The following is a 57,671-nucleotide window of genomic DNA, read 5'->3' as shown; positions in this document are numbered from 1 at the left end:
GCAGTGGGCTTTTGAAATTGCTTATTTTACCCAGCATATAGGGACTGATATCAGGAATCTCGGAGATTTTCTGAACGCCATGGATTATGTTGAGTCGCGCCTCCTGGCATCAGAGATGAAACAGAGAGCAGAATATGAAAAAACCATCCAGCCTGACTTCAGGACTTCGGACGGCCTTATAAAAGCCCGAAAGCTATTCAACAGTTTTCTGGATGAGTGCGTTAATTTTGCCGAGCTTTTGAAAATCACAACAATACAGGAAGAAACCGGGTGTGAAGAAATCCTGGATAAGCCCGAACAAATCAGGAACTCAATCGACAGGCTGAACCTGCTTAAAGAAATGCTGACCGATGAACTTGGTTTTCACGGCTGGTACTACTAAACAGGTTGTGGGGCTATTGAACAGGCCGTATAAGCACGTTTTTATATTCCTATCTGTAAGTGCTGCCTGTAAATTTCTAAGCATTATTTTAATCTGCAACCGCTGCCTTTAACCGTAATCATTTCCTGCAACCTTCATTTCCTGAAAATGACTGGCACTGGCTCAGGGGCTGTTCCGGACAATAGAAAGCTTTATCAGTAAGTATCTCATTAGAGGGGTAGCAAAGGGTTATATACAGGAAAAGGGGTTACAGGGTAACTATCAAGTTAAAGGTTATTTAATCTAAATTATCTAATCTAATAATTCAGTCTGCCTGTATCACAGGGAAGAACTCAAAAAAGCGTCCGGAACTTATCCAAGAAAATCGAATTTTTGCTGTATAAGTTTTATGTAAATCGGTTGTGAATTTCCCTGGTCCTTAGGCACCTTCTCGCATTCCCGGGGATATTAACCATTTATACGGCGTGTTTACCTGTTTTTAGCTGGTATCATGTACCGGTTTGATAAGTGGCCTCTTCCGCAAGGATACTGCCGGGTATGCGGCAGCGTATATGAGCAGCAGGTCTGCAAGTTGCAGGATCTGGTAAAAAATAATAGTCAATGTTAGAGTGAGTACATGGAAAAATTAGCAAAATTTAAGGCATTGGGGCTTTCAGACAGTACGTTAAAAGCCCTCAAAAAGAAAGGGTTTGAAGAACCAACCCCAATTCAGGAAAAGGTCATCCCGCTTTTTTTGAAAGGAGATTGTGATATTATAGGGCAGGCTCAGACAGGAACCGGAAAAACCACGGCTTTCGGAGCACCCATTATAGAAAAAATTCCTGAGAAATCAGGAAAGGTGCAGGCAATAGTCCTGACTCCAACTCGAGAACTGGCAATCCAGGTCTCAGAAGAACTCAACTCCCTGAAAGGGGACAAGAAGCTGCATATCGTCCCGATTTACGGTGGACAATCCATGACCCAGCAACTCAGGATGCTGAAAAGCGGAATTGACATCGTTGTGGGAACCCCTGGAAGAATCATCGATCATCTTGAACGGAAGAGCTTGAATCTGGAGCACATTGCATATTTCGTGCTGGACGAGGCCGATGAAATGCTCAATATGGGCTTTATTGATGAAATTAAGGAAATCTTAAAGGCAACAGGACCTGAAAAACGAATGCTTTTCTTTTCAGCTACAATGCCAAAGCCGATCCTTGGCATCGTCAAAAAATACATGCGGGACTATGAGCATGTTGCCATTGAGAAAGAAGAACTTGTCGCAGACCTGACCGAGCAGATCTACTTCGAAGTCCAGGAGAACGACAAATTCGAAGCCCTGTGCAGGATTATCGATATTGAAGATGAATTCTACGGGCTTGTGTTCTGCAGAACAAAAACCGATACTGCCCAGCTCGCCCAGAAACTTGGGGACAGGGGATACGCAGCCGATGCCCTGCACGGCGACCTTTCCCAGAATGAGAGGGAAAAGATCCTGAACAAGTTCAGGAAGCAGAAGATCAGCATCCTCGCGGCGACTGACGTCGCAGCAAGAGGTATCGATATCATGGACCTGACCCATGTTATCAACTATACTCTTCCCCAGGACCCTGAGTCTTATGTACACAGGATCGGAAGGACAGGAAGAGCAGGAAAGCAGGGAACTGCTATCACCTTTGTCACATCCAGCGAATACAGGCGGCTCACTTACATAAAAAAGACTTCAAATTCAGAAATGAAGAAAGGAAAACTGCCTGAGATTAAAGATGTGATTAAAGCCAAAAGGACAAGAGTAAAAGCCGAACTTGATTCTACCATAAAAATGGAAGAATACGGCGACTGCCTTGAGATGAGCGAAAAGCTACTCGATGAATACCCTGCAGAAAAAATCCTGGCTGCACTTCTGAAGTACGCTTTCAAAGAACAGTTCGACGAAAGCATGTACGCAGAGATTTCCGGCAGCTCCTATGTCGATAGAAAAGGCAAAACCAGGCTATTCATTGCTATGGGAAAAGTCGACGGCATGACCCCTGACAAGCTGTGCGAGTTCATTCAGGAAGAGACAGGAGACAACGAACTGAAAATAAGGGACGCAGAAATTTTCCCTCACTTTTCCTTCGTAAGTGTACCCTTTGCCCAGGCTGAAGCCTTACTTGAGATCTTCAAAAACAAACAGAGAGGAAGAAAACCCTTTGTTGAACTTGCCCAGAAATCGAAAGGAAGAAGTTCAAAGGGTGCTGGTGAATCTCGCGGTGGCACTCGTAGCGACTCTCCTCGCAACGGCTCTCGCAGTGATTCTCGCAGCGGCTCTCGCAGCACGAGCAGCACCGGTTATACGAGAAACACGAAAAGTACGAAAAGAAAAGAATCTTCGTACTAATTCCATTTATTTATTCAGGCTTCCTGGGCTGTAAAGTTTCAGGAAATCCGACAAATTCCGGGAGTAATTATATTATCCGGACTCTTATTTTTTTTAGACTAGTTTTTAAAATCCTAAGATCTATAAATCTTTGGTTTGACAGTTTCTTTACCTGCATACGAGTAAGTGTAAAACATAAATCCGCACAAAAAGTAAACCGAATTATTTAATGCAGTAAAACCCAGCCTGCATATAAGAGTACCAGAATAACTCCACGGTTTTGAATCCTGTCTCTCTTAAGAGTTTCAGATGCTCTTCGACAGTTATGGGGAAATACTCAGTATCAAAACGCTTCAGATGCTCTTCTATCTCTTCATCAGTCCTGCCATGGACTTGCTGGAAATTGCTCCAGTACCGTTTTCCTATAATTATTCCCTCTTCGGTTAATGGCCTGATATTTTCGAAGGTAATGTAAACGCCACCTTCCTTTAGAAGATTATAGCACACACCAGTGGCTTTAGCCCTGCCTTCGCGTGTAAGGTAGTGATGGCACTGTATGGCAGTGATTACGTCCGGTTGTTCTTCCAGTTCCTGAGAGAATTCCTGGGTAGCCGACGCTTTCAGGAACTCCAGCCTGTCGGCAGGGCAGGCTGAAAGTTTTTTTCTTGCCTGGTTCAGCATGCTTTCCGAAGGATCAAGCAAAAGGAATTTTGTTGCGGGAAATTCTTTAATTGCCTTATTGACCAGAGAACCGGTTCCGCATCCGGTATCCAGCCATATTCTCGGGCTGGATGGCAGGGATTTGACGAAATTGATAGTTTCCCCATGAAAGCAGGAGTAATAAGGGAGAACGCCGGAGATCCGGGCGTCAAAATCCTCAGGGAGATGAGGAGTAGCATCAGGGACAGGCTTTGCAGGAGTCATAACAGCAGGGTCCTTTTAAACTGATTCTAATTGAAAATTATTTCTTCTTTAGAAATGGAGGTAATTAATGTTTTCCTTAACAGTACACCAATTTTTTGTCCAGGTCTCAATTAAAGCCTCAAAGAGCCATAGACCTTAATAAGAGAAATTTAAAGTGCCTTCTGACATTTATAGTAGAGTTCCCTCCTTATACCTTTAAATGAAGTTATCAATTTCAGCCGTTTCAAATCATCTTGAAATAACCATTTATATTTAATAATCCCAAATATTACTGCCTTAGTATTACCTTATCAACATTTCTTTATCCTGAAGTCTGTATTCTCATTTAGTTATTTGGAAGAGAAATTACAATCTATCAAAAGGTATTTTCATAAAAAGAAAAAAGGAGTTATTTTGTCATGCATTATAGCCTTGGGATTGATGCTGGAGGCACTTATACCGATGCAGTGCTTATAAGCGACTCGGACGGAGAGATTATAGACTCGAATAAAGCGCTTACAACTTATCCCGATCCGCTCGCAGGCATTAAAAACGTAATTGATGGCCTCAATCCCGAATATCTCAAAAACGTAAAGCTGGTTTCGGTTTCAACGACCCTTTCCACAAATACCATTCTTGAAGGTACAGGTTTTCCTGTAGCCCTGATCCTTATAGGAGACCATCCGCTTGAAAAGGAGCTGCCGGCCGAACACGTACTTTTTGCTGCCGGCGGGCATAACCACAATGGAGAAGAGGTTACTGCCCTTGATCTTGAGGCTGTTGAGAAATTTGCCCTGCGGGTCAAGGACAGGGTTTCAGCTTTTGCCATATCTTCTTACTTCAGCACAAGGAATCCTGAGCACGAAATAAAAGCCAGGGACCTGGTTCTTGAGCGCACTGGACTGCCTGCGGTTTGCGGGCATGAGCTTTCCCAGGAACTGGGAGCTTACGAAAGGGCGGTAACAGCTTTTCTCAATGCGCAGCTCATTCCTATAACAAGGCAGTTCGTGCAGTCCATTATTTCTGATATCATGAAGCGCGGGATTAATGCACGGCTTCTTATGCTCAAATGCGACGGCTCGGTATTGGGGATAAAAGATGCCCTGAAAAAACCCATCGAAACGATCTTTTCAGGCCCGGCAGCAAGTCTTGTAGGGGCTTCTTACCTTTCAGGGCTTAAGACCTGTGCGGTTGTGGACGTAGGCGGCACGAGCACGGATATCTCCTCAATCTGTATGGGTGTGCCTGACCTGAGCGACGAAGGAGCCGTTGTAGGAGGCTGGAAAACCCGCGTCCGGGCTATCCGAATGGAAACGACGGCTACAGGTGGAGACAGCCATATCTGGACTGTTAACAGGGAGCTTTTCCTCGGGCCCAGGCGAGTCATGCCGCTGGCAGTAGCTGCGGTAAAATATTCGCTTTTTCTGAATAATCTCAAAAGAACGCCCGTGCCTGCCAGAGAGGATCTCGATGAGAATATCCAGCCCACAAAGTTTTTTGTAAGATCCGGCTACAAGGCAGGAGAATTGAGCAGGGCTGAAACCGAAGTACTGGAAGTTATCGGGGAAGAGCCGGTTTCAGTGCCCGAAATCAAAGCCCTGATCCGAAAAGACCTTCACCCCCACACACTCGATTCCCTTATCAGGAAACGCCTTGTACAGGCAATCGGTTTCACTCCTACTGATGCTCTGCATGTGCTGGGAGAATACACAGCCTGGAACGAGGAGGCTTCCCGGGTAGGCGCAGAAAGGCTTGCAAGGCTCATGCGTATGGCCCCAGGAGAGTTTTGCACTGCCGTAAAAAAACGGGTTGCCAGGAACATGGCACTCCATCTACTCTCGTATATTCTGGCAGGCGTTCCGTATTCATCCATTGCAAAAATCCTGGACGGAAACTATCCTGCCAGATTCAAACTGGATGTTCCGGTTGTGCTGCTCGGAGGGCCTGTACGGGCGTACAGGAAAGAACTGGAAGAACTCATTGATGCCGAAATTCTGGTGCCTGAACACGCCGAGGTAGGCAATGCTGTCGGGGCCCTTGTAGGAAAAGGCATTAAAAGAGTTGAAATTCTGATACGGCCAACAAGCCTGATGTCCCCGGACAAGGATTTCATTGTCTTTGCCCCGGGCAGCAGGCTGAAGTTTGATACATATTCGGAAGCTCTTGAAACCGCAACCGAACTTGGTAAAAAGCTTGTTATGGATTATATGAGAGATTGCGGCCTCAGTGGAAACCAGGTTGAGATTTCAGTTGAGAAAAAAACGATCTCGCCTGACGGCTGGAATCATCCGCCTATGGAGACAAATCTGCTGATAATGGGAGTAGGGATGCGCGGACTACAATTTAAAGAGTAAAATGGAAGAGAGGTAAAGGGGAGAAAGCGAAGGGGAATAAGAAAAAGAGAAAAAATAAGGAAAAAGGGGAAAGACATGAAAATCCTGCTGATTGCCGACATCCATGCAAACTCCGAAGCCCTTGAGACTGTTCTGGAAATCCCTCATGATAGGGCCATCTGTCTCGGAGATATTGTTGACTATGGGCCTGACCCGGACAAATGTATCGACCTCCTGCGCATGAAAGGAATTTCTGTAATAAGGGGAAACCACGATAATGCAGTTGCTTTCAGGGTAGATTGCCAGTGTGGGTACAAATACAAGCACCTCTCGGTTGCAACCAGAGAATACACCTGGGAAACCCTTGACAGGTCAAGAATGGGATACCTTCAGAATCTGCCCCTCCTGATCCGGGAGGAAATCGACGGAAAAAGGCTCTACCTGACCCATGCAAGCCCCCGTTCCATGTTCGAATACATAAAACCCGAAACCCCTGACGAAGAAATCCGGGAAATGGTAAATGGGGCAACGGAACCTGTGGAAGCAGAATTTCTTGCAGTCGGGCACTCTCATATCCCTATGAACAGGAAGCTCGGAGACCTGACAATAATAAATCCGGGCTCTGTGGGCCAACCGAGAGACGGGGATATCCGGGCAAGCTGTGCTGTTTTTGATACCGAAAGCGGGAAAGTAGAGCACCTGCGCCTCGATTACGATATCGATTCGGTCTGCGCAAAAATCAAAGAAAGAATGCCCCATGCCGATGAACTTATAGCTATTCTCAGGCGGGGATACTGATATCAAAAGCGAGGCAATAAAGTAGTGCTGACAGGCTGAATTCAGGAGTCCTTTATAACTCTGATAATTTTTTCTATGTACTCGGGTTTGAGATCCGAAGGCTTTGTTTTCTCGATCCCGAGTTCTGTAACCATCAGATATACGTCGGCTTTCAGCCCGGCTTCATCGAGCTTTTTTGTGGCACAGCGGTCCGTGCATCCGTCCAGGGCAAGAATTTTAAAGCCGTCTGACAGTGCGTCCTCAACCGCATCAACCCCTTTATGAGCAGCTGCAGCCCTGTACAGGTCAGGCCTCCGGAAAGCAAGAGCCGACGCTGCCTGCATCGTAAGTTTTCCTGTATTGGAAAGGCCAGAACAGGCAAAAATAAGGGTATTTTTTCTTTTTCCGGAGATTTTTTCCGTTTCATCCGGCTTGCCAGGTAGAGAGTCTGTAGGTTCCGTTCCTGCTGGTTTCATGGCTGTTACAACCTTAATGAGAGATACATTCTTGATAAAAAGTACAAACCTTAGTGAAAGATACAAACCTTAGTAATAGATACGACCTTTAATGAAAAGTTGTTTCAAAAAAGGTTGAAATGGAAACTGCGCGAGAACTAATATAATTTCCGGTATTATCGCCAGCTAACCAGGCTCGGTTTTCCGCCTCGAAAAAGCCGAAAAGCCGAAAAAGTCGAAAAATGCCAAAAAAGCTAAAAAAGCTAAAAAATAAGAGGGGAGTAAAATCAATCCAGTTCAAGCTGAGTTATCTCAACGTTGAGATTTGCAATCTCAAGAACGGCAACAGTTGATTTTCCGGAAAGCACGCCCGAGGATTCCCCTGGATTTATCACAGTGACCCCCTCAATGATTTTGACATCCGGATCATGAGTATGGCCCCGGACTATCACGTCGAATTCCCCTGATTTGGCAAGCGCTTTGACCAGGGCTTCGTTTGTCCCGTGCAGAAGGGCGATATGCAGCCCGTCAATCGTCAGGTCTCCAAAGTCCCCGCAGGAAACAGCTCCGATTTCTTCAAGTCGCTTTGTAAGTGTTAATTTGTCCCCGTCATTGTTTCCGAATACAAAGTAGAGTTTTGGCTTCAGTTCCTTAAAGGCTCTTGCAGTAAAAGGAGAGATAATATCTCCTGCGTGAAGCACGGCTTTTACTCCTCTTTCATTAAAAAATTCCACAGCTTTCCGGAGAGCATTCATGTTATCATGTGAATCTGAAATAATTCCAATCAAGTTATCCCACCTCTTAGATTAGATTTCCCTATTTAATATATAGTGGGATTTACTAAAAAGAATTTGCTAAGCAGATTCTTTAGAGCCTTTTCCGGAAATTAAAATTTTACAGGCAGGATTTTAAAGTCGGGTTTTGGAGCCGAATTTCAGACTTAAACCTTAAACCGGAGCTGCTTTTCCATTGTTGCACCGGGAGTAAATCTGGGACAGCACGAAGCCAGAGGCTCAGCCTTGAAACTCCGCCACGGAAACAGCTACTTTTAAATACGAGTTACTGGTATTATTGGAATAATCCCTGAAGAATACCCGGAGAATCCTGACGGAATAAATTAGGGAAATCCTGAAAAATAGATTCAGAGAAATTCCTTATTGGATTTAAATAATAAATTGAATTCTCTGTTGAATTTAAATAATAAGTGTAGTTTCCTGTTGAATATAAATAACCAGTGTCGTTTCCTGTTGAATTTAAATAATCGGTTTAACTTGAATTAAAATATTAAATTTAATTTGAATTAAAATAGTAAGTTTAGTAGTGAGTTAAAATGAAAGCTATAACCCTTCTGAGCAGCGGGCTTGATTCAATTGCTGCGCTCGCAATCGCAGCGGAAGACCTTGATATTGAGATGGCCATTACCTTTGATTACAGGCAGAGGGCCAGAGAGAGGGAAATTGAGTACTCACGAAAGGTATGCGAATATTTCGGAATTGAGCACAGGGTTATAAAACTGGACTGGCTTTCGGAAATAACATCTACCTCCCTTGTTAACAGGGATATTGAAGTCCCATCCATGTCATTCGAGGATATTGACGAAGCAGCGCCTGCAGAAATTACAGAAGCTTCAGCAAAGGCGGTCTGGGTTCCTAACAGAAACGGGGTAATGCTCAATATCGCAGGAAGCTTTGCTGAAAGCAGAGAATGTGATTACCTGGTTGTGGGCTTTAACGGAGAAGAGGCCGGGACCTTCCCTGACAATTCCCTTGCCTACGTGCAGGCAATGGACAGGGCTTTTTTCTATTCTACCCGGAACGGAGTAAAAATACTGGCTCCTTTAATTGAGCTTGGGAAATCCGAAATCGTAAGAAAAGCTCTCGAAGCAAAAGCTCCTCTTGAGTACAGCTGGAGCTGCTACCACGGAGGAGAAATACCCTGCGGAAAGTGCGAAAGCTGCGTGCGCAGAGCACGTGCTTTTAAAAATGCAGATGTAAAAGACCCTCTTCTGGAAAGGCTTGGGATCTGAGCTGAAAGAACCTGGTCGGATACCGATAACGTGTATTAGGAAAGAATTTCAGAAAGATTTGCAGAAAATTTACAACGAAACTTATAGAGAGAATTCCATGAAATGCATCGTTTTACCTGAGAAATTTGATTATGACGGGAGCCAGATTTCCTCTCTCTGGGCCTACAACAATTTTGGAGTTCAGGAAGACTCGGTTGTAGTTTTTAGAGGGGCATGCGACGTAAAAATCGAGCACATGATCGACCTCGAAGACCGACGAGCAAACGAATCAATCTGGTCCGAAGATATGGTAAATTTCATTATCGAACATTTTGATTCTACGGACCTTAAACTTATCTATACCCGGCAGCGTCTTTTTACAGCCATTGTAAGAGAATACCTTGCAGATATCGGGGTCCAGACAACGCGGGAAGGAGATGACCTTTTCCTTAAAGGAAAAAAACTGACAGTCTCGATTGCCAGCACCTCTGCAGTTTCCCAGAAGATCCATTTTGGCATTAATGTTTCTCATGATGTATACGGAAATCTGGAAGAAGCCGGAATAGGAGAGGGCAAACAGGTTGCAAGTTTCATGCAGGCAATAGGAGATGCCTATATCCGCGAGTTTGAAGATATAGAAAAGGACCTGAGAAAGTCCAGGCCCCTGGGAGTTGTATAATGTCAGCTTCGGGTTTTATGTCTGCTCCTATAAGGGAGGTTTTCTGTTCTGTGCAGGGAGAGGGTCCGTATGTTGGAACAAGGCAGGCTTTTGTCCGCTTTTCTGGCTGCAACCTCAATTGCAATTATTGTGATACGGACTTTGCAAACCCTGGAACCTGTGATTATGAGCAGGTGGAAGGGAGCGGCAGCTTTGAGAAAATCAAAAATCCTGTGAGTATCGACCGGCTGGAAGCTATACTGCAGCCTTTCAAAAAGCTCCATTCAGTCTCCCTGACCGGGGGAGAACCTCTCCTGTACGCGGATTTTATAGAAAGGCTGAATGTTGCCTCGCCGCTTTACCTTGAATCCAATATGACCCTGCCTGAACAGGCCAGAAAGCTGATTGAAAAGGTTACTTATGTGTCAGGAGATTTCAAACTTCCCGAATCGCTTTGGGGTATCGGGCCTGAAGCCAGGGAAGCACACATGGAAAACACAATAGAATGTTTCAGGCTTCTGAGAAAAAGCCATTCAAGGGATTGCTTTTGCAAGATTGTGGTAGACAGGAATACGGAATTAGAAACCGTAAATCCGGCCGTAGAGGCCATAGCTCCTTACGTATCCTGTGTAATTCTCCAGCCTGAAACCCCGATTGGCCGTGACCCGATGAGTTCGGGATTTATACAGGCATCCGTGCAGAACATTATGGAGCTGCAGAAGAGCCTGCTTGAAATCATAGACACACGAATTATCCCCCAGACCCACAGGATGTGGGGGTGCTTATAATCGGAATTAAGGAGAATAAAAAGAGCATTAAAGTGAGAAAGATATTCTTGAAAGGAATGCTCAATTGAAACGGGGTGTATGACTAAATGGCAAAAATGAGATTGGGAGTTATTGATTATATCGACAGTGCCCACTACCTTCCAGGGCACGGAAAATGCGGAAGAGTACACGGCCATACATATAAAATCGAGGTCGTAATAGAAGGAGAAGTCAGGGAAAGTGGGATGGTTATTGATTTCTACGACCTGAAGAAAGGAGTCAAGGAAATCCTGGTAGAGTACGACCATATGCTGTTAAACGAAATCCTTGAATTCCCCAGTTCCGAATACCTGTGCCAGCATATCCACTCCCGCCTTCTGGAGAAGTTCGGCTTCCCTCTCAGGGTCAGAATCTGGGAAGGGGAAGGAAAATGGTGCGAAATGGACAATTTCTCAGAATAAGCAGATCTGATAGCGTGTATTCTGATAACTTTATACTGGCAACATTCATAATTACTCCCAGCTTACCCCAAAGATTTGTTGGGAGATAACTTCATAGAGATGCAATAAATTCACGACGATGTAAAAATTCACTGAAGACCTCTAATACTATACGAGGTTTATATAATTAGAGTGATTTTAATAAATAGTAATATAAAATCGAGACCTGGCAGGGACTCCGGAGAAGTACCTCGAAATTCTCCGGAATTCCAGAGAAATTCCACAATGTATATCAAGGGGCGCATCATAGGGTGAATTAGACATCCTGAAACTGCCCTGTACTGAGATTCTGCTGTACTTTAAAACTCCGAACGGAGGAGAACACATTTGCCAGAAGAGAACAATCTTATAAGTGACATAGACAGCCCTAAATTTGGAGAGGAGCTCCTGAGAAAGATTGCCGAACATCCCTGCTATGACAGGAAAGCCCAGCATAAGTACGGGAGAATTCACCTGGCTGTGGCTCCGTCATGCAATATCCAGTGTAACTTCTGCGTTCGGGAATTTGATTGTGTAAATGAGAGCCGCCCAGGGGTTACGAGTAAGGTTCTTACTCCGCAGGAAGCCCTTGAAAAGACAAAGCAGGTCCTGGCAGAGTACCCTTTCATCAAGGTTGTCGGGATCGCAGGCCCTGGAGATCCCCTGGCTAACAAAGAGACCTTTGAAACCTTTGAACTGATAAAAAAAGAGTTTCCTGAACTCACACTCTGTATGAGTACAAACGGACTCCTGCTCCCCGAAAAGCTGGAAGATATCCTGCGCGTGGGAGTTTCCACATTAACGGTGACGATAAACGCAATCGATCCCGAGATCCAGGCAAAAATCGTGGATCATATAATGTATCATGGAAAGATTTACAGGGGAGTCGAAGCCGCAGAAATCCAGATAAAGAACCAGCTTGAAGGCGTCAGAGCGGCTGTCGAGGCAGGAGTGGTTATCAAGGTCAACACTGTGCTTGTCCCGGGCGTTAATGACAAACACGTAGTTGAGATTGCCAGAAAACTCAACGAACTCGGTGTCTACATAATGAATATCATGCCCCTTATCAACCAGGGAGCCTTTGCAAATATTGAGCCGCCCACCGCAGAAGAGCGAAAAGCTGTCCAGCAGGCGTGCGAACCTTACGTTCTGCAAATGCGCCACTGCAGGCAGTGCAGAGCTGATGCTTACGGACTTCTTGCTCAGGATATGTCACAGATGAGTGAAGAACGCAGAAAGCTCATAAAAATCCAGACAAAAGAGGATATCGAAAAAGTAGGAGAAATCCTTAAGGAAGACGGGAAAGAAGAAGCTTGAAAAGAGAAAGTATTAAGATAGAATTTTCTCCAGTAGCTAAGGATATCTAGCCAGTAGCTATAAGAATATCTCGCCGGTAATGTCTGTAATTTTTAGCTATGGAATTGAAAAAAGCTTCTAAATCCGAATTCCGGATCAGAAACCTGAAAGGCGGAGTACTCTTACTCCACTTCTCAGATCTATTTTAAAAACGTACTTAAAATTGTATTTAAAAGCGTTACTCGATTGTGATTGCGCTGTTAGGGCAGGCATCTTCGCAGGCACCGCAGTCAAGGCATTCACTTTCATCTACAACTGCAATATCATCGTCACTTAGAGAAATTGCAGCTGCTGGGCATTCGTCTACGCAGCTTCCACAGCCTGTGCAGGAATCGGCATTAATTTTTGCTACCATGTTTTTCATTCCTTATTTAGCAGTAAGAGATTTTTATATATTTGAAAAGATATTAGGTTGCCTTAATAGAATAGAAGAACTTAATAAAAACCTGTCGCTTCTTTTCAGAGAAAGAAAGAAAAAAAGAGATAAAGGATAAACTGAATAGGTACTCACCAAAATATCTCAGGATATCTTCAACAAGGGAAGTTTCGTAACTTGTCGTTAATTAATAGATATCTTACTAAGAATGTTATCTAATTACTGATGTACTCGTATTTGTGCTACTGATGTACTCATACCTGTACTATTTAATTACTCGTACCTGTCTGCTAATACTCGTACTTGTATTACTAATGTATTCGCGTTGTATTACTGACTACTCGTATTTGTATTACTATGTACTCGTATCAATTAAAAACAAAAGGAAGCCTGACATTGAACCTGGAAGAGCTCGCAGAAAGGATAAAAACCTTCGAAGGGGTTACCCGAAAAAAACAGATTGAGGACATTGTTTCAATTTTCGAAACCGTCCGCCCGGAGTATAAGAACGCAATCGTTGATTTTGGAGACGATGCGGCAGTTATCGATATAGGAGGAGACGATGTTATCCTCTTTGCAGCAGATGGGATCTGGGGAAGGCTGCTGGATGCCAGCCCCTGGTGGGCAGGCTATGGAGCTGTAGTCGTTAATGTGAACGATATCGCAGCAATGGGCGGAAAGCCCCTTGCTATGGTAGATATAGCTTCTTCAAACTCCGAAACGGCTTGCAGGGAACTTATGGAAGGCCTGGCTGAAGGGGTCAGGAAATTCGGCGTTCCGGTTGTAGGCGGGCACGTCCATCCTGATACGGAGTACAATTCCATTTCAGTTGCCATTATCGGGATAGTTAAAAGAGATTGCGTGATCCGAAGCGACACCGCCCGGCCCGGAGACCTGGTTATTGCAGCTTACGACATGGATGGGAAGATAGGGCCGAATTCCCCTTACAGCTGGGACACGACATCTTTTAAAGCCCCGGCCACAATCAGGGAAACCTACCTAGTAACCCAGGAAATCGCAAAGCGGAAACTTGCCACTGCAGGCAAAGACATAAGCAATCCAGGGCTTATAGGCACACTTGGAATGCTCTGTGAAACAAGCAAAGTTGGTGCAGCCGTGGACCTTGAGAAAGTTCCGAAACCCGAGAACGTGGATTTTGAACAGTGGCTGAAAGTGCACCCGGGGACAGGCTACGTGTTTACTGCAGACGCGGAAAAGGCTGAAGAATGCAGAAAAGTCTTTGAAAAGGCAGGGCTTACAGCCGCCATTATCGGGGAAATCGAAGCCGGCTCGAAACTCGATATGTTTAATAAAACAGGTAGAGTAACGGCATTTGATTTTTCAAGGGAAAGCATTACAGGCATCGGTTCCGAGTAATCGGGATCCACCTGGCATGTCTTTATCTTTTTAACATTTATGTCTTTTACACTTTTCTAAAAAAAGATTAGTATTTACTGCTGTTTTTCAAATTTTATATTCCTCAGTCCATTGGCCCGAAGAAGTGTTACAGGACTGAAGAAATTCAGCAGGATTTTCTGAAAAATTTAACAGGTTTGAGGAAATTTAACAGGATTACTGGCTTTCAATCCAGGCCTTCATTTCGTCATAGAGGAATTTTTCAGCAGCCTGAACCTTCTCCAGAGGGCCGCGCAGAACAAGGAGCTCCCTTTCTTCACTGTTTGCTACGCCAACAAACATTTTCCTTGTCAGAGGTTCGAGCCCGAACTCTTCAACAATATCGTAAATAATAGATACAACCGTGCCTGGAGGGATTATAAGGTCGTAAAGTTGTTCATTTTCCAGATCGCTGCATTCTTCCGTTTTTTCTTTTTCAAGCTCCTTTGAAGCAACTAATTCTTCCAGATTCAGTTTTTTATGCATCCTGAGGTCACCTTCTTATTCTTTTTACTCATAATTTCTATCAATTTAGATCAGCTTCTATCAAAAAGAAGCAGATTCAGTCAAGCGGACAGGCATTTTGTTTGCTTATTGTTAAAGCAATCGATAAGACAAATCGAGTTAAATGTTCAGAGATTAAGGCATGTAATCAGTCTCTTTTTTGTATCAACTTATGATAGGCATAATCATATTTATGATTGATTCTCGCGAGCATTATCTACTATAGACAGAATATTTAATTTGCAAAGTATAACGCCAAATTTATAAAATTGCAACATAAAAATCGGAACTAAATTACGATATAATATACAACCGGAACAGACTATTGAAAGAAGACCAGAAGCAAAACTCAGATAAAACAAGGATAAACACCGGTAAAAATAAAAATAAAAAAATAAAAGTAATGAAGAAAAAGCTGCAGATAAAATACGGATAAACTTCAAATGAGTTATAGATAAACTAATACGAAGTACTGATAGAATATAGAATAAAAAGGGACTTCCCTAAAGTGAAAGCAAGAAAATCCGTGTTAAGAACTCGTTTGAAAATATAACTCAGATTAAATTAATGGCCAATGTTAAATATGAGCAGAACTGAATAATTAGAGGTGTACTCTGGAAAGTGGTATCTTTTCTTCTACTTATTTATCTAGTATGATATGCTGGAATATAACAAAATATGCTGGAATGTAAGAAAAGGTACTACGTGTGAGTTAATGTAAGGGAATGTGAGGGAATGTGAGGGAATGTGAGGGAAAGGGTTCTAAGCAAACCGATTCTAAGCAAACTTTATCTGAGATGAAAATCTCTTATAAGAGGATAGCAATGCAACAGTACAAATTAAAACGCGGTTTTAAGCCTGATATTGACAGGATTTACTCGGTAATGGAGGAGTGTTTTCCCGGGGAAATCTCCAGAAACGGAGGAGTCCTTGAGACTTCCTATGGAGCTTTGTCAAAGATAAAAGTCTGGATCGAGAATAAAATGCTCTCTGTGGACACGGTTTCCGACAAAGCCGTAACCGATGACAAAATAGTCATGCAGACCAATAGGGCCTTCCGGGATTTTCTGAACAAAGCTACCGGATATACGGCAAAAGAGCGCATAAAAAACGCCAAGAAAGAAGTCGGAGAGGAGTAAAACTCCTGACGGCTCAATTCTGTTTTGAAACTCGAAATTCCTGCTACCTGGCAACCCCTACCTGGAGGTATCTTTTTGAACACGGATTTTCTGGAAAAACTGAAGAGCTTTGAGATTCCCACCTGCCTGCGGGTCTGCTGCGGGACCGACGGTTCTGTTACCTTCCTGCTGGAGATAATGACCAGACAGCCGGTAAGCGTGATAACCGAGTCCCAGTACACGGTTAAAGCCGACAAAGCAATAGCTGCCCTTCTGGGCGTGGAAGAAGGCAGTGAGATAAACGACCGGGTAGTCCAGCTCTCCGCAGACGGCACAACGTTTGTCCATGCAAGATCCCTCTCCCCCCTCGAACGCATGCCTGATACCATGCGGGAACAACTCATGCGGGCGGACATCCCGATTGGCCGAATCCTGCGCAGCCATAACCTTGAAACCAGGCGCGACATGGGCGAACTCGAAATCCTTGAAGGGGAACCCACCTTTGACGGCATACCTGTTCTTTCCCGCTCCTACAAGATAGTCCACAACAACCACGTCCTCATGTGGATCAACGAGCGCTTCCCGATCGATAAACGCTGGAATTTATAAAGGAAATACAAAGTAAAACCAAACCCGGCAATAAAATTGAAATATTCAGGCTTTTTTCGAAGCCAGTTTTCTAATTTATTTTAATTATATCCACAAATTTTCCAGCAGTCACAGGGGATTTCTCTCCTGTCCCTGTGGTCAGTCGAAAGCTTTATATCTCTGCTGTGATATTTTGGAGATGCTCTTAGAGCAGCAGTGCCTTGGTGGCTTAGGGGTATAGCGCGTCCTTGGTAAGGACGAGGTCGCGGGTTCAAATCCCGCCCGAGGCTTTTTTTATTTTTTTGATTTTCTTTGTTCTTTTTGTTTCTATTATTCTATTATTATACTCAGGTTCAAAGCCTACTTTTAGAAACTCTGAGGAATAGAATCTGGTTTTTTACAGAAATGGCTTCAAGTTTTTATGGAAATCATTATCTGTATGCCATTTTTGTGACGGCGCAGGTAAGTATGCCGTATATAGGAAATTGAGGTCAGGTGAGTCGAGCAATAAAACAAAGTCAGTGACCAGAAGTTATTAGCAAAAATATACGAAAATAGCTTCCAAATTACAGTAAATTCGCAACACTTCTCCATTCAATCCACCGAGACAACAAGAAAACGATATCATTCATTCTCATCCGGCTCTAAATGTGTGATTGCAAAAGTGCATTCTGCCTAGCTTTTTTAATTGTTGTAGTTAAAAAACTAAATAGAGTGCATTCGTGACAGTAAACGCTAGCAGAAATTACTTGATCGATATCGAATCTGCATGAATCTGCCGTAATAGACAGATCTAGACAGATCTGTTCATTAAATGTAAGAAAAAAACATGAGAGATAGTATAAAAATTAAAAGAAATTCGTTTTGAGAATTACGTTGTAAATTATACGGAACTCTTAGGCCGCTATTGACAGCCACCAGTTCAAGACAAAACGGGTACAAAGGATTTGTCCGTTCAATCTCGAAAAGGTGGCTATTACGATTGTCTATCCAATCTGCTCAGAACCAGCTATAATCATTGAAGATTACTTTGAATTTCTGGGACAGAATGATTGCAAAATTCGCGATATACATTGCATTTCCCTCCACTCTTTAGTGTACTTTTATGCTTTTTTGAATCTCGTTGCACAGTCACCGGCTCAAGACAAAGTTAATTCGCGGGATTTGTCCATATTATCTCGAAAAGGTGGCTATATGACAAGCTTCCAATCTGCTCAATACCAGTCATTGAAGATTACTTTGAATTTCTGGCAAAGAATAATTGCAAAATTCTCGATATACATCAATTTCCCCCCTGTCATTAATTTATTTTCTATTTTATTCGGATACTTCTTGAATAGTCACCGGCTCAAGACAAAATGAATTCACGGGATTTGTCCATACTATCTCGAAAGGCGGCTATTATGACTACTTTTCCAGGCTCTGTTATTATTTAATACTCCTAGCAATTCTCCAAAATATATTGGGATTCTATCCTGATTTTAAGATTGACATGTCTAAATTTTAACTGCTAGTGAGTGTATACAAATATGGCTTTAATTTACATCCTACCTTTGGCAGATAATTTGTTAGTTTCCTGACAACTTACTGATTGTTTTTTGTCTATTTACCTATGATAGGATACTTAATTATATGTAAATAATGATATAAAATTTCTAAAGAAAATGTACTTAGAATCTGTACTCAGAACCTGCACTCACGGTTACATTTAACCTGTATCAGCTGCAGGCGGCACAACGGTGTGGGACTCAAAATTGATGGCTTTTTTGAAACTCTGCTTCAAAATTTCTTATATTCAAAGAATCTGCATATGTCCCAGGTCTGGATTCATAAATGAGAACACGTGGGATTGTATGTACTGGACGTGATTTTCATTTTAAGATACTTGAACTTCTGCTGCATCAATAGCGTTTACAGTTATCGTTTTTTCTCTTGAATAAAACAGTTTAAGATTTGATTCAAAACTAAGTTGAAGAAACTAGAAGGTGTTCTTGAAACGAATTTCTGAAGAGTTGCGAAGTGCGGCACCTGGTCAAGGCCAGGTTCCTTTTTTATTCACTTATAGGATCAACTGCTCAATAATTTAATAGTAACCTGTTTCAGTATGTTCCTGAGCAAAACAAGAAGGAAATATTGGTGCTGAGTATAATCTCGTTTTGAAATTAAGTGCTCCCATGTTTTTTGGCAGAAAGCCGAAGGAGCACTTAACTTAAAACCTCTTTTATAAAACTCTATAATTTAGAATTCCTATAAAGCCGAAAAAATCAGCTCTGATTTCTATATAAGTTCTGTTTTCTATTTATTGTCCATTTATATTTATTTTCTATTTATATTTATTTTCTATTTATATACTACTTTCTTGGGCAGATGGCCCTTATTTTTGCCCAGGGATCAAAAAAATTACGGGCAAAGCAGGGAACAAAGTTTAGAGACAGGGCTATCCATTTAGTCTCTTTCTTCTTCCTCTTCAGGATTCATGAACTCGTCGAAACATGTGAGACAGATACATTTATCGTCAGGGGATACTTCTTTAAAGTCCACCTTGAGACCACCGGGTTTTATGGTTCCCAGCCTCAATACATAGAAATGTTCACCGAATTCGACTGGCTGCCCGCATCTCGAACATAAGAAGGGGGGATTCTCAACCGATTCAGTCGCACACTCAATACATATCAAATCGGACTTATCCCCGTGAACGTCCTTGAATTTAATTGGTTTCATATCCTGGCTGGTATCCACGACCAGCACATCTTCCAGCAGTTCCCGACCACAGATATTGCAAAATTCCTTCATTTTATTGCCTCCCTTCATTATGTCGCCTCTATTTTCCAGAGGATTTCCCACAAAATTCTGTACTGAGCCTGCAAGAGGTTTTCATGTTGATTTTAATATACCCGTTTTTCAGTCAACTTTATTCCTCTTTTCGGCCTGTATTGTACTTATATCAAAAGAGATATTTAAAAATGTTATTATTTAAAAGTATTGTCACCTGATTCGATGTCTTCCATACCGAGTTTTCCTTATTACTCTACAGAAAATTTACAGGGGACTTTTTGAGGAAGATTTGAACATTGAAGATCCCTGATGCATTAAATATACCAGGTACTATATAAATAAAAGAAGACGCTAAACACTAAATTTCTGTGGTTTTGATAGCAAAACTACTTCCTGGTAGCTCAGGTGCATAACGCGTCTCTGGTAAGGACGAGGTTGCAGGTTCGAATCCCGCCCGAGACTTAAATTTTTGTTTCAGGTATCCTGTTTCATTTAAAGAGGTGATAAAGTAGCTGTGAGCAGGTATGATTTTAGTTTTCAAAAAAGATTGGAATCTTAAGCGCGGCCGCAATTTTTATGTGAAAAAAGAGAAAAGTTTGATATACCAGATTATGACATTTTGATTTTATATTCATTAGTGCCCTAAAAGTTTAAAGAAACTAAAGTTTATTTCCGTTCTATCCTGGATATAACGAAATTCAGTCTTTAATCCGGTGGTATTCCATTGTCTTTGAGATCGCAGGTGATATCACTGTTTACCGGCGTAGCTGTCAGAGATGAGGTATCTGTGCCAGGTACATCCTGCTCCTTGACGCCAGTATCTTCAGCACTTACTGCCGGAACTGTCACTGCTAATATGAGCAAGACTGCCAGAAGTATACACACTATCTTTTTGATTTTACTAGATTTCTGTTCTTCCATATAGTAACTCCCTAGTGTTGTTTATTTTAGTACTAATTTTTGAATGATAATAAGATATCCAGAATCTTAATATTCCTTTCTATGTAGAACTGTAAGAATATTGTAAAAAATAACAGTCAATGATACTACAAGACAATCAAACACCCTAACTTAAAAATAAAAAAGAATTTGTACTCAATGACACAACAGAAGTAAAAAAAGCCTGTGAATAAATAGATGATTTTTATCCGATCTCGGTTTCTAGATTAAGAATCTATCTGGTTTATTTTGTATTCATTTCTTCCGATGCCATAACGGAAGGTCCTGTACACTTCTGACAGGACAATCCAAATTCGCCTATATTTTTCAGATTTTATAATGATAGCTTTATTTATAATTAAAAATCATTATATATCTGGTGATCTGGCTTGTGTCAATCCAAAGTCTATGTAGCAGCAGATCTTTATCTCGGATACACCGGCATAATCAGGCGCAACAACCGCCCGTTTATGGATGTAGAAGAAATGAATAAGGCGTTGCTTAAGAACTGGAACGATACGGTTTGTTTTAATGATATCGTTTATTTCCTGGGCGACATTTCCTATGGGAAAAGCGCAGAAGATATGGATTACTGGTTAAAGCGTCTGTCAGGAAATATCGTATTTATTAAGGGAGACCAGGATCTCTCTGAAAATATAGAATTCCTGCTGGATTATGTCACTGTAGATATCGGCAATAAACACTTCTGTCTAGTATACAACCCGACAGATGCACCGGAAGATTTCGATGGCTGGATAATTCACGCACATAGTTACAGCCATGATTTTGAAAAGCAACCCTTTGTAGATTGCGAAAGGAAAACGATAAATATCTCGCTGGAGGCTACAGACTATCGCCCCATAGAGTTTGCTGAGATCGAAGGAATCGTTTCCTGGGCTGATTCAATCTATTCAGAGCCGGATTACCTGGCGACCTATGAAGTCCCTGCGATTATGCAGAATTAAACAACCAGGTCTAACAACCATGTTTAAGAGGATTCCCGGAGCTGTGAGAGCACCTGCGATAGGAATCCATTGCCTATTTCTTCTTTTAATTGTTATTCTGGTGATTCAGCTAAGGCTCGTGAGAAAAACTGCAGGACATACTCAGGCTGTCTCGCAACCTAAAGGAATAACGTCAAATTGACTGTTATCTGCTGTTCTATATCCAATTCGTTATGTTTCTGCACGTTTGGAATCGGAATCTGGAGAAAACTTTGCTATTTTTGGAAGGAATAAAGAGCTTAAAGAGCCAATTCTGGACTTTATTATAATTCATACGGACAGATGCATACATATGTATTTTAGCAACTGGGCAAATCTCCTGTAGGTTGGGCAAATGTCCTGTAAATTGTATTCCGGTATGGTCACTCCGGTATGGTTGTTCCAATATGTTATGCGTTTGAAGAAGCATAATTAGCACATAATTACTCTGAAATAAGATATGGAGCAGAAAACATGATAGAACTGAGAGGAAAGATAGAATTGAGAGGAAATCCTGTAAAGTAAGAGGAACAGAAAATGACCGATTATAAACGCACGATTTTAATTTATTATCACGACGATAATGACGGATGCTGTGCAGCCGCTGTAGCCGGGAATTACTATGACCGGAATGAGTTTGCCATAAAGTTTGTTTCTATAAATTACGGCAAAGAGTCATGGAATGAGGAAGAAATAGAGGCAGCCGAAAAAGTATGGCTTCTTGATTTTACAAGCGATAAAATGGATGAATTCGTAAAGGCTTGCGGGCCTAAACTGATATGGATAGATCATCATAAGACCGCTATGGAGAAGTTTCCGGAAATATGGAATTCAGGCAGTATTCCGGGAATCCGGTCCATTGAAAAGGCAGCCTGTGTGCTTACATGGGAGTGGACACACCCTGAATATATCTCACCTCCTCCGGCTGTCGCCTATATTGGTGACAAAGACATGTGGAGGTTTGAATACGTTGAGACCAGGGCTTTCAGTGCAGGCTTCAGTCTGATGGTGAAAACCCCTGATGATCCCGTATGGGAAGTGCTTCTCGGTTCGGAGTATGAGGACACTGTGAATAAAATGATAGCCATCGGTGAATTACTCCTGGAAGCTCAAGGTTACAAAATTCAGAAAGCCTTCGACCGTGGGGTGGATTTCATTTTTCATAACTTGAAGGCCAGGCTTGTAAATACTACCGGGAACATCTCCGATCTTGGGGAATTCATCTATAAGAAGCCTGAATATGATATTGCGGTCATGTGGCAGGCTGTAGAGGATATGGTAGTATTCAGCCTGAGGTCGGATTCAGGGAACCCGGATTCACCCGATTGTGCCGAAATTGCCCAGCAATATGGCGGCGGAGGGCACAAAAATGCTGCCGGATTCCAGAGAAAGAATATGGATTTCCCACGCCTGCTTTTCACATGAAATCAGGCCTTATGGCTCAGGGGCATAGCGTATCCCTGTTAGAGCTTTGTCGCGGGGCCGTCAGGCAAAAGCAACGCCAGGTGCACCTGAAGATCTCGCACGAAGCTTTCTGTCTTTTTCAATTTCTCTTTTTAGAAACGATTATAGAAAATTTACTGTATATGCAGATTCACTGTATATAATAGATTAGTAGAGTAAAAAAGAGAAGTGAATGAAAAGATCAAAGCAGAAAATTACTACATTTTTAATGTTTTCCGGTAATGCCGAAGAAGCAATGAATTTTTATATTTCTTTATTTGACCAGTCAGAATGAAACCAGTTTATATCCTCTGGTCACTATCGGGCCTGAGGGCAAGATTACTGACGTAAATGGCGCTACGGAACTGGTTACCGGATATTCCAGAGATGAATGAAGCATTTCGGGAAAGCCAGAACCGGGTTATTTCCATGGCTATTATCCATGAGGAACTTTACAAAGGAGATAAGATCGATACCCTGGACTTTGGAGATTACCTCCGGAATTGACTGCAGACCTTTTCCGCTCATACAGGCTGGGAAATGAGGAGATCAGCCTGAAACTTGAACTTGAAAAAGTATATCTGGGCATGGATACCGCAATCCCTCTTGGAATTATTGTAAACGAACTGGTTTCAAATGCCCTGAAGCATACTTTTCCTGCAGGAACCAGAGGAGAAATCGGCATAGTTCTCAGCCGAGCCGAAGCTTATAAAATAAGGCAGCCTGAAAATTCATGGACAGAACGAAACTGCCCGGATGGCGGAGACTTGCAGTTTTCACTGGTTGTAGAGGATAACGGAAAAGGTTTTCCCGCAGAACATGATCTCAAAAGTCCGGATTCTCTGGGACTCGAACTTGTAAATATTCTCGTGGAACAGATCGAGGGTTGTATTGAGCTTGAAAAGGATGGCAAAACGAGATTTGTGATATGGCTTAGCAAGAGAGAATGAAAAGGCAATGGACGAGATTTCACTGCCTGCTTATTCTCTAACCGGATTTTATTGTCGGATTAGCTGTTTATTCCTAAATACCTGTTTATTCATTTCATTGACTGTTTATCTTTTCTGGTTTCAATGAGAAGTAGTTAATACCAGCAGGTTTTAGAACTGGATCTCAAAATTGGATTTTCCTGTTTTTTCGGCACTCTAAAGAGGAATTTACCAGGTATTGTTCAGTTATAGGTACTCACAGGGTAATCTTTATTTCTGAGAGTCTATTCAATTTGATTTAGTTTATACTATGAAGGTCTACAAAAGATTGGAAAGCACTACCAGAGAAAATAAAGGAGTGTAATAAATAAAAGGATAATAAAAATTTTAAAGTATTGGAAGTTATCTAATAACAAAGTTTTAAGAGTTAGAGAAGTTAAAAAATACGGAAGAGCTGAAATTGTGAAGAAGAGCAGAACTATAAGAATTGAGATTATAAAGAAAAGTTGAAATTATGAAGAAGAACTGAAATTAGAAAAAACCGAAATTATGAGAAAAAGCTGAAATTATGAAAAATAACTGAGATTACGAAAAAAACATGAATTATAAAATTATATAAATAGAATAATAAGAAACCGGGCGTAAAAAGAAATAAAATTGAGGAGAGTTAAAGCTACTGCTTCAGGCTCTCAGGCTGTAACATCCTTTCTAAGGATGTAAGCAACCATCTCAGGGTTAAGTTTGCTTTCCCTTGAGACCTTTTCCTCAATCGCTTCAGTGGATTTACCTTCAGTTTTGAGTTCTTTTATTTCCTCAATAATTGACGAGGGAATGCGGTAGTACTCATTTATATCCTTCCTGTGGCCCCAGACATCGCCTTCGATGAGCTGGATACGCTGCATTTCAAGGAACATTTCTATGGATTTGGAAACTGTACGCCGGTAAGATTTCGGAAGCTGTATGACCTCAATCTTCGGACAGTTCTCAACCAGCGAAAAAATATCCTTGTTTGAAGGCCTGAAGGCCAGATGCACAATCCTCTCATTTGGATTCAGTGTAAAGATTTCGTCTCTTGAACTCACAACCCTTATTTTCAAAGTGTATCCTCCAGATCTATTGATTTTTTTCACTTGATAGTAAAAAATTCTTCATTAAATATTTTTCTATAATTACCGGATTCATTTAAAAAGAATTTTTATTTACACCTTTTTAGTTATTTTTACAAAATGCCCATCTAAATAATAAAAATCAGTATGTATAACAGTGTTTTTAGCAAAACTTAAAGAAATATTTGGGACATTTTGCAGGATACATACAGAACAAAATCAACAGAAAATCAGATTTTTGTTGGAGATATTCTCTTTTGCCTCGGGTCAGGGCAGATTTAATATATTTATTATGTATGCCGAAATCTCTATAAACCCGGGTTCTCCCGAAAAAATTGCACAACTTTTATAAAATGTCATGTTCAATATACTTCAGATATCACTTTGAAGAGGCTCATGCATGGAAGATCCTGTTATCTCAAAAATAAAAAGTCAATTTGATAAAAAAGGAAATCCGGCAAAGATTCCGCTGATGAGCGGGAAACATTTTTTTGAAGCTCGATCCGAAACGGATGGAGTCTACGTTGACAACCTGAAAAACCAGCCATTTCTCCCCTGGGAGATTTTTTCCGAAGCCGTTAACTGTATAAGGGAAAACGGCGGGAAGGCAAAGAAAGGAAACGCAACAAATTCGAGATTTGGTGACCCTAACCTTGGCCCGGATACCCTGGAGGGCCATATTGCCAGCAAAATTTACGGCTGCAGGATAGGCGATACCGTTTTTAAGAGAGTAACCCCGGTAGCTTCCATCCTTGCCTGGGCCGGAATCTGTGAAAACACACGAGGACAGATAAGTTTTATCTCCGACGAAAAGGAATTACAGGCTTTTCAAAGTGAAAATGAAATTTCTCCGGCCTTTAGTGAGGAAGAGAACGGAGAAGGTTCAGGGATAAATTCCCTTTATTTCCAGCCGGACAGCAAGCAGTCTGAATTGAAAAACCTGGAAGCAGGGCTTGAAGAAAAAACCCAGAAGATAAATGAACTTCACGAACAACTTACAGACAAAGAAGAAGAGTTAGACAGGCTAAAAAAAGAGCTTGAAGAGCGTGAAAAGCTTTTCCGTGAAAAAGATTCGGAACTGCAGTCCCTTCAGGAAAAATTCATGGATAAGAGTGGAGAAGCCGTAAATCTTGAGTCCAGGCTCATAGAAAAAGAAGAAAAGATCGACGGCCTTACTGAAGAACTCAGGGAAAGAGCAGAAAGACTAAGCACCCTTGGTGAGAAACTTTCAGCGACAGAAAGAGAAATAGAAAAACTTACGGAAAGCATCTTTATAAAAGATAAAGATCTCAAGACCCTGGCTGGAGAGGTTATTGCAAAGGCCGGGGAGATGAGGAAAATTGAAGAGAAGCTTGCCGGGAAAGAAAGAAAAATAAACACCATGGAAGCAATGCTTGCCACGGCTGAAGAGAAAGTAAAAAAGCTTGAGAAGCAGCTTTCAGCCTGTGAAGGAGAAGAAAAACTGGCAATCCAGCTTAGAGAAAAGGAAGAGTTTATAAAGCAATTAAAAGGGACCCTTGCAAGTAAAGAAGAAGCGTTTTCGAAGGTTAGCGAGGAAAACCGAAAATATCGAATGCAGCAAAAACTCGCATCTGAAGGGTTAAAACAGATAGAAGAACAGAAAGCCTCACGAAAATGGTGGAAACGCCTGTAAGCCGCCGGAAGTAGAGCAAGAATTCCTCTATTTAAACTTTGTTCATTCGTGGCCGCTCCGGACCTGCTGCCAGGAACGAGCTGTGGAGCAAGTGAAGAATCATGTCAGGACTAATTTTCCTTATATTTGTTATCTCCCCGATAATTTCTTCCTCGGTTCTTCCCTGAACTTTCAATTCTTTTATTTTTTCAAGCACGTAAGCGGGTATTACAAAATAATTATTAAGATCATGCCAGTGCCCGCTGACATCCCCCTTTACCAGATGAATACCTGAAGAAGAAAGGTACATCTTGATAAATTTGGAGAGTCCTTCATAGGAAGATGCGGGAAGCTGAAGTAATTCTATCCCGGGACATGTCTTGACCAGACTAAAAAGATCCCGGTCCGAAGGTCTAAAAGCAAGGTGTACAGCCTTCTCCTCTGCTTCCAGGCCGGAAATCTCGTCCCTGTTTGTTACGACTCTGATGCGTACACTACCTAGCCCCATTTATGCTCCCTCTCCTATCTAAGCATGGATCATTTATTTAATTTTGTATTTCAGTCTTTCTGATCAAATTTCAGTACAATGATAATATTGAGGCTCAAAGCCTGGTAAAAAACGAAAAAGTAGGAACAGTAATGCGTATAGAGTTCCAGATATGAGCCCCTCGGGGCAAATATAAACTTTCTTACGCAGAAATCGCAGGCCAGCCAATCGGGAAGCCATTCAGAATTATTTCTCGGGCTTTATGCCCAGCCCTGCCGCAAGAGCCTGCCCGAAGGAAATACATCCGTCTCCACAGGGAATCTGGCGATGGGCCAGGAATTCAAAACCTGCTTCCGTAACAGTTCCTGCAATGCACGAAGTAATGTGATCATTATAGGCAACCCCTCCACTAAGGCCTATCTTTTCAAGTCCCAGTTTTGCGGCAAGAGACGCGGCAAGTTCCGAAATTCCCCTGGCAAGGCTTTCCTCAACCGCAAAAGCAAGATCAGAAGAGGAATACTTTCCGGAAAGTTCATATACCCCCAGAAGAAGCTCGGTAGTGTCAAGCACAGGAATTCCTGAGTCCCTGTCTCTCTTAATGACCACAGGAAGATCGACAACATGGGTACTTTTCCTTGCGGCAGATTCGAGTTTCATTGCCGGTTCCCCTTCATAGGTTCTTATTCCGCAGATACCAAGCATTGCGGCAGCTGCATCAAGTACTCTGCCTGTACTGCTGCTTCGGACAACGTTTACCCCGGTTTCGAGCTGCTTCATCACAGTTGAAAATTCCATCGTTCCCTGCGGGAAGATAAGAGGAAGTTTTTCCAGTTCTGCTCTCCCGAGCCTCTCGAAAAGGATGCCCAGAACCATCCTCGAAGGTATCCTCGATGCAAGATCTCCCCCTGGCATTGGTTGAGGAAGTAAATGCCCAATGCGCTCGTGTCCGAAGTAAGAAGATTCAAAGAGTTCCCCTCCCCAGACTGTGCCGTCACTGCCGTATCCGACACCGTCAAGGGCGATTCCCAGAATTCGGGAATCCATGGGCAGGGAGTTGTCAGCCATAAGTGCCAGCATGTGGGCGTGATGATGCTGAACCTGAAGCGTATTCTCCCCTCCCATCTTTAGAGCAAAATGGGTTGTGTTAAACGCAGGATGAAGGTCGCAGCCCCAGTAAAGGGGTTCGATTCCGGTAAGCCGGATAAGGTGCCTGACAACCTCGGAATGGTACCTGAAGGTTTCTACATGATTTGTATTGCCGATATACTGAGAGATATAGGCTAGTTTTCCTTTTGCTACAGTAACCGTGGAATTCATCTCAGCCCCTACCCCTATAGAAGCCTGGACTTCGAAAGGTAGCTCTACAGGTTCAGGCACAAAGCCCCGGGAACGCCGGATAAAGGCCGCCCGTCCATTCACAATCCTGATAACCGTATCATCGTTTCGGTTTGCAATAACCCGGTTGTGCAGCAGGTAAAAATCGGCAATTCCTTCAAGTTTTTCAAGCGCCTCTTTGTTTTCTACAACCATAGGCCTTCCCGGGAGGTTGGCCGAGGTCATAATGTATACAGCGTCAGGTACGTGGTCAAAAAGCAGATTCTGTGTGCCTGTATAAGGAAGCATGACCCCTATATTGTGCAGTCCAGGGGAGACCGATTCTGCCAGATTGAATTCCTTTGCTCTGGGAAGCACGGTAATGGGGCGGCGATGGGATGTCAGATATTCCCTGCCTGGGCCCTCAAGCTCTGCAAAGGCCTCCACAACCCCGGCATTTTTTGCCATAACTGCAAAAGGTTGTCCCGGACGCCTTAACCGCCTTCTGAGCTCCATTACGGGTTTCTCATTTCGAGCATTACAGGCAATATGGAAGCCTCCAAACCCCTTAATAGCTAGAATTGAGCCCTGCTGAAGGAGGTTAGAGGCATGTGCAATTGCTTCATAGCCTTTTACCAATACATTTCCTTCAGGGTCCAAAAGCCAGAGCTCTGGCCCGCACTTTGGGCAACAAACAGGCTGCGCATGATACCTTCGGTTAAGAGGGTCAGTATACTCTTTGTCACACTCCGGGCAAAGAGGAAAGTCTGCCATAGTCGTATTTTCCCGGTCATAGGGAAGGTTCCGGACTGTCGTATATCGAGGTCCGCAGTTTGTGCAGACTGTAAAAGGATAATGGTAATACCTGGAAGCAGGATTAAAAATCTCTGACCTGCACTGTTCGCAAATAGCCGTATCAGGAGGAATTATGGAATTTTCAAAAACTCCGGATTCGCTGGGCACGATAACAAATTTAGAATACCCGGAGAAAGGGACATTTTTTGTTTTGATTTCCGTAACTTTAGCGAGAGGAGGCTTTTTTTCAGGAAGTTCTTTAAGAAAATTATCAAGGCTTTCCCGATTCCCCTCTATAAGGATTTCCACATAGTTTCCCAGATTTTTCACGTATCCGAAAAGCCCATTGGCTTTTGCGAGCTGGTATATAAAAGGGCGAAAACCTACACCCTGCACAGTACCGGTAATATGGAGAAGCCTTGCTTCGTTTTGCATATAAAATAAAGATTGCTGTTCGTCGTTAAAATAGCTTTCTAAGTAGTTAAAAGTATTCAACAATATTAATAGATTAAAATGAGCATAAAAATTACACACTTAAACTGATATAATTTCAAATAAAATCAGAAATCTGTGACAGGATTCAGGATAAGGATCATCCTGAGGTTCAGGTCACATAAAGTCTGGATAAATTGTTTTTATAATTATCATGAACCCCATGATCATCATTAAAAGGGAAATCTTCCAGGCCACCTGTAACAGGCGGGCCTGGTTTTTGGGTTCAGCTAATTTAAATACTGCTCTTTCAACCAGATTCGGTCTATCGTCACACGCTGCCATTTCAAATCAAGCTTGATTTTTCATTCTCTCCTTGACTCTCTTCAGCCGGGAAGTACCTTCCCTTTCCATCTCCTCAAGGGTAAAACGAATGTACTTCATGGTTGCAATGAGCTCGGGAATAACTTTGAATTCGAGAGCGTTCACACGCCTCTTGGTCTTCTCGATTTCATTAAGAAGCCTTTTCATTGTTGTTTCAAGCTCAGCGGCGGTTATGATCTTTTCTACCAGATCTTCATAGGCATCTGCAGACTCATCAATATATGAGTTTGTCCCGATAATACCGTAACCCCTGTCTATTAGAGGTTTGCGGACGCCTGTAGAACTGATTTTTGGCACCACAACACCCATGATATTATGCCCTGAAAGCTGGATTTCAGGAGATTCCTTTGCTGTAAAAGCGGTTGACTTGACCGCAACCATTCCGTTTACAGCAGAGGCGAGATTGATTTTTCCTGTAGCGTTTACATATGCAGCATCCAGCTCGGTCCTGACGTTCCTTGCCTCGTTAAGGATCTTAAAGAACTCAAGAATAAGACCATCTCTCTTCATCTTAAGGAGCTTGTGCCCGCTTTCAGAGAGCTTGACTTTTTTCTTGAGTTCGATCAGCTCCGACCGAGTTGGTTTTACGTCTTGAGCCATGACAATCACTGACCCTTTCTGTGTGCAGGGTGGTATTTCTGGATGTACTTGTTGTCAATCCTACCCAGCTGGTTTTCAGGCAGATGCGCAAGAATACCCCATCCGATATCCAGAGTATCCGCAATTGTCCTGTTCTCGTTTCTGCCCTGTGTAACGAACTTCTGTTCGAAGAGGTCAGCAAACTCAAGGAACTTGACGTCTCTGTCAGACAGAGCTTCTTTACCGACGATAGCCACGAGACCTCTCAGGTCACGCCCTTCTGCATAACCTGCATACATCTGGTCAGAAACTGCCTTGTGGTCTTCCCTGGTCTTGCCTGCTCCGATACCGGAGTTCATCAGCCTTGACAGGGACGGCAATACATTGATTGGCGGGTAGATACCTTTCCTGTGCAATTCTCTTGAAACCACAATCTGTCCTTCGGTAATATATCCGGACAGGTCAGGAATCGGGTGTGTAATATCGTCACCAGGCATAGAAAGAATCGGAATCTGGGTAACTGACCCCTTTGCGCCCTTTACAATACCTGCGCGCTCGTAGAGAGTTGCAAGGTCAGTGTACATGTAACCCGGATACCCACGACGGCCAGGAATTTCGTTACGGGCGGCACCCATCTGACGGAGAGCTTCTGCATAGTTGGTAATGTCAGTCAGAATGACAAGTACGTGCATGCCGTGTTCGTATGCCAGATATTCAGCTGCGGTCAGCGCCATACGCGGAGTGACGATACGTTCTACAGCAGGGTCATCTGCAAGGTTGAGGAACACAACTGCCCTTTCCAAAGCGCCTGTCTTTTCAAAGTCGCTCATGAAATACTGGGCTTCTTCATTGGTGATACCCATTGCTGCGAAAACTACTGCGAACGGTGCTTCGGATCCTGGCACAGCCGCCTGCCTTGCGATCTGCAGGGCAATTTCGTTGTGCGGGAGACCTGAAGCTGAGAAAATAGGCAGTTTTTGCCCACGGACAAGTGTGTTTGTTCCGTCGATTGTGGATATGCCAGTCTGGATGAAATCTTTTGGGGGCAACCTGGCATATGGGTTCATTGCAGCACCGTTGATGTCCAGAAGCTGGTCAGGCACAATCCTGGGCCCGCCGTCAAGGGGGTCTCCCGAACCTGAAAGGATTCTTCCGAGGAGATCGATGGATGCAGGGAGCTTCAGGGTTTCCCCTGTGAAGACTACACCGCAATTCTTGTCCAGACCACCAGTACCTTCAAAAATCTGGATAACCACTATGTCCGCTGAAGAGTCCAGCACCTCGCCTCTGCGGGTGGTTCCGTCAGGCAGGTTGACAGTAACGATTTCTTTATAGCCTACAGGCTCTGTTTTTTCAACAAAGACAAGTGGTCCTGCAATCTGAGTGATTGTCTTATATTCTTTTACCATGCTTACCTACCTCTCAGGGATGCAAACTCTTTATCCATCTTTGCCAGGACAGCGTCCATAGAAGCATCAAAGTTCTCCTCAAACTTGACCTTGGGAAGCTCATTCTTAGAGTCCATCTTGATAAGTTCCGAGATGGGAATACCTGATTTCAAAGCTTCCTGTGCCGCATCTCCGTACCTCATGATTGCCTTCATGATCTTGTACTGTTCAGCGAACGGGCTGTAGGTATCGATCGGGTGGAATGCATTCTGCTGCAGGAAGATTTCCCTGATCATACGGGTAATTTCAAGCAGGAGCTGCTGATCGTCTGGCAGAGCGTCGGAACCTACAAGCTGCACGATTTCCTGCAGTTCGGATTCTGTCTGGAGCATTACCATTGCTCTTTCCCTCATAGCCACGTAGTCAGTAGCCACGTTATCAGTAAACCAGTCATTAAGGCTTTCCTTGTACAGACTGTAACTGTTCAGCCAGTTGATAGCAGGGAAGTGACGCCTCTGAGACAGCTTGGCATCGAGAGCCCAGAACACTTTTACAATACGCAGGGTATTCTGCGTAACAGGCTCTGAGAAGTCACCGCCAGGAGGAGATACTGCTCCAATAACAGTGATGGAACCTTTTTTACCGCTAAGGGATTCAGCAACACCGGCACGCTCGTAGAATTCGGCAAGCCTTGCAGACAGGTATGCCGGATAACCTTCTTCACCAGGCATTTCTTCCAGACGGGAGGAGATTTCTCTCATGGCTTCTGCCCACCTGGAGGTGGAGTCTGCCATCAGGGACACGTCTAACCCCATGTCACGGAAGTATTCTGCAATGGTGATTCCGGTGTACACAGATGCTTCTCTTGCGGCCACAGGCATGTTTGAAGTATTAGCGATAAGAACAGTACGCTCCATGAGCGGCCTTCCGGTCTGAGGGTCTTCGAGTTCCGGGAATTCGCTCAGAACGTCTGCCATTTCGTTTCCGCGCTCACCACAACCGATGTAGACCACAATTTCAGTGTCACTCCACTTTGCAAGCTGCTGTTGAGTAACGGTCTTTCCCGATCCGAAAGGTCCGGGAATTGCAGCAGTTCCGCCTTTTGCCACAGGGAAAAGCCCGTCAAGGATTCTCTGTCCTGTAACCAGAGGTTTTTCGGGAGTAAGTTTTTCCCTCACAGGTCTGGGTCTCCTGACAGGCCACCTTTGCATCAGCTGCAATTCGGTCCCATCAGTGAGGGTACAGACTGTGTCTACTACCGTAAAGTTCCCGCTCTTTATCTCGGCAACTGTACCGGAGATGTCAGGAGGTACCATGATCTTATGTTCAATATTTACGGTTTCCTGTACAACACCAATTACTTCTCCGCCTTTTACGGAATCGCCCTTCTTGACAATGGGTTTGAATTCCCAGAGTTTCTTGTGGTCAAGCCCATCTGCAGTAACACCTCTGCCAATGAAACCGCCCGTAGTTGCAAGCAGAACGTGCAGAGGCCTTTGAACCCCGTCATAAATACTTGAAAGAAGACCCGGACCAAGTTCCACAGACAGAGACATCCCTGTAGAATAACAGGGTTCCCCTGGCTTGACGCCTGCGGTCTCTTCGTATACCTGGATGATGGTTTTGGGCCCTAAAATCTGGATGACTTCACCCATTAAACCTTCATTACCGACTTTGACCAGGTCATACATTTTTGCCTTCAAGCCGATGGCGGTGACGACAGGCCCAGACACACGATAAATTTCACCTTTTATTTCCACAGATCAACACCTACCGCTTGTTTTATTTTATCTCTTAAACTCGAGCCTGCTCCGCTGCCGCCCAAGGCTACTACTGTGGGCTGGACAGACTCATTCAAGTTTTTCCTTAGAATTTCCGGCAGATTACCAATGTCATCATTATGCATTACAAGAATCCCGATACTCTTATTATCAAGCACAGATTTCACCGCGGACTCAGTGGATGTGACATCAGCGGTTTCATAAATATTCCTGATACCAGCCAGCCTGAATCCCGTAACAAAATCACTCTTTCCGATCACTGCCAATTCCATCAGATAACCACCAACTGGTCTTTGATTAATTCATCACTGAGACCACCCTCTTTACCCCTGAAGACAATCCGGAGGTTGGTGACCTCATTATTTTTATGGATAATATAGTCCAGAATAGGTAAAACTGAGATCGGAGATACATGCGAAAGAATGGATGAGGATTCAAGATAATATCTTGTAAGCTTGCTTTCAAGAGGAGTTAGAGAAGCCATATTCGGATCGGTAACGCCTGAAATTGCATCCCAGTACTGAGTTTTTTGAAGCTCGTTGACAAATTCGTCATATGGTAGAGGCGCCAGTTTCTCGAGCTTTAACTCGAGACCACCTTCAATCATGAGAGGCATGATATCATCAAGCTGCACAACTCCTGCTCTTTTCAGCCTGAAAAGGTTAGTTAAATTCTTAACGTCTACTTCCAATCTGACAACTTTAGCAAAGAGCTTGCGGTCCTTAGATCTTGGTTTTCCGATTGCTTCAAACAAGCTTGTATAATATACTTTGTCAAGTTCGTTTTCTATGTATGCCAAGTTAGTTCCGTCAAACTTCTGCAGCAAGGGGTAGTACTCGGAATATTTCAGGCCCTCAACGATTTCCTGGTATGTGGCCTTGGCTGCAAGTTCTGACATAGAAGTATAAGTAAACTCCCCGGCAGCAATCAGAGACTCCAGGATATCTTCAACAGATGCGTTGTAGAGTTTACCACGGAGAAGTGTCTTTATGTTCCAGATGTCATACCTTTTCAGATATGCGACAACCAGGTAATTCAGTTCTCCTGAGGTAATTCTTACCAACTTATCATAGGTGAGCGCAAGATTCCTGTTCAATGCGTGTTCTGCCAGATCGCCACCACTGTATTTCATTGCCAGTTCGTCAACGTCGTTTTTATATTCAGACTCTTGGATAAAGCGGGTAATTTCGTCAATTCCCATGTTAAGAAGCCGGGGATACGATTCTTTAGGAAGCAGCTTACTTTTCATCGCGCGGACACGGGTTACGGCATAAGCATAGTTAGAACTGCCTTTTTTCTTTTTATCGGATTTTCGTGAGGGTTTTTTCCCCCAGAGATTCTCCAAAAGCCGCATTGAAAATCACCCGTATAAAATGTCAGATATCTGCTTCAATGAACGTTCATACACGTTTTTCAGGATTGAATCGTATGTGAAATCTAACCTGACTGTCCTATCCTCGTTTTCCAGAACAAGGCCACCAATCGAATGAATATTACCAGCGTAAGATAGAGAACTTAGCTTCTTGACAGTCTCTTCTGAATCCTTAGAAGAATAAACTCTAGCACCGCTAGCTTCGTGCTTGTTGAGAATATGTTTCAACAGCTCTTCTTTTTTGGATACCGGCATTGACTTGATTTTTTCAACTGTCTGGATATAAACTGTATCTAGAAGTTCCTTACGCTTGTTAAGCGTAACTCTTTTTACTTCCAGGTTTGCACTTGATATGATCTGCTGGTGCAGATTTTGGAGGTCCTCTTCTGCCTTGGCAAGGCTGTCTCCGAGCATCTTCTTCTGTACTTCTTTAGCTTCATTTATGATCTCGGAGGCCTTTGCATCGCCTTCGGCTTTAATACGGGAAACCTCAGCTCTTGCACCCTCTTGGATGTCTTTTACAACGATCTCTAGTCCCATGCTTACACCTCCAAATAAATTTAGAGCAAAAAAGTGCTCTAAAGCCTAGAGCAAAAACTCTAAGCTGCTTAGAGTGCAACGATACCTAAGGGAAACTTAGAGCATTATAACCGCTCCAAGCCTGTCTGGTAAGGAAAAAACACCCAGGTTAGCTTAAAGCAATGCTCTAAGAAATTTAAGAGCGGGAAGCTCTTAAATTTAAGCAGAATTGATAAGCAATGCAACGACGAGACCGAAGATAACAATGGTTTCTGGAATGACAGTAAGGATCAGACCCTTACCGAATAATCCTTCGTTTTCTGCCATTGCGCCGATTGCTGCTGTACCGATATCTTTTTCAGCTATTGCAGATGCAAGTCCAGTTACTGCGATTGCAATTGATGCACCGAGTGCTTTCATTCCTTCTGCGTCCAGAAAAAGACTACCTGCTGTTGCTCCGTCTACCATGTTTTTATTCCTCCGTGTATTTTCTTATATATCCGAATGGGTTGAATTTTCTGCCCCCGCCTTCATAGAATTTTCCAAAGAATTCTACATACTGCAACCTGAGTGCATGCAGTCCGGGAGCGATAATACTCAGAACAGTGTTAAGACCATGTCCGAGTATAAATACGATTATTGCAGCTACTGCTGCGAAGCCAATCTGAGAATGATCAGCCCAGATCATTTTGAAGGCTATGTCATTGACCGTACCTGCGATATAAATCGAAGATAGACCGACTGCGATAATACGGGCATACGAAAGCGCATTACCCATAAGAGATGGCAATTCGATCGGACCTTTGATTCCCTCACCCATGGTGAGCATCACAACTCCAAGAACAAGAACACCAGCACCGACATACATCAATGCCGAACCGCCAAAATAACCGACAGCTGCAAGGATTGCACCAAGCTCTATAATAATCCAACTGCCTTTTTCAAGAACCGCGTGTTTCATTCCGTGGTGCCTGGCGATGTTTGAAAACCCGAACAGGAACCCAAGATTTAAGTGAAGCAGTCCGACAAAGACGCTTAGTCCAATCATAGTCATTACCATGTGAGACCTGTGAATCGGGAACGTAAATTCCTCGCCTCCGATACTTTCAAAGAGAGTGATAGTTTCCCAGCCTGGTATCAGGCCTGGCACTACTCCGTGAACAGTATGTAAACTCGCAAGCGAGAATCCAAGGAACTCACCATAAATAACTCCAAAAATAATTGACCATATCTGACAATAGATTAGAATATCCATGAGAGGCTTCACTGCATCTGACTTTACCAGTGTTCTGATAGCCAGTGCAAGCACTCCCAGTATCAGTGCATATCCGATGTCTCCGAGAATCATTCCATAGATCAGCGGGAAAGTAATGAAAATCGCTGAGGATGGATCAATTTCAGTATATTTGGGCCTGGAATACAGATCCATAATCTGCTGCATCGGTGCCACAGCTTTTGAGTTATTGTATTCGACAGGGGCATGCTCTTCTTCCTCATGATGAATTTCGAGGCTGGTAACATATGCCTTGCCGTTAGTGGCACTGTTAACTACACTGACAATCCTGTCATAATCTTCGGTGGGGGTCCAGCCATCGATTATGAACGCGTTTGCAGATGTAGCTATCCTAAGAGGCAGTTCTGCTTTCTGACTCTCGATACTCAGGACCTCGTCGCTAGCAAGGATGAAATCGGCGTACCTGGCTTTCAAGGACTCGATCTCACCTTTCAAGGATTCGATCCTTCTGGTGACTTCGGCTTCTTTCTGTTCAATGAATCTTAACAGCTCGCTTGGGACACCACCTCTTTCAGGAACCCTAAGTTCTTTGAATCCAAGACCCTGAAGTAATTCGTAGACTTTGTCGGCATCACTTTTAGCTACAAACAGTACAACTGCTTTTGATTGAGGGTCATAGTACAGTTCGTAAGCTTGGGTGATACTCGAAATCTGACTTGCTTCCAGGCTGCCTTTTACAGTGCCCGCGAAAACTTTGAGGTTCTCGTAGCCACGGTAATATTCGAAGTCAAGGTTGATGGACAGATAAGGCAGGATTTCCCTTTTCTGGGAGTCCAGGTCTTTTAATTCATTTTCAAGCTGAGAAATTGATTCCGTTTTAGTTGAAATTGTCCTGTCCAGTTCATTTAACTTCGAGTCAAGTTCGCGCAGAACCGAGTCAGTTTTCTGAACTACCGGTTTTTTGCTTTCAATCCCCAAATAATTGGCGATAGAGCGGATCTTCACAAGCTTTTTAGAGACTTCTTCTGCGTTTTTAAATGGCTTGCTGATCTTAAAACCAGACTCGTCTTCGACAAAATCTTCGACGTGAAAAAGATTTGTATCATGCAATGCATCGATGGTTTCTTTTAGAATGCTTTTGTGCCCGACAATAACGGCCCTTGTCATCTCTTTAGGTCTACTCATTAAGGACCGCCCTCTCAAACTCCTGTACTAGGTAATTGACGGATTTGTCGATGTTAGCTTGAGCTTTTTGGGACATGGCTAATGCGTTTTTTTCACCATCGTTGACGATCTTATCTCTTTCCTCCAGGATCTTTTTTTCACCCTCTTTAAAAGAGTCTTGTGAAGCTTTATGTGCATCGATTTCGGCCTGTTTCAGGATTTCCCTGGCTTCAGCCCGAGCATCGGAAATGCGCTTGTTTTTAGCGTCAATGGCCTCGTTCACCATTGATTTAGCGCTTTCCTCTGCTTTTTTTATTTCAGATAAGATTTCATTTTTAGCCATGTGAATCTCCGTCTCTCAAAATTTAATATATAAATTAATAATTAAAAATCCCTACTCCAATGGAGGTAGTTAACAAATCCTTCGTGAAAGAACTATATAACAGCTTCGGTTTTATCAAAGAAGAGGAGAGAGATTATAATGAAAAATCGTTATATATTCAATGTATAAGAAATTTTTAAGAAATTTAGAAATATAAATAGCAAAATATACGGTTTAAATGAAAAAGATTAAATATAACAGTAAAAAATAATTAAATCTCGACAGTGAAATATAATTAAGTAATGAAAAATAATCAAATTGAATGTCTGAAAATAAAATGTAAAGCGTAACCCTAATTAATGGAGTTAAAATATAGGGAATATATTCAGAACTGTATTAAAATCAGTTAAAAAATTATAAATGAATCATTTTATAAAAGAAGTTTTAACCTTTTTTTCCCCAAATAAAAGCTTTTAAAAGCATTTTCAAGTAAAGAACAGAAGTTACTTTAACTGGGCAAAACAGTAAAAATCTTTTTACAGTAAACCCCAATTTCAAGAAAATTAAACCTTTCAAAAGCTGACTTTCTAAAATAAACTCCTGTCCGATCTCCAACAACGTATCAGTCTGGTATGCAAACTGCAGTATTCAACTTTCAAATTGGGAAGTCAGTCCATTTTCCGTAAAAAAAGAAGCGTTTGAGGAAAAAAGCCCTGAAAACGTTTATTTTCCGGGCAGGCAATTAAAAAACAAAGTTAAAAAATAACATAAAAAGTGTTATTTGAGCCTGTAAGGAATCTTTGTGCCCTGAGGAATGGTGTGAATGTATTCCTTCCGGAAATCGGGGTTGCGCATCATGCAATAAGCGGCATCTTTTTTGTAGGCGCTGTGCTTACCCATACGCTTCCAGATAGCTTCCAGGGGTTCTTCACAGATATTTCCAAAGGAGAGAGGAGTGTAGGCACACGGCATGACCTCTCCGTCCGAGGCAACGTGTATCCAGCGTTTGCCCGCAAAGCACCCAAACAGGCTAGGGCCCATAAAATATGGGAACGCTGTGATTCTGGGACCTTCAGGTTTGGAATTCATTGTTTTCTGGAATTTCTCAAGCTTTAAGACATCTTTTTCTCCTATTACCTCATCCTCGTGATCAAGCCAGCGCCCAACTGCAATTATTTCATAGATAGAAAATTCATGTATTTCAAGGTCAGCCGCAAGGTTATAAAATTCTTCGAGGTCATCGATATTATGAGGGGAGACGACCACAAACATATCAGTAAGGATTCCGGCAGTTTTCGCATTTTTGATCCCAGCGACTGCATCCCTGTATGCTCCTTCTCGCCCCCGAATGCGGTTGTGCTCGGCTTCAAAGGGGCTGTCCAGACTAATTCTTGAGGCGTATAGACCTGCGGCTTTAAGCTCCCTTGCCTTTTCTTCGGAAAGCCGGAAACCTGAGGTAAAACAGGTGGCAATTGCCCTGGATTTGTCGACTCTGGCTACCATGTCAACGAGATCGTCTCGGAGCATGGTTTCCCCGCCATCGAAAGAGATAAGATAAGAACCAAGGTCCAGGCTCTGGTCCACAGCCCCGGAAATCTCATCCAGGGTCAGTTCCTTTTCTGGTTTAATATCGGCTGCTCCACAATGGATACAACGGTTGGGACAGCGGGCAGTAATTCCTATTGAAAACTGATCGGGAACTCTTTTTTTCCTGATGGCTGAAATTTCAGCACTTATTACCCGGCTAAAAACAGGCCCCGGAATAGGTGGGATCCATGTAGAGAAAATAATCTCGTTCTCATTCATCGAAATTGGTTTTTCTTCCGCAAAAATGCTGTTTATGCGCTTGAGGAAGGGCTTTGCAAGCTGCGAAAGAGGACCTTCGGCATCAAGCACCATTTTTTCGTTTTCTGTACTGGCATTTACCTTAAGCACCGGACTATCATATACTCTCATGGATACACCTGACAAAGTTAGTGGCAAATTGGAAGACTTGTTAGATTAGATAGAAACTAAATAATATCATTTTCCCATTTTACGTACAGGGAATTCGGCAGAGTTGTAATTCATTTTTCAGGAAGAGCTGAGCGGTTAAACATTCTCAAGCATATCAACAGTTATATAATCGGTAATCTGGAAGAGCTTATCCCTTGCCGGACACGTTTTGAATGTCAGGAGAGTCTCCTTTGCGGCATTAACATGCAGCTTTACGGCATCTATAGATTTTTGTATTGCTTCTTCCTTTGGCATATTTTTCATGTACACGTGCGGCAGAGTTTCAGATGTGAATTTCGATTCCTTGCCTTCGACCACTTCCAGAAACTCAAGAATATCGTCGACGATCTGGTATGCAGTTCCCAGGGAATCTCCAAAGAAATTAAAACGCTCTGCTAGGGCTTCATCAGCCCCTCCTGTATATGCCCCTATGGAAGCACTGATCGCAAATAAAGAAGCCGTTTTCTTGTAAATGCACTCGAAATAATTGCTTTCTCCGAAATTGTCCTTATCGAGTCTCAGGTCAAGGACTTCTCCTTCAGCCATATCCATCCCGGCTTTTCCGAAATCCCTGATCACTCTTTCCCCATACGGAGAAATAAACTCAATTGACTTTGCAATTAGATAGTCACCACAAAGAAGCGCCTTCGACGGACCAAATTTTTCAGGGGCTGAAGGCAGGTTTCTTCTAATAAGCCCCTGATCCAGCAGGTCATCATGGATGAGGGAAGCCGAATGCATCATTTCAACAGCAAGAGCTGCATTAAGGCTATGTTGATAAGAACCTGAACAGATCTCACTGGATAGAAGGAGGATAATTGGCCTGATTCGCTTCCCTCCGGTATTACAGACATGTTCTACCATTTTTTTTAAGCTGGATTCCCTCATTTGAGCAACGAAGGTATTTATTCCGAATTCAACATATCTGTATTCTTCCCACTCTTCAATATTCATCAATATTACTCCGTGTACTTGGACGGGCTTCCGGTAACGATCTTCTTCACCTCAAACTCAGGTTCAGAAACATAGTGCAGCTAATACTTACCTTTTTTCCTTCAGCAAGGTTAGATGGAGAATTACCTGTATATAATTGCCTGTATATTCTAGATAAACCTTCAAGTTCTCATTATTTTCGTACATGAGTTTGCAAACTGTCAGCTTGGAAGCACCAGGGTTTCCACATTCAATAGTTCCCGGAATTTACTTTTCTCCGGAATTCTACTTTCATATTCCGGATTCTAATTTTATGAGATCTTACCTTTTTTCTGGAACTTTACTTTACTCCGGGATTTTACTTTTATTCATAGAATTCTGCTTTCTTTCCGATAAGGGGCTGGGGGATCACATAGATTTCCAGCGATTATAAAAAGGCTATCCTACGACGCAATGTCGCAATGTTTCTAAAGAACATAAGGGAACACGCCAGCAGTATGAAAAGCGCAGACAGTATTCTCGTATATATTCTCTAAAACTCCGTATAACGCGATCATTACATTAACTTTTTGTTAAGCTCTGAATATTTGTCAGATATAAAGAAAGAAAATAAAATTCGTACTCAAGAGTAAGAACTACACACCCAGAGCAGTATAAACAAATGACATTTGTCTTCCCACTTAGAGGATAAAATTGCTTTCACACTTAAAGAGTTATATTCCCTCAAGTATCAAGCAGTAATACTTTTGAAAGACAGGTACAGGAAAGTAAGTATTTTTATTGAAAAATTGATTAAAAATAGGAAATTTAACAAAAAAACTGATTTTAACAGAGTAATAAAATAATATTATTGAGAGTATATTCTTTTGAATATACTCAGGAATATATGTGTTTAAAAAATATCATCTACGCGAAAGAAAGGTTAACAATAAGATAAAACTATCTATATAAAATTAAGATATATAACATATAAATGATATAAATTGGCGTTTCCGTACTCATCACTGGCAAATTGTATAATAATATCCGATTCTAATCCTTCACCAAACAGTTTCGAACAAATACATGTACTCAGCCTATCAGGTAGTTGTAATTAAAAAGTGCACGCCCAGTCAAATTTAACAGATTCTTCAACTGCATGAGTCCTTAAAAATATCAAGAAGCTGAGATTCTACAGGTTAGCCTTCATGAAACTATTATAGAAATTAGTTCCGCTGAGCAAGTAAATAAAACAGAAAATTAAGTTCATAAATAACCCTCTTGAGCCACAAGCGCAAACGTTGGGCCGCAAACGTTGAGCCACAACCGTTGAGCTGCAAACGTTGCGCCGGTTTATCACGCCGTCGCCAGAGGTTTTTCGATCAAACCTTTTCGCAAAAGGGTTGCGTTGCGCCGGTTGATCACGCCGGATAGGGCTTGGGGATTAGAAGTATTTCTCAATCACAACCGTTGCGCCGTGTGATCACGCCGCTTCCAGGGGTTTTTGATCAAACTTTTTCAAAAAGTTTGCGATCAAGGCTTTTGTGAAAAGTCTTTTGTGAAAAGGTTTGCATTTTTGATCAAACCTTTTTTTAAAAAGTTTCGGACTTCGGGTAGCGAATCGAACAGCGAAAAGAATATATATAACAAATACCTCTAGATGTGTTGCAGTTTGCGTTGATGGTCTAGTGGCTATGACTTGGGCCTTCCAAGCCCAAAACCCGGGTTCGAATCCCGGTCGGCGCATTTAACCTTTCTCAAATAAAAAATCTAAATTACTTTTTTTATTTTAGATTAAACACATTAAATAAAATAGACATTTATGCGAGGGTTGCCCAGCCAGGTCAAAGGCGATGGGCTTAGGACCCATTTTCGTAGGAATTCGTGCGTTCGAATCGCACCCCTCGCATTTCTTTTACAAAATGCTACTACAGAATGCTTTTCTCAAATCCACTTACCAAATTTTTTTCAGTACTTCCCAGACAAAGTAATATCACTTATAAGGGAGATTTCAGTAACAGGCAACCTGACTTCAAATTATATAATTAAGTACTTATTTATATGATTAATATAATTGCTTAAATTGGGGGTAAATCCATAAAACATGGGGAAGGTGAAAAGGTATGAGGGCAAGTTCCAGTACAATGCAGGAAATCTTTAGAAACATGCAATTTCCAATGAGAAAAGAGCAAATTATAGAGCACGCCAGAAGACAAAATGCCTCTAATGACATAATTGAAGATCTGCAAATGCTTCCTGATAGGGAATACGAATCAGCCGATTCTGTTATGAGAGCGATGGAAACAGCCAGTCAGCAAGCTGGTGTGGGTGGAGGAGGAAAAAGCCAGGGTTTCGGTGGAACCGGTACTGGCGGGTCAGGCGGAGGCGGCCCTTCAACAGGAGGGAGCAGCCAGGGTTTCGGAGGGAGAGGAGGAAAGTAAACCAACTCTTCCAGAATGGTCAATGCCAGTATTCTTGAATATTTTATAAGATTTGGATTATAAAAAGATCGGATTTACCCCCGATCGATGATATCGATATGGTTACAACTGATATTGCAACTCATAAAAATGAAAATGACTCCTGAACAGAAATTTATGGTAGAGCCTATCCCAAAACCAATTTTATCGTCAGATCCGTAAAATTTCAAAACTATTTTCAGGGTCAGAAGCTACATTTATCATTCAAATTCTAAAATTAGGAGAAGTAATTTTGAGTTTTTGGGTCAGCTCATTAAAAAGTTGATTAATCCGTTTTGGTGTAATCATAATTATGTATTTTATAAATTACTAACCTGAAATTTTTTGGTTTTATAGTCGATTTTTCTCTTGTGCAAGAAGCAATTTACCTTTTCCCATCGTTATCTACTTATACCTTTTATCACAGTTATATAGTTGATCCATAGGTTCAGTCCCCGATGTATGAAGAAGACGTACAAAGGAGGGATGTAACTCAACTAAGTAGCAACTTAATTAAAAATAATTTAACTAAGTAATGACTTAAATGAGTAGTAACTTACTAAGTACAGAACTAAATTACATAAAATGGGACTAAGTCCTATGGATCACTAAAAGATTCTAAAAGCCTTTTTCTACATAGATTTTTGATAATATGGGAATTAGACGGCATCTATTATTTGATAAATGTGTTTTAAACTTGGAGCCTATCCCAAAATTAATATTGAGCTGATCTCAAAACTCGAAATAATTCCTTTGAATCGCGAAGATAGGATAGTCAATCGAGATTCCGATTCTGGAAATATTTTTGAAATTCTTGTTGATGGGGAAGTAAAATTGGTTTTGGGATGAGCTCGTACTATAAGTTTTGAGTTCTTAGATTTTTAAATTCTCTTGATTTTAGGTTCTCTCGATTTTTTGATTATCTCGATCCTCTTTTTATCTAAATTTTCACAAATTTTCTTAGGAAACAGGGATGCATTTTTGCCCTGCAATATACCTCTCCGACCCTACGTATTCGACAAGTTTTCCGTCTTCCATTACGGATATTGATCCATGCCCGCAGCAGATCAGGCACTTCCTGTTTCTTCCGGCAAGCTTTTTATCAAGCTCGGAAATGAGAGAAAGGAGGGCCTTTCGTTCTTCTCGTGCAAGCCTGCTGTCAACATTTACCGATGTCATAAGATAATCAGCCAGAACATTATATTCCGTTCTATCAGAACTCAGGCTTTTGAAATTGATTACTGCGTCTTCAGGAAAAAGCAGCCCCTCCTCAGGGCACAGGTAGAAGACTTCTCCATGCATATGCCCACCCATACCTGCAAGGGCTTCAAACGCCAGATCACCTATCCGGAATCGAGCAATAATCGGGAATGCACCCCGTTTTTCGATTGTTTCGCCTGAGAGTGAGACTTCAGGAAAGAGAACTATATTTGCAGGTGGGGTAAACCTGGAAAACAGGTTAATTATCTTCGTATAAACCTCTTCCAGAATACAACCCTGGTTGCTGGACCCATAAGCTCTGCTGGTTTCTCGCGTGATCAGAAAAGTCTCGCGATTAAGATAGGAGGGCGCAGGAAAACAACCGGCAGCCCCACAGTGGTCGGCATCGGCATGAGTAATGTAAATTTTCTTGAGCCGGCTTAGATCCCCAAGCCCGTAATGCTGGAGCAGATTCACGATGTCCTGGAAATAAATTCCATATCCGGTGTCAATCATGACCCTTTCGGAAGGGGTATCAAAGAGATAGATGTTTCCCCCACAGGGAGGTTGAAAACAGAAAAGTTCAATATCGTCCTTTATTCTGATTCTCTGTATGTCGGCATAAAAGTTGTCTCCTGACGTCCGGTTAAGACAATCCCCGACTTTCAGGATATTCTCAAAAACTTCAATAGGATCTTTCCGAAGGTTTGAGAGTTCCTGCGCAATATGATTAATGTCATGCAGGAATCTCATCAAAAAAGCATCTTCGGCACTCCCGAGAATCGACCTGAGCTTCTGCGCCAGCCGAAGGTAAAATACCGTATCATCAAGTTTCTCCCCTGTTGTATCGTACTCAAGAATCTCGAGCCTGTACCCGGATTTGAGCTGGTTCAGGAGGGCATCGATCATACCCGGGTTTTCAATATTAAGACCTACAACAAGCCTTTCAGGATGCTGACCCCGGTCATCAAAATCAAGGAGAGTAATGTTCGCTTCCGACGAGGTGATATAATTGAGCAGGTCAAATAAAGCGCCAGGACAGTTCGGTAGATAAATATGGAATTTCAGGAAAGCTACAGGCTGAAGGGAAGTCTGTAGATAACCTATTTTTTTCAGTTCTTCACGGATCTTTTCATAAGCCTGCGGAACAGCAGTCACTTCAAAAAAAACGGTATGCATGTCTATCCTGCGGTCGTACTGAATTCTGTTAATATTTCCTTCATACCGCGTGATGATTTCGGCTGCCCTGTGCAATGCCCCAGGTCGGTCAGGCATGCAGGCAATAAAAGAAAACTGTTCCATTGGACATCCCCTGATAAAAAACCCTATTTTTGATAACTTAGATAAAATCCTGTTTTACCTTAAGCTTTCCTGTCAGTAATAGAGAAGAATTGAAAAGAAGAGTTGAGGCTTAAAATTGAGGTTTAATGGAGATTTAAAGTTCAAGGACAAGGGCAGAAAGTCCCAGAGCTTCAAAAGTTTCAATGACCTCTAAAAGAGGGCTTTTATTTCTATAAAAAAGATGAGAACTGCATGCACAGTCCGTGCACCCGAAGCCGGACACCGAATCCCCTCCGATCCTGCTGGCAAGTGTACATTCAAGTCGGTCAGAGGTAAAGGCATAAACCGCTGAAACCAGTCTGAAAGCAGGATTCAGGTGAAGATAATCTACGTGCCATCTTGGATTCCGGTCGCGATTCCTGGAAAGGTTGATGTGCCTCTTTACCCTTTTCAGGCCCCCTGACCCCAGAGCCGATCCCACGTATATATGAAACCCTGCGTCAAAAGAGAACTCACCCTTTTTACCAACCTCAAACTTGCAGGCCCGGTTTTCGAATATCAAACAGTAGACACCTTTTCCGGAAAAAAGGTCTTTTTCTGAATAACTGCTTTTCTCAGAGTAAACATTCTTCTTTAAATAATCAATCTTCTCGGAATAAACCTTTTTTTCGGAAAAGTCCATTTTAAAACCTCAATTTAATTTCAAAACCTGAATGAAATTTCAAGATCTCAATCTAATTTCAAGACCTCAATTTATTCCCTGAGACCTGAAAATACTTTTCAAGCAGAGGCCCGACTATTGCCTCCAGTTTTTCTTTCTCCCTAAGTGCTTCAACCCAGGAAACAGGTATGGCTTCAATTCCCAGCCTGGCTCCAAGAATGCCTCCTGCCACACTCCCAACCGAATCCGAGTCCCCGGTAATGTTCACTGCTGTCTGTACTGCTTTTCTGTAGTCATTTGGATAACGTAAGATACAGAAATACGCAAGGGCAAAAGTCTCATCTGCATACCAGCCATATCCGAGTTTCTTTAGAGCGGCCTCGTCGTCTATACCAGAATAAGCTGTTTCGTAAGAGTCTTTCAAGGCATTCGTGAATTCCTGAGAAATCCCTTCAGTTATATCAAGCAAAGATTCATACATCTCCTCTGGTTCCAGACCGTCAAGAGCCAGTTTCACGGCGTATGCTCCTGCAACCGATGCAGCATCCGAAACAGGATGTGAGTGAGTAATTCTGCCTGAAAGCAGGGCAGCTTGAACCAGTTTTTCAGGGTTATTCCGATAAACGAAACCAATAATCCCAACCCGCATAAGGCTTCCACATGTTTTGGATATGATTCCCGATTTGTCCCAGTGAATTTTATCTCTTAGCCTCAGGGCTGCCCCTCTGGAAGTCGCTCCAGCTCCCAGATCAGGTTCATCCAACCAGAGAACGAACTCTTGAGCTATATGACCCATAAGTTCTGGAATTTCAAGTTCTGCTCCTCGCAGCAAGGCTCTTGCAATAACAAGCATCAACTGGGTATCATCAGTCCAGGGAGAATCGGGCGGGAGTTCAAGAATCCCCTGCTCTCCGTATTTCTCTTTAATTTTCTCAAGGGTCAGGTGTTCTACCGGGCGGCCGAGAGCATCGGCGCAGGCGGTGCCGTAAAGGTAGCCGCGAAGTTTTTTTTCGATATCCGGCATATCCGGCAGGTTCTCTGTACTCATGATTCCAATCCCGTTTCTTTTGGTTCCGACTTATAACCATTAAACGCGTATCAAAGAAAAACCATCGTATCGAAGAAGATCAAGTAGTCGTGGAAAAAAATCGTGGAAAAATTATTAAAGTTGATCTGAGAGAGTTAATAAATTGAGTAAAAAGGAATTTGTCTAAAAAGAAAATTCTGTACAAAAAAGGTTGTAAAAAAGAAAAATGCTCCGATGGGGATTTGAACCCCAGTCGCAGGAGTGAGAGTCCTGAATGATTGGCCGAGCTACACTATCGGAGCAGCTTGTTATCCTGTTATTATGCTTTGCCTCACAGGCAGCATATCTTCAAGTAATTTATAAAATATAAACCTTTCGTTTGACATTTCAAAAAAGAAGGAACTGCCGGTAGGTTTTGTCCTATCCGGCGTGCTTGAGGAGAACTTTACAGAAAAGTTTTCCTTAAATTTGAAGAGTAATTCGATTTTGACTTCTCAAGCTTGGGCTACCACGGCCGATTATACAAACATAGCCTGGGGAATTGTGGGTTCCTCGGTGTTTACAACCTTTTCATGTGCTTTCAGGAAGTCTGCCATGGTAATCTGTTTACCGCGCCTGCGCAGCACGAAAATTCCGGCTTCCTTGACAATAACGCTGATTTCTGCCCCGCTCATGCCTGTCATGACTTTTGCGAGTTTCTCGAAGTCCACATCATCTGCAAGGTTCATCTTGCGGGTGTGAATCTTAAGGATTTCGACCCTGCCCCTATCATCAGGAAGCGGGACTTCGATAGACCGGTCAAACCTGCCAGGCCTGAGGAGAGCAGGGTCAAGCAGGTCAATCCGGTTGGTTGCTGCAACGACTTTTACATTGCCTTTAGGATCAAAACCGTCCATCTCCGCAAGGAGCTGAAGCATTGTCCTGTTGACTTCGGCCGAGCCGCTTGTTCCGTCATAGGTCCTCATGCTGCCAACCGCGTCGATCTCATCTATGAAGAGAATGCTTGGGGACTTGTCCCGGGCAAGCTGGAAAATGTCTTTGACAAGCCTTGAGCCTTCACCTACGAATTTCTGGACCAGGTCAGAGCCTGACATTCGGATGAAGGTTGCTTTTGCCTGAGAAGCTATAGCCTTTGCGATAAGGGTCTTGCCCGTGCCAGGGGCCCCGTGAAGCAGGACACCTGAAGGAGGTTCGATTCCGAGGTCCTCGAAAAGTTCGGGTTCGGTAAGCGGCAATTCGACGCTTTCCCGGACTTCCTGGAGTACTTCGTCCAGCCCGCCAATCATGCTGTAGTCCACTCCAGGCGAGTTAATGAGTTCCATAACCTGAGCCCGAACATCGGCGGCCCTGCTGACTATGGAGATAATTGAGTATGCCCCATTTACTGCAACTCTCATGCCGGGTTCAATCTTTCCGATGCACTCTTCAGGAATCTGGGTAAGCACTTCCTGGTTGTTCCCGTGCTGCCTTATAAGCGCAATTTCCCCGTTTACCTCAAGAATAGTTGCAATAAAGAGAGGAGGCTCGGTAAGCTGTTCCAGGTGAGCTTTCAATTTGTTGATTTCCTGAAGATGCCTGCCTGTTGCTACACTCGCTTCAAGGAGCCGGGCCTTCATATTCTCATTCTGGACTCTCATGATTTCTATTTCGGTTAAGAGAGACTTCACATCTTCAGCATTGATCTTCCCGCACTCGAGTTGGAACTCTACCCTTGTTTTGATATCTTCCAGAGAAGATCTTATTGCACTGTCTTCTGACATTTGAAAACACCTTTTTTATCGTGTGAAATTGAGTTTATATATGGTTTAAAGATCAGTTTACTCAGGAATTATTGGTTTGTGAAAATTGATTTGAAGGCAAACTGGCTTTCGGATTTATCAATCAGATCCGTAACCAGATCATTAGCCACAGCCAGTTAACCGGTCAAGTTTTAAGCGTTATTTTCCGGAGAGGTTGTCCGCCTATTAGTAGATATCAGGATTATTACATTCTGTCTCGGCTTTTGCAAGAAGTAAAGCCTGAGAAACGGGAAAACAGGGAAGAATCCTTTTTCATAAATCCCCCGTTATAGTATGACTCACATATATCAAAGGTTAAAATGACATTTAAAAGGTACTCTTACCTTTTCAAAGTATATCTTAAGATGTCCGGAATTAATATACATACATAAATATAAAAAGGATATATATAAGTTCCTGCGACACCTGCAGCCTGTTTAATATCCCGACTAAGGATCTATTCAGTTTTTCAATTAAATTGCTTTCGGACACTCACTTGAGATTTGTCGATTTTTGACTTCCGCTCAGTTCTCATATTTTCTTTTTTCTATATTATACATGCTGTTGCATTCCCCAGATGCCAGCAAATTTCCCGCTAGAAGCCAGGCATAATGTCTGGAAAAAGATGCCGGCTTTTAACTTAGCTCTTTAATTCAGCTTAATTCAGCTAAATTAAGCTTAATTCCATTTTTTTAATTCACTTTTTAATTCATCCATCTTACTTAGCTTTAACCTTGACCGGGAGGGATAAAAGAATATAAGCCTTTCCCCTGCTTGAGAGGAGTTTCCTGCCGGAAAAAGGTATCCTCTTAATACCAATAAAAAGCAATCGTCAACTTTTATTCCTCTGTAACCAGGCGTCAGGTACTTTATATAAAAATTATCAGATTAAATCGAAAAACGAATAGAACAAGCTACATACTTAAAAAATTTAAAAGATAGATTTAATAATAAAAGGACTATATCATTCCACATGCGTGCATCGCAAGATTTTCTAAGAGTAGGCGCAACAGTCACATTTGTTGGCTTCATTATATTATTATTAGGTATAGTCCTTACCATTCTACAGCATCCTGCAAGCAGCCAGATGGGCGGATTGATCATGATCGGTCCAATCCCGATAGCGTTTGGCTCCTCTCCTGAAATAACAACAAATATGCTGGGGCTTGGATTAATAGTATCAATTCTCTATCTATTCCTGTGGAAAACGAAACGTTGATTGATGGAAGTATGCTTTTTTCGATTGGAATTTTCACAATACTCATCGGATTTTTACTAATTATGATCGGCATAGCTCTAAGCCTGTACCAGGAATCCAGATCAACCCAGGTTCACTCAAACAGAACAGATGCATTCGAAAGAGAAACCCGTATTGAAACCACTCCGGATTCTGAGATCCCATTCCGTGAAAACCCCCCTGCAACAGAGGCAAAATCCGAAATCAAAGCAGGAGGAGTAATCATGCTCGGCCCGATCCCGATAATCTTCGGAAGCGACAAAGAAAGTGCCAAAACCGCCGCAATCCTCGCAATAATACTCATGCTCCTTAGCCTGCTGATTCTAAGAGTCTCCTTCTTCTAAACCTCACTGCCATTTTCCTTCCCGAAGCGGAACTCAGGAAACGAAGCTTAGTGCTTTACATAGAAATTATCCCGCTTGAGCTAACGACGTGAGCGAAACGGCCCCGTGCTCCCGACGCGGAATTCGGGTAAATCAGCCCTCTTGAGCGAAGCGAAGCGGAGCGAAAAGGGCGCGTACTCCCGAGGCGCAATTCGGGCGAAACAAAAAGTTATTAATGGTTAAGCCCGAATCAGGGCTTTATGTTTACGATAATCACAGGCGCGCAGTTCGGTGATGAGGGAAAAGGCAAAATTGTTGACCTTCTTGCAAAAGATTACGACATTGTTGCCCGTTTCCAGGGAGGGAACAACGCGGGCCATACGGTCAGGGTAGGAGACGAGGTTTACAAACTGCACCTGATCCCTTCAGGTATTCTGCTTGATGCCAGAGTTCTGATCGGGCCTGGGGTTGTCCTGAATCCTGAGGTTCTGGCCGAAGAAATCACAATGTTCGAGAAGCACGGCGTAAAGGTAGATGCCGGAAAGCTTGGCGTAGATGCGAAGACAAGCATAATTATGCCCTACCATATAGAAATGGACGGGCTAAGGGAAGCGTCCAGGGAAAAGAAAATAGGAACCACAAAGCGCGGAATCGGCTATGCTTACATCGATAAGGTAGCAAGAGACGAATTCCGAATGGCTGAGCTCGTGGACCGTAAACGCTTTCTTGCAAGACTTGAGGAACTTGCTCCCCAGAAAGAAAAGGAAATAGCAGTGATGGGAGGAGATCCGAAAATCGTAAGAGACCCTGAGCTAATAGAGAGATATCTTGAGCTGGGCAGGCAGTTTGCCACTTATATAACAGACGTTTCCAGGGAAATCAATAAGGCTCTTGACGAAGAAAAACATGTGATGGCTGAAGCTGCCCAGGGTACTCATCTTGATGTTATACACGGAACCCAGAAATTCGTAACTTCTTCTTCTACAATCGCAGGCTCTGCCTGTGCCAACCTCGGAGTTGGCCCTACAAGAGTAAATAATGTAATTGCCATAGTAAAATCTTATATCACAAGGGTAGGCGAGGGCCCGCTTCCTACAGAGCTTACAGGAGAACTGGGGGAAAGATTACAGAGAGCCGGAGGAGAATTCGGGACAACCACAGGCAGGAGCAGAAGATGCGGGTGGTTCGACCTGCCTCTGCTGAAGAAAGCCATTGCTCTTAACGGATATACCGAGATTTCCCTGACCAAACTCGATGTACTCACAGGCCTTGACCCCATCCGGATCTGCACCGGCTATACATACAGGGGAGAAAACCTTGAATATCCTCCCGAACTTACAGAGGAGCTTGCCGAATGCGCGCCTTTGTACGAAGATCTTCCTGGCTGGGAAACTGACCTTACCGAAGTGAAAGCCTTTGAGGAACTTCCGGAAAACGCCAGAAACTATGTCGAAAGGCTGGAAGAACTCATGAAAGTACCCATTAACTATATTTCTGTGGGTCCGGGCAGGGCACAAACCTTTAGAAAAGAGTAATTCTATTAGGAGACTTGCCAAGCCAGTTGCCTAAAATGTATATATTAACTGTGGTGGATATGTAATAATACACATATCCAATTATATTTATAAGCTTTGAATAAGGCTTTTTCTTTCTTCTTCCTGTTCTTTCTTCTTCCTGTTCTTTCTTCTTATATGTTCAGTAATAGGTTCCTAAAAAAGACCTATGATATTGGTCGTGAAATTGGTAAGAATGTAGAAAATAAAGAAATAAACTCCAGTGAAATTGATGTTGAGGTATACAACGGATATACTGCACGGGAAAAAGTGGGATGGGGAAACGTGGGTAAAGCGCCTGAGGGATATAGGACCTGATTTTGAAAGGATACTTGCCACTTTTAAGCTTAGTACCGTAAATTTTTCAACTTTCATAAAAACATGAACTCAATAAACTAAATTGAATTTCGAGCTTCTCTTAGAGCCTGTGATTGTATTATAGTTGGCCTTCCGGTATTCCTTAAAATAGATCCTTTAATATGCGAGAATTGCCAAGCCAGGTCAAAGGCGCCAGGTTCAGAGCCTATTCTTATAGAGCTCGTACTTTCGAATCGCACTCTTCGCACCGAAATTTTTTATCCATTTTCTTGTGATTTTAAACCGACTTGAGCGAGATTATCTTTTTTCTGTTACTGTGAACCTTATGGTGAATTCCGTCCCATTATTCCTTTTCAGTTCAAGTTCGCCATCCAGCTGATCTACAAGGGAAGTTACCAGCTGCATGCCAAGACTATCAAGTTCTTCAATATCAAAATTTTCAGGAATGCCCACACCGTTGTCGGAAATGTTCAGAGTAAAGCTGGTACTGGTACTCTCGTAGCCTTCTCTTTCAAGTTCTGTGGTTTCTTCCCTGTGAAGTTTGATTTGAATTTCTCCTCTGTCTCTGCCTGTAAATGCATGTTTGAGGGAGTTCGAAACAAGTTCATTAATTATTATCCCCAGAGGGACAGCAGTATCCATATCAAATAAAAGGTTATCTTCCAGATCCATGTTTAAGCTGATATCGGTATTTCCCAGCCTGTAGGTCTGGAAAAGGGTATCAGTGAGTTCTTCAATGTACGGAGAAAAGTTCAGTGTTTCAAACTCTCCACCTTTGTACAGCTCTTCATGGATAAGAGCCATAGATATCACTCTATCCTGGCTTTCTCTAAAGGCTTCGAGAACTTCCGAATCCCTGATATCTTCTCGTTTTCTGAACTGTTCAGCCTGAAGATCCAGCAGAGATGAAATTACCTGAAGGTTATTCTTGATCCTGTGATGGATTTCCTTTTTACGGGCAGTCTCTATATTAGTAAGAGTTTCTTCTGCTTTTCTGCGCTCAGTAATATCCTGAACTATTCCTCTCATTCGAGTAGGTGCATTGTTCTCATCAAAAAGAACTCCGCCTTCAGAATAGATTATACGTTCTTCTCCGTCAGGTAAGATTATTCTATAATCAATATAATATGGCTTTCCGTTTAATGCTTCGTTAATAGCATTATTTACATAATCCAGGTCATCTGGATGTATACAATCTAAAAATGTGTTGTGGTTTAGCTCAAATTGTGAGTCCAGCCCAAAAATATGATATAGTTCATCAGACCAGTATTCCTCATTAGTTGCAATGTTCCAGTCCCAATTTCCAATGTGAGCTATTTTTTGAGAGTCTGCAAGACGTTCTTCACTTTCTTTTAACGAAGTATAAGCTTCTTGAAGTTCGGCTGTACGTTCTTTAACTTTTTCTTCTAAAGTATCATGTGCTTTCTTAAGAGCTTCCTCGGCCCGCTTTCTCTCGGTGATATCACGTGCAACAGCAAAGACACCAATAACCTTACCATTCTCGTCTCTATAAACTGAAGCATTGTACAAAACAGGAGTTATGTGTCCAACCTTATGTCGAATCTCTAGAGAATAATCCCGAACCTCACCACGCATGAAGGCCTGCTGATAGCCTGTACGGGCTTTCTCAGGGTCGGTAAAATAATCTGAAAAATCAGTTCCGATCAACTCATTTCTTGAATATCCTGTAACCTGTTCTGTAGCATAATTTGTATCGGTAATCTTACCATCACGCCCAATAGTTACCAGAGGATCCAGACTTGCTTCAATCAGGCTCCGATTATAAAGATTTGATAATCTGAGAGCTTCTTCTGCTTTTTTTCGCTCTGTGATGTCTATGAATGCAGAAACGGATCCGCGTAGGTTTCCCTGCTCGTCACGCAAGGGTCTTGCATTGCCCAATACACTTCGTATTTCGCCATCAGCAGATACAATATCCAGCTCGCAGTCGTTTATCTCTATGCCTGTAGCCGACAACTGCGACGGCATATCTGCAGGTTGGAGCTCGATTCCGTCCTTGAATAACTTAAACATCTCTGGCTTCTCTCCCTCAGGAGCGGACTTGGAAAAGTTTGTACCTACAGGAATTCGTAGCCATTCGTAGGAGAGCCTGTTACCAGTTATCTGCAGCGCCTGAGGGTCATGTGCTATATAAACGGAGACAGGAACGGCATCCAATACTACTGCCAGTTCATTAGAGCGAGCTCGCTCACTTTTCTCGCTCTCTTGCAGTGCATCTACAACCGCATCATGTTCAGCCAGTGATTGAGATAGCTTAATATTGCTGTAGCTTAGTTGTGAGATCATATTAGCAAAGGTCATGAAGAAGGCCATGCTCGTATCTACAGCTTTCCTGCTAAGTCGAGGAACTTTTTCAAGCGCCTTTATATATTCTTCCTCATTGAAACCATATTGTCTGGCTTGAGATCGGAAAAGCTCATAGTCCAGAGTCTCGTCCTCAAAAAAGAACTGTCCTGAGAAGATATTGCCGACATGCTGCCCTTCTACAATAATTGGAGTTACCACGTCCCACATATTGTTCTTGCACTTGTACAGCTTATATCCTCCAGGATTAACGCCCGAAGATAGCTCGGTATCGCTTTCTACGCAGTGCTTGCAGGTTTCGGGATGAATCCTGTGGAATCGCGTGCATATATCCTGCCAGCCGACGGCTACCAGAACATTGCCTTTGAGATCAACTAAGGCCATGGGGATATGAGCAAGCGTATAAAAATCACTCATAAGGGACTGGACCGCTTTAACATCAATAATATTAGCAAGTTCCAGGCTCGCCGTTTCTTGAGTATCAATTTCCCGAAGTTTTCCCTCAGGCTTTTTACGGTCACTTATGTCAAATCCGTAAATGTTTACGCATTCTTGTTCAGGCAAGAGGTGAAAAACAATAAAATATACTTTTTTGCCCATATTAACTTCTATTTTTTCAATACTTTTCCGGGAAATTGCCCTCTGAACAAAAATTTCGAGATTTAGAGGCAGTTTTTCTCCGATTCTCACTCCCCAATCGTACAATAGGGGTTTTCCCGCCTCATTTGAGTAAAGAATAACTCCATCCTTCGCAACACTGAGCACAGGATTCGAGTTTATTGCCGGAAATTGATCCATTTTAGCTGTCATTATCCCCTTAGTCTCCCTCTCTTAGGCAACAAAATGCCTAACTATCAATAATTATTTACGAATCATTGTAACTGTTGTACTACTCTTTATTTCTTCTTATATATAGTAAAAGCTTATTGATGTAAGGAAGTAATTTTTTAACTTAAAAATGAATCAATTGTACCATCGCTTGATTTGTATTATTATTTTTGGCCTCCCTTCTTTTATATTGCTTAATAATTCATAACCCAAATAAAATATTTTTGAGTTTATAAAACATGCTATTGACATATTATATACTCGTTTTTGATTCATAAAAATATAGTAAATTCCGTAACTGATATTTAGATAATTCTTAAAAACAAATTAAAGCTTTTAAATAGTGAAACTTTTATCAAAATTGGAGAGTTATTAGTCACAGATTTGGAAATTTAGTAATTCATCACAGAGCAGTATTTTTCCATTTTTCCTGTCCCTGTAATATATCCCAGTGTTTCCGGTCTCTGCTCCGGCAGAAAAATATTTTTTATTAAACTTTATTGATTAAGTAACAAAGAATATCAGTAATCTAGCCAATTCTGAGACATTTTCATGAAAGGCTATGTTGGAGCAAAAATAGCACCAGGGAGGCTGTAAGTGCAGGTGTAGGTGCTAATCCCACAGGTGTTAAAGTTGGTGATATCAAAATACGATTCTGAGGGACTTCCTGGTTCAATTTTTAAACTCTATTGGTGGACGCTCTCAGGGGCTCCTCTCCATTGCTTCGGCACCCCTCAGTTGCGATAGCCCTATGGATAAGTTGCAGAAACGAAAATAATAACCCGGGGATGAAAACCCATCCCCGTATTCAGCGTAGATAACGCGAATAATTTCGATGACTAAAGAGAGTCTTAGGCGTAGGGATCCCGCAGCGCCTTGTTGACGCCGGAGGTCTTACGCTCCTCGACCGTCTTCCGGTTCTTGTCGATCTTCTCCTTCGAGAGCTTCCTGACGAGCTACTCACATCTAATTTAGTTTTTATCTATTTTTGGGTCTTCATCTATTATTCTGTTGATGTTATTTCCCGATGCTTTAATACTATTTACCAACCTTTTGTTCCATACTTCAGTGAACTAGATGATCTAATTCGGTCCGTGAAAATGCAATCATACTTAATACTGCAAACCAATAATGAAAACATTAACCACGTACTGGAGTTTCATTTTTGATTTTTATTTTAATGTCACCCTTTTTTGCATCACTTGAAAGCCCACTGTTTTCTTCAAACCATCTACAGTACTCTTCGGGGCATTGAGTTTCTGGGCATCCATGTATATACTCCAGGACATCACTCATTTTTGCAGTAGCTAATGACACAGAAGTATCCGCGCTTCCGTAATAAATACGGATTTCATCGCCATCTAAGACCCATCCACAAGGGAAAACAACATCATTAACATCGCCAGTGCGTTCATACATTTCACGCGGCCCAAAAACCCATCCTTCTGACCTGTGGAGCACTTTTCTGGGATCTTCAAGATCAAGAAGAGCCAGCCCAAGTCTGTAACTTGCTTTAGAAGTTGTCTGGCGTACCCCGTGATACATAATTAGCCATCCATCAGGTGTACGTAGTGGCTGCGGGGATAATCCGATTTTTCGGGCGTCCCACCATCCGCCTTCCCGAGCATATAGAAGAACTTCGTGTTCTCCCCAGTATTTCATATCCGGAGAAAAGGATATCCAGATATTTGCCTTCGCACCCGCCATACCAGATACAGGCCTGTGTACCATTGCCCACCTGCCATTAAATCTTACAGGAAA

Annotated in this window: 50 protein-coding genes, 4 tRNA genes and 1 pseudogene (1 of these 55 running past the window's edge); 26 read left to right on the top strand and 29 right to left on the bottom strand. The window is 42.5% G+C overall.

The annotated features are described in order from the left end of the window. Window positions 1-382 carry the 3' portion of a hypothetical protein gene (locus ACPK8D_RS13435; protein WP_424718368.1) on the top strand. Its footprint begins 98 nt before the window's first position, so only the last 382 of its 480 coding nucleotides appear in the window; its start codon lies off the left edge, out of view; it ends in the stop codon at window positions 380-382. Window positions 383-998: 616 nt separating this feature from the next. After that, window positions 999-2,741 carry a DEAD/DEAH box helicase gene (locus ACPK8D_RS13430; protein WP_424718367.1) on the top strand — a complete coding sequence of 581 codons (1,743 nt, stop codon included), beginning with the start codon at window positions 999-1,001 and terminating at the stop codon, window positions 2,739-2,741. Window positions 2,742-2,942: 201 nt separating this feature from the next. On the opposite strand, the gene ACPK8D_RS13425 is transcribed toward ACPK8D_RS13430, so the two are convergent. Next, window positions 2,943-3,644: a class I SAM-dependent methyltransferase gene (locus tag ACPK8D_RS13425; RefSeq protein WP_424718366.1), complete on the bottom strand. Its 702-nt coding sequence runs from the start codon at window positions 3,642-3,644 to the stop codon at window positions 2,943-2,945. Between the two features lie 398 nt (window positions 3,645-4,042). On the opposite strand from ACPK8D_RS13425, the gene ACPK8D_RS13420 reads away from it, so the two are divergent. Both ACPK8D_RS13420 and ACPK8D_RS13415 read left to right on the top strand, forming a co-directional pair. Continuing rightward, a complete protein-coding gene (locus ACPK8D_RS13420; RefSeq protein ID WP_424718365.1) occupies window positions 4,043-5,977 on the top strand; it encodes a hydantoinase/oxoprolinase family protein in 1,935 nt (644 codons plus the stop codon). Between the two features lie 75 nt (window positions 5,978-6,052). After that, complete coding sequence (locus ACPK8D_RS13415; RefSeq protein WP_424718364.1) at window positions 6,053-6,754, top strand: metallophosphoesterase family protein; 702 nt, start codon at window positions 6,053-6,055, stop codon at window positions 6,752-6,754. Window positions 6,755-6,795: 41 nt separating this feature from the next. Here the strand turns inward: ACPK8D_RS13415 and ACPK8D_RS13410 are convergent, their stop codons facing one another. Together ACPK8D_RS13410 and ACPK8D_RS13405 are read right to left on the bottom strand one after the other, a co-directional pair. Beyond that, window positions 6,796-7,209 (bottom strand): putative zinc-binding protein, encoded by a 414-nt coding sequence (locus ACPK8D_RS13410; RefSeq protein ID WP_424718363.1) that lies wholly within the window; start codon window positions 7,207-7,209, stop codon window positions 6,796-6,798. A gap of 266 nt (window positions 7,210-7,475) precedes the next feature. Continuing rightward, entirely contained in the window at window positions 7,476-7,976 is a 501-nt protein-coding gene (locus ACPK8D_RS13405; protein ID WP_424718362.1) for a metallophosphoesterase, read from the bottom strand. A 542-nt stretch (window positions 7,977-8,518) separates the two neighbouring features. Here ACPK8D_RS13405 and queC point away from each other — a divergent pair. The 5 genes from queC to nifB all read left to right on the top strand — a co-directional run bounded on the left by queC (window position 8,519) and on the right by nifB (window position 12,414). After that, window positions 8,519-9,214 (top strand): 7-cyano-7-deazaguanine synthase QueC, encoded by a 696-nt coding sequence (gene queC, locus ACPK8D_RS13400; protein WP_424718361.1) that lies wholly within the window; start codon window positions 8,519-8,521, stop codon window positions 9,212-9,214. Between the two features lie 97 nt (window positions 9,215-9,311). Beyond that, entirely contained in the window at window positions 9,312-9,872 is a 561-nt protein-coding gene (locus ACPK8D_RS13395) for a DUF366 family protein (RefSeq protein ID WP_424718360.1), read from the top strand. Continuing rightward, on the top strand, window positions 9,872-10,639 hold the full coding sequence (locus tag ACPK8D_RS13390; RefSeq protein ID WP_424718359.1) for a 7-carboxy-7-deazaguanine synthase QueE: 768 nt from the start codon (window positions 9,872-9,874) through the stop codon (window positions 10,637-10,639). The genes ACPK8D_RS13395 and ACPK8D_RS13390 overlap by 1 nt, the downstream gene beginning before the upstream one ends. An 86-nt stretch (window positions 10,640-10,725) precedes the next feature. Beyond that, entirely contained in the window at window positions 10,726-11,079 is a 354-nt protein-coding gene (queD, locus tag ACPK8D_RS13385) for a 6-carboxytetrahydropterin synthase QueD (protein WP_424718358.1), read from the top strand. Between the two features lie 366 nt (window positions 11,080-11,445). Beyond that, window positions 11,446-12,414 carry a nitrogenase cofactor biosynthesis protein NifB gene (gene nifB, locus ACPK8D_RS13380; protein WP_424718357.1) on the top strand — a complete coding sequence of 323 codons (969 nt, stop codon included), beginning with the start codon at window positions 11,446-11,448 and terminating at the stop codon, window positions 12,412-12,414. A 217-nt stretch (window positions 12,415-12,631) separates the two neighbouring features. Here the strand turns inward: nifB and ACPK8D_RS13375 are convergent, their stop codons facing one another. Then, window positions 12,632-12,808: a 4Fe-4S binding protein gene (locus tag ACPK8D_RS13375; RefSeq protein ID WP_424718408.1), complete on the bottom strand. Its 177-nt coding sequence runs from the start codon at window positions 12,806-12,808 to the stop codon at window positions 12,632-12,634. A 417-nt stretch (window positions 12,809-13,225) separates the two neighbouring features. Here ACPK8D_RS13375 and ACPK8D_RS13370 point away from each other — a divergent pair, with 417 nt between their 5' ends. Beyond that, window positions 13,226-14,206: a methanogenesis marker 2 protein gene (locus ACPK8D_RS13370; RefSeq protein ID WP_424718356.1), complete on the top strand. Its 981-nt coding sequence runs from the start codon at window positions 13,226-13,228 to the stop codon at window positions 14,204-14,206. 195 nt (window positions 14,207-14,401) lie between these two features. Here the strand turns inward: ACPK8D_RS13370 and ACPK8D_RS13365 are convergent, their stop codons facing one another. Further along, entirely contained in the window at window positions 14,402-14,710 is a 309-nt protein-coding gene (locus ACPK8D_RS13365) for a hypothetical protein (protein ID WP_424718355.1), read from the bottom strand. A gap of 842 nt (window positions 14,711-15,552) precedes the next feature. Here ACPK8D_RS13365 and ACPK8D_RS13360 point away from each other — a divergent pair. From ACPK8D_RS13360 to ACPK8D_RS13350, 3 genes are all read left to right on the top strand, one after another. Next, window positions 15,553-15,867, top strand: a complete 315-nt coding sequence (locus ACPK8D_RS13360) for a DUF5611 family protein (protein ID WP_424718354.1) — start codon at window positions 15,553-15,555, stop codon at window positions 15,865-15,867. A gap of 75 nt (window positions 15,868-15,942) precedes the next feature. Beyond that, entirely contained in the window at window positions 15,943-16,455 is a 513-nt protein-coding gene (locus tag ACPK8D_RS13355; protein WP_424718353.1) for a chorismate--pyruvate lyase family protein, read from the top strand. Between the two features lie 197 nt (window positions 16,456-16,652). Next, window positions 16,653-16,724 (top strand) — tRNA-Thr (locus tag ACPK8D_RS13350). A 2,155-nt stretch (window positions 16,725-18,879) separates the two neighbouring features. Here the strand turns inward: ACPK8D_RS13350 and ACPK8D_RS13345 are convergent. Both ACPK8D_RS13345 and ACPK8D_RS13340 read right to left on the bottom strand, forming a co-directional pair. Then, window positions 18,880-19,227, bottom strand: a complete 348-nt coding sequence (locus tag ACPK8D_RS13345; protein ID WP_424718352.1) for a hypothetical protein — start codon at window positions 19,225-19,227, stop codon at window positions 18,880-18,882. Between the two features lie 687 nt (window positions 19,228-19,914). Further along, a complete protein-coding gene (locus tag ACPK8D_RS13340) occupies window positions 19,915-20,130 on the bottom strand; it encodes a hypothetical protein (protein WP_424718351.1) in 216 nt (71 codons plus the stop codon). Window positions 20,131-20,537: 407 nt separating this feature from the next. On the opposite strand from ACPK8D_RS13340, the gene ACPK8D_RS13335 reads away from it, so the two are divergent. The 5 genes from ACPK8D_RS13335 to ACPK8D_RS13315 all read left to right on the top strand — a co-directional run bounded on the left by ACPK8D_RS13335 (window position 20,538) and on the right by ACPK8D_RS13315 (window position 23,524). Beyond that, window positions 20,538-21,113, top strand: a complete 576-nt coding sequence (locus tag ACPK8D_RS13335) for a phosphohydrolase (protein ID WP_424718350.1) — start codon at window positions 20,538-20,540, stop codon at window positions 21,111-21,113. 555 nt (window positions 21,114-21,668) lie between these two features. Continuing rightward, on the top strand, window positions 21,669-22,556 hold the full coding sequence (locus ACPK8D_RS13330) for a hypothetical protein (protein ID WP_424718349.1): 888 nt from the start codon (window positions 21,669-21,671) through the stop codon (window positions 22,554-22,556). Between the two features lie 211 nt (window positions 22,557-22,767). Then, entirely contained in the window at window positions 22,768-22,869 is a 102-nt protein-coding gene (locus ACPK8D_RS13325; protein WP_424718348.1) for a VOC family protein, read from the top strand. A 92-nt stretch (window positions 22,870-22,961) separates the two neighbouring features. Continuing rightward, window positions 22,962-23,081, top strand: coding sequence for a histidine kinase dimerization/phosphoacceptor domain -containing protein (locus ACPK8D_RS13320; RefSeq protein ID WP_424718347.1), 120 nt, complete (start codon window positions 22,962-22,964; stop codon window positions 23,079-23,081). Then, window positions 23,078-23,524, top strand: a complete 447-nt coding sequence (locus ACPK8D_RS13315; RefSeq protein ID WP_424718346.1) for a sensor histidine kinase — start codon at window positions 23,078-23,080, stop codon at window positions 23,522-23,524. The genes ACPK8D_RS13320 and ACPK8D_RS13315 overlap by 4 nt, the downstream gene beginning before the upstream one ends. 668 nt (window positions 23,525-24,192) lie before the next feature. Here the strand turns inward: ACPK8D_RS13315 and ACPK8D_RS13310 are convergent. Further along, window positions 24,193-24,600 (bottom strand): DUF1699 family protein, encoded by a 408-nt coding sequence (locus ACPK8D_RS13310; protein ID WP_424718345.1) that lies wholly within the window; start codon window positions 24,598-24,600, stop codon window positions 24,193-24,195. A gap of 409 nt (window positions 24,601-25,009) precedes the next feature. Here ACPK8D_RS13310 and ACPK8D_RS13305 point away from each other — a divergent pair, with 409 nt between their 5' ends. After that, window positions 25,010-26,263: a chromosome segregation ATPase gene (locus ACPK8D_RS13305; RefSeq protein ID WP_424718344.1), complete on the top strand. Its 1,254-nt coding sequence runs from the start codon at window positions 25,010-25,012 to the stop codon at window positions 26,261-26,263. Window positions 26,264-26,294: 31 nt separating this feature from the next. On the opposite strand, the gene ACPK8D_RS13300 is transcribed toward ACPK8D_RS13305, so the two are convergent. The 14 genes from ACPK8D_RS13300 to ACPK8D_RS13235 form a co-directional block, all read right to left on the bottom strand. Then, window positions 26,295-26,750, bottom strand: coding sequence for a DUF1699 family protein (locus ACPK8D_RS13300; protein WP_424718343.1), 456 nt, complete (start codon window positions 26,748-26,750; stop codon window positions 26,295-26,297). A 225-nt stretch (window positions 26,751-26,975) separates the two neighbouring features. Continuing rightward, window positions 26,976-29,273 carry a carbamoyltransferase HypF gene (gene hypF, locus ACPK8D_RS13295; protein WP_424718342.1) on the bottom strand — a complete coding sequence of 766 codons (2,298 nt, stop codon included), beginning with the start codon at window positions 29,271-29,273 and terminating at the stop codon, window positions 26,976-26,978. Between the two features lie 174 nt (window positions 29,274-29,447). Further along, entirely contained in the window at window positions 29,448-29,615 is a 168-nt protein-coding gene (locus ACPK8D_RS13290) for a hypothetical protein (RefSeq protein WP_424718341.1), read from the bottom strand. Window positions 29,616-29,621: 6 nt separating this feature from the next. Beyond that, window positions 29,622-30,254, bottom strand: coding sequence for a V-type ATP synthase subunit D (locus ACPK8D_RS13285; protein ID WP_424718340.1), 633 nt, complete (start codon window positions 30,252-30,254; stop codon window positions 29,622-29,624). Between the two features lie 5 nt (window positions 30,255-30,259). Further along, complete coding sequence (locus ACPK8D_RS13280; protein ID WP_424718339.1) at window positions 30,260-31,642, bottom strand: ATP synthase subunit B; 1,383 nt, start codon at window positions 31,640-31,642, stop codon at window positions 30,260-30,262. A gap of 2 nt (window positions 31,643-31,644) precedes the next feature. After that, the gene (locus tag ACPK8D_RS13275) at window positions 31,645-33,381 is read right to left on the bottom strand and encodes an ATP synthase subunit A (protein WP_424718338.1); all 1,737 of its coding nucleotides are present in this window, start codon (window positions 33,379-33,381) and stop codon (window positions 31,645-31,647) included. Then, entirely contained in the window at window positions 33,372-33,674 is a 303-nt protein-coding gene (locus ACPK8D_RS13270) for a V-type ATP synthase subunit F (protein WP_424718337.1), read from the bottom strand. Before ACPK8D_RS13270 ends, ACPK8D_RS13275 begins: the two co-directional genes overlap by 10 nt. Further along, the gene (locus ACPK8D_RS13265) at window positions 33,674-34,756 is read right to left on the bottom strand and encodes a V-type ATP synthase subunit C (RefSeq protein ID WP_424718336.1); all 1,083 of its coding nucleotides are present in this window, start codon (window positions 34,754-34,756) and stop codon (window positions 33,674-33,676) included. The genes ACPK8D_RS13270 and ACPK8D_RS13265 overlap by 1 nt, the downstream gene beginning before the upstream one ends. Window positions 34,757-34,762: 6 nt before the next feature. Continuing rightward, window positions 34,763-35,314, bottom strand: coding sequence for a V-type ATP synthase subunit E (locus ACPK8D_RS13260; protein ID WP_424718335.1), 552 nt, complete (start codon window positions 35,312-35,314; stop codon window positions 34,763-34,765). Window positions 35,315-35,512: 198 nt separating this feature from the next. Continuing rightward, window positions 35,513-35,761, bottom strand: a complete 249-nt coding sequence (locus ACPK8D_RS13255; RefSeq protein ID WP_424718334.1) for a V-type ATP synthase subunit K — start codon at window positions 35,759-35,761, stop codon at window positions 35,513-35,515. Between the two features lie 4 nt (window positions 35,762-35,765). Continuing rightward, window positions 35,766-37,712 carry a V-type ATP synthase subunit I gene (locus tag ACPK8D_RS13250; RefSeq protein WP_424718333.1) on the bottom strand — a complete coding sequence of 649 codons (1,947 nt, stop codon included), beginning with the start codon at window positions 37,710-37,712 and terminating at the stop codon, window positions 35,766-35,768. Next, on the bottom strand, window positions 37,705-38,034 hold the full coding sequence (gene ahaH / locus ACPK8D_RS13245) for an ATP synthase archaeal subunit H (protein ID WP_424718332.1): 330 nt from the start codon (window positions 38,032-38,034) through the stop codon (window positions 37,705-37,707). The genes ACPK8D_RS13250 and ahaH overlap by 8 nt, the downstream gene beginning before the upstream one ends. Window positions 38,035-38,790: 756 nt before the next feature. Beyond that, window positions 38,791-39,969 carry a radical SAM protein gene (locus tag ACPK8D_RS13240; RefSeq protein WP_424718331.1) on the bottom strand — a complete coding sequence of 393 codons (1,179 nt, stop codon included), beginning with the start codon at window positions 39,967-39,969 and terminating at the stop codon, window positions 38,791-38,793. A gap of 135 nt (window positions 39,970-40,104) precedes the next feature. Further along, on the bottom strand, window positions 40,105-40,962 hold the full coding sequence (locus tag ACPK8D_RS13235) for a geranylfarnesyl diphosphate synthase (RefSeq protein ID WP_424718330.1): 858 nt from the start codon (window positions 40,960-40,962) through the stop codon (window positions 40,105-40,107). A gap of 1,632 nt (window positions 40,963-42,594) precedes the next feature. On the opposite strand from ACPK8D_RS13235, the gene ACPK8D_RS13230 reads away from it, so the two are divergent. The 3 genes from ACPK8D_RS13230 (at window position 42,595) to ACPK8D_RS13220 (ending at window position 43,361) form a co-directional block, all read left to right on the top strand. Then, window positions 42,595-42,666: transfer RNA gene (locus tag ACPK8D_RS13230), tRNA-Gly, on the top strand. Between the two features lie 78 nt (window positions 42,667-42,744). After that, window positions 42,745-42,829: transfer RNA gene (locus ACPK8D_RS13225), tRNA-Leu, on the top strand. 268 nt (window positions 42,830-43,097) lie between these two features. After that, the gene (locus ACPK8D_RS13220) at window positions 43,098-43,361 is read left to right on the top strand and encodes a DUF2795 domain-containing protein (RefSeq protein ID WP_424718329.1); all 264 of its coding nucleotides are present in this window, start codon (window positions 43,098-43,100) and stop codon (window positions 43,359-43,361) included. 978 nt (window positions 43,362-44,339) lie between these two features. Here the strand turns inward: ACPK8D_RS13220 and ACPK8D_RS13215 are convergent. From ACPK8D_RS13215 to ACPK8D_RS13195, 5 genes are all read right to left on the bottom strand, one after another. Next, window positions 44,340-45,881, bottom strand: coding sequence for an MBL fold metallo-hydrolase (locus tag ACPK8D_RS13215; protein WP_424718328.1), 1,542 nt, complete (start codon window positions 45,879-45,881; stop codon window positions 44,340-44,342). A 133-nt stretch (window positions 45,882-46,014) separates the two neighbouring features. Further along, a complete protein-coding gene (locus ACPK8D_RS13210) occupies window positions 46,015-46,542 on the bottom strand; it encodes a GIY-YIG nuclease family protein (protein ID WP_424718327.1) in 528 nt (175 codons plus the stop codon). A gap of 58 nt (window positions 46,543-46,600) precedes the next feature. Then, entirely contained in the window at window positions 46,601-47,569 is a 969-nt protein-coding gene (locus ACPK8D_RS13205; RefSeq protein ID WP_424718326.1) for an ADP-ribosylglycohydrolase family protein, read from the bottom strand. A gap of 206 nt (window positions 47,570-47,775) precedes the next feature. After that, window positions 47,776-47,850 (bottom strand) — tRNA-Glu (locus tag ACPK8D_RS13200). Window positions 47,851-48,066: 216 nt separating this feature from the next. Further along, the gene (locus ACPK8D_RS13195) at window positions 48,067-49,308 is read right to left on the bottom strand and encodes a proteasome-activating nucleotidase (protein ID WP_424718325.1); all 1,242 of its coding nucleotides are present in this window, start codon (window positions 49,306-49,308) and stop codon (window positions 48,067-48,069) included. Window positions 49,309-50,299: 991 nt separating this feature from the next. Here ACPK8D_RS13195 and ACPK8D_RS13190 point away from each other — a divergent pair. The 4 genes from ACPK8D_RS13190 (at window position 50,300) to ACPK8D_RS13175 (ending at window position 52,757) form a co-directional block, all read left to right on the top strand. Next, entirely contained in the window at window positions 50,300-50,545 is a 246-nt protein-coding gene (locus ACPK8D_RS13190; RefSeq protein WP_424718324.1) for a TIGR00304 family membrane protein, read from the top strand. A gap of 62 nt (window positions 50,546-50,607) precedes the next feature. Continuing rightward, entirely contained in the window at window positions 50,608-50,907 is a 300-nt protein-coding gene (locus ACPK8D_RS13185; protein WP_424718323.1) for a TIGR00304 family membrane protein, read from the top strand. A 239-nt stretch (window positions 50,908-51,146) separates the two neighbouring features. Beyond that, a complete protein-coding gene (locus tag ACPK8D_RS13180) occupies window positions 51,147-52,421 on the top strand; it encodes an adenylosuccinate synthase (protein ID WP_424718322.1) in 1,275 nt (424 codons plus the stop codon). 96 nt (window positions 52,422-52,517) lie between these two features. Next, window positions 52,518-52,757 carry a hypothetical protein gene (locus tag ACPK8D_RS13175; RefSeq protein WP_424718321.1) on the top strand — a complete coding sequence of 80 codons (240 nt, stop codon included), beginning with the start codon at window positions 52,518-52,520 and terminating at the stop codon, window positions 52,755-52,757. A gap of 297 nt (window positions 52,758-53,054) precedes the next feature. Here ACPK8D_RS13175 and ACPK8D_RS13170 read toward each other — a convergent pair whose 3' ends face one another. After that, on the bottom strand, window positions 53,055-55,892 hold the full coding sequence (locus ACPK8D_RS13170) for a PocR ligand-binding domain-containing protein (RefSeq protein ID WP_424718320.1): 2,838 nt from the start codon (window positions 55,890-55,892) through the stop codon (window positions 53,055-53,057). A 1,158-nt stretch (window positions 55,893-57,050) separates the two neighbouring features. Beyond that, window positions 57,051-57,671: pseudogene (locus ACPK8D_RS13165) on the bottom strand (glycosidase); the annotation flags it as partial.

Origin of the sequence: Methanosarcina sp., from assembly GCF_049706645.1 — an archaeon.
Classification (GTDB): domain Archaea; phylum Halobacteriota; class Methanosarcinia; order Methanosarcinales; family Methanosarcinaceae; genus Methanosarcina.
The sequence above is the reverse complement of the archived record's forward strand: the minus strand, read 5'-3'. Positions and strand labels throughout refer to the sequence as shown.

What these genes read in the sequence shown, in the direction of transcription:
- ACPK8D_RS13390 (WP_424718359.1), top strand. Translation starts at nt 9,872, where the DNA reads ATGTCAGCTTCGGGTTTTATGTCTGCTCCTATAAGGGAGGTTTTCTGT.
- ACPK8D_RS13365 (WP_424718355.1), bottom strand. Translation starts at nt 14,710, where the DNA reads ATGCATAAAAAACTGAATCTGGAAGAATTAGTTGCTTCAAAGGAGCTT.
- ACPK8D_RS13250 (WP_424718333.1), bottom strand. Translation starts at nt 37,712, where the DNA reads ATGAGTAGACCTAAAGAGATGACAAGGGCCGTTATTGTCGGGCACAAA.
- ACPK8D_RS13345 (WP_424718352.1), bottom strand. Translation starts at nt 19,227, where the DNA reads ATGAAGGAATTTTGCAATATCTGTGGTCGGGAACTGCTGGAAGATGTG.
- ACPK8D_RS13205 (WP_424718326.1), bottom strand. Translation starts at nt 47,569, where the DNA reads ATGAGTACAGAGAACCTGCCGGATATGCCGGATATCGAAAAAAAACTT.
- ACPK8D_RS13190 (WP_424718324.1), top strand. Translation starts at nt 50,300, where the DNA reads ATGCGTGCATCGCAAGATTTTCTAAGAGTAGGCGCAACAGTCACATTT.
- ACPK8D_RS13240 (WP_424718331.1), bottom strand. Translation starts at nt 39,969, where the DNA reads ATGAGAGTATATGATAGTCCGGTGCTTAAGGTAAATGCCAGTACAGAA.
- ACPK8D_RS13285 (WP_424718340.1), bottom strand. Translation starts at nt 30,254, where the DNA reads ATGGCTCAAGACGTAAAACCAACTCGGTCGGAGCTGATCGAACTCAAG.
- ACPK8D_RS13265 (WP_424718336.1), bottom strand. Translation starts at nt 34,756, where the DNA reads ATGCGGCTTTTGGAGAATCTCTGGGGGAAAAAACCCTCACGAAAATCC.
- ACPK8D_RS13300 (WP_424718343.1), bottom strand. Translation starts at nt 26,750, where the DNA reads ATGGGGCTAGGTAGTGTACGCATCAGAGTCGTAACAAACAGGGACGAG.
- ACPK8D_RS13235 (WP_424718330.1), bottom strand. Translation starts at nt 40,962, where the DNA reads ATGAATATTGAAGAGTGGGAAGAATACAGATATGTTGAATTCGGAATA.
- ACPK8D_RS13430 (WP_424718367.1), top strand. Translation starts at nt 999, where the DNA reads ATGGAAAAATTAGCAAAATTTAAGGCATTGGGGCTTTCAGACAGTACG.
- ACPK8D_RS13170 (WP_424718320.1), bottom strand. Translation starts at nt 55,892, where the DNA reads ATGACAGCTAAAATGGATCAATTTCCGGCAATAAACTCGAATCCTGTG.
- ACPK8D_RS13305 (WP_424718344.1), top strand. Translation starts at nt 25,010, where the DNA reads ATGGAAGATCCTGTTATCTCAAAAATAAAAAGTCAATTTGATAAAAAA.
- ACPK8D_RS13340 (WP_424718351.1), bottom strand. Translation starts at nt 20,130, where the DNA reads ATGGAAGAACAGAAATCTAGTAAAATCAAAAAGATAGTGTGTATACTT.
- ACPK8D_RS13210 (WP_424718327.1), bottom strand. Translation starts at nt 46,542, where the DNA reads ATGGACTTTTCCGAAAAAAAGGTTTATTCCGAGAAGATTGATTATTTA.
- ahaH (WP_424718332.1), bottom strand. Translation starts at nt 38,034, where the DNA reads ATGGCTAAAAATGAAATCTTATCTGAAATAAAAAAAGCAGAGGAAAGC.
- ACPK8D_RS13180 (WP_424718322.1), top strand. Translation starts at nt 51,147, where the DNA reads ATGTTTACGATAATCACAGGCGCGCAGTTCGGTGATGAGGGAAAAGGC.
- ACPK8D_RS13395 (WP_424718360.1), top strand. Translation starts at nt 9,312, where the DNA reads ATGAAATGCATCGTTTTACCTGAGAAATTTGATTATGACGGGAGCCAG.
- queD (WP_424718358.1), top strand. Translation starts at nt 10,726, where the DNA reads ATGGCAAAAATGAGATTGGGAGTTATTGATTATATCGACAGTGCCCAC.
- queC (WP_424718361.1), top strand. Translation starts at nt 8,519, where the DNA reads ATGAAAGCTATAACCCTTCTGAGCAGCGGGCTTGATTCAATTGCTGCG.
- ACPK8D_RS13270 (WP_424718337.1), bottom strand. Translation starts at nt 33,674, where the DNA reads ATGGAATTGGCAGTGATCGGAAAGAGTGATTTTGTTACGGGATTCAGG.
- ACPK8D_RS13290 (WP_424718341.1), bottom strand. Translation starts at nt 29,615, where the DNA reads ATGGCAGCGTGTGACGATAGACCGAATCTGGTTGAAAGAGCAGTATTT.
- ACPK8D_RS13195 (WP_424718325.1), bottom strand. Translation starts at nt 49,308, where the DNA reads ATGTCAGAAGACAGTGCAATAAGATCTTCTCTGGAAGATATCAAAACA.
- ACPK8D_RS13215 (WP_424718328.1), bottom strand. Translation starts at nt 45,881, where the DNA reads ATGGAACAGTTTTCTTTTATTGCCTGCATGCCTGACCGACCTGGGGCA.
- ACPK8D_RS13320 (WP_424718347.1), top strand. Translation starts at nt 22,962, where the DNA reads ATGAATGAAGCATTTCGGGAAAGCCAGAACCGGGTTATTTCCATGGCT.
- ACPK8D_RS13415 (WP_424718364.1), top strand. Translation starts at nt 6,053, where the DNA reads ATGAAAATCCTGCTGATTGCCGACATCCATGCAAACTCCGAAGCCCTT.
- ACPK8D_RS13220 (WP_424718329.1), top strand. Translation starts at nt 43,098, where the DNA reads ATGAGAAAAGAGCAAATTATAGAGCACGCCAGAAGACAAAATGCCTCT.
- ACPK8D_RS13360 (WP_424718354.1), top strand. Translation starts at nt 15,553, where the DNA reads ATGCAACAGTACAAATTAAAACGCGGTTTTAAGCCTGATATTGACAGG.
- ACPK8D_RS13425 (WP_424718366.1), bottom strand. Translation starts at nt 3,644, where the DNA reads ATGACTCCTGCAAAGCCTGTCCCTGATGCTACTCCTCATCTCCCTGAG.
- hypF (WP_424718342.1), bottom strand. Translation starts at nt 29,273, where the DNA reads ATGCAAAACGAAGCAAGGCTTCTCCATATTACCGGTACTGTGCAGGGT.
- ACPK8D_RS13330 (WP_424718349.1), top strand. Translation starts at nt 21,669, where the DNA reads ATGACCGATTATAAACGCACGATTTTAATTTATTATCACGACGATAAT.
- ACPK8D_RS13375 (WP_424718408.1), bottom strand. Translation starts at nt 12,808, where the DNA reads ATGGTAGCAAAAATTAATGCCGATTCCTGCACAGGCTGTGGAAGCTGC.
- ACPK8D_RS13185 (WP_424718323.1), top strand. Translation starts at nt 50,608, where the DNA reads ATGATCGGCATAGCTCTAAGCCTGTACCAGGAATCCAGATCAACCCAG.
- ACPK8D_RS13280 (WP_424718339.1), bottom strand. Translation starts at nt 31,642, where the DNA reads ATGGTAAAAGAATATAAGACAATCACTCAGATTGCAGGACCACTTGTC.
- ACPK8D_RS13260 (WP_424718335.1), bottom strand. Translation starts at nt 35,314, where the DNA reads ATGGGACTAGAGATCGTTGTAAAAGACATCCAAGAGGGTGCAAGAGCT.
- ACPK8D_RS13325 (WP_424718348.1), top strand. Translation starts at nt 22,768, where the DNA reads ATGAAAAGATCAAAGCAGAAAATTACTACATTTTTAATGTTTTCCGGT.
- ACPK8D_RS13410 (WP_424718363.1), bottom strand. Translation starts at nt 7,209, where the DNA reads ATGAAACCAGCAGGAACGGAACCTACAGACTCTCTACCTGGCAAGCCG.
- ACPK8D_RS13255 (WP_424718334.1), bottom strand. Translation starts at nt 35,761, where the DNA reads ATGGTAGACGGAGCAACAGCAGGTAGTCTTTTTCTGGACGCAGAAGGA.
- ACPK8D_RS13420 (WP_424718365.1), top strand. Translation starts at nt 4,043, where the DNA reads ATGCATTATAGCCTTGGGATTGATGCTGGAGGCACTTATACCGATGCA.